Origin of the sequence: Shewanella rhizosphaerae, assembly GCF_019457655.1 — a bacterium.
Lineage (GTDB): Bacteria > Pseudomonadota > Gammaproteobacteria > Enterobacterales > Shewanellaceae > Shewanella > Shewanella loihica.
Map to the genome: position 1 here is coordinate 2183880 of NZ_CP080420.1, position 57671 is coordinate 2241550.

Here is a 57671-nt window from a genome sequence, read left to right on the forward strand (position 1 = left end):
AATCACCGTCCAGACCACGAATGTTAAGACCACTTGCCTGGCCACCGGTACGTACGGCGGTAACACCTGGCAGGCGGGTTAGGGCATCGGCAATTGATTGATCAGGCAGGGCGCCTAAGTCATCTGCAGAAATGGTTTCTGATACGGTATCGGCAAAACGCTTGTTGTTGAGCGACTTGATCACACTGGTACGGAAGCCACGTACCTCGATCACTTCAATCGACTCGTCTTGAGTCGTTGCTGCCGCCTCAGCCTTCGCCGCCTCGTTATCAGCTGCATAGACATTAATACAAACGCCGGCCGAGAGCAGGGCTAGCGTGAGTAGGTTAGGTTTAAATTGAAACATCCATCTTCCCCTTTTTTCACTCTATTCATTCTGTATTACTTCTTATGTGTGAAATAAGGGGGGACCCTTGTTCACAGCTATATAGGTGAATGAGAGTGCTTGTTATTGTACTTGTTTCTAAGTTGTTATGTAGCAGCACCGATACTACTCTCGCACTCGTCGCGGTCACAATATTATGCATACGTATTCAAAAGTGACCTCGGCCTCAAAAAGGGCGTCTAGCGGGGTGCGCCAGCTCACAAAATGGCCTGCAAAACTCAGTCTAACCCCATGTTTATATTTGCTTTTGTTCTAGGTGGTCAGAAGGTGCTTTACGCCTGTCTGTTTTGCATACGTATGCAGTGGTGTTGAACCCGATTTCCCGGATGACGTATGCTCGTTTCATTCTAATAACAATTGTTCGTCGACAACGATTGGGTAACAGGTATGCAACCCAGGGGCAGGCACCTGCCTTTAATATAGTCGTTGGTGACCTAGGGGCGATAATGAACCAACTCTCCTGGTGGCGCGGCGCCGTCATCTATCAGATCTATCCTCGCAGCTTAATGGATTCCAATGGCGACGGTGTAGGTGATCTACAAGGCATCATAAGTAAACTCGACTACATTGCGAGTCTGAACGTGGATGCCATCTGGATCTCGCCTTTCTTCAAGTCGCCGATGAAAGACTTTGGTTACGACATCAGCGACTACCGCGCTATCGATCCTTTGTTTGGTACCATGGCGGATTTCGACGAGCTGATCGACAAGGCGCACGGACTCGGCATCAAGGTGATTATCGATCAGGTGCTCAGCCACACCTCAGATCAACACGCCTGGTTTAGCGAGAGTCGCCAGAGCCGGGACAACGCCAAGCAGGACTGGTATGTGTGGGCCGATCCTAAGCCGGATGGCACCGCGCCTAACAACTGGCTGGCTATCTTTGGTGGCTGCGCCTGGGAGTGGGAGCCACGTCGTCAGCAATATTATCTGCATAACTTCCTGACCAGCCAGCCGGATTTGAACTTCCATAACCCTGATGTGCGCCAAGCTGTGCTGGATAATGTTAAGTTCTGGCTCGATAAGGGAGTCGATGGTTTCCGCCTCGATGCGATCACCTTCTGTTATCACGATGAGCAGCTAAGAGACAATCCGCCCAAGCCTGAAGACAAGCGTCAGGGCAGGGGCTTTAGCGAAGATAACCCATACGCCTATCAGTATCACTACTATAACAACACCCGCCCGCAGACTGTTGGTTTCATCGAAGAGCTGCGCGCGCTGATCAACCAATATCCTGGCGTGGTCACCCTAGGGGAAGTCTCTTCGGAAGACTCGCTGGCGACCATGGCCGAATACACCCAGGGCGAGGACCGCCTACATATGGCCTACAGCTTCGAGTTGCTGACCGACGATTTCAGCCCGGCGTATATCCGGCACACGGTAGAGGCGCTGGAGCAGAGCATTGGTGATGGCTGGCCCTGCTGGGCGATAGGCAACCACGACGTGCAGCGGGTCGCGACACGTTGGGGCAGAGACACCTTCAATAGCGATATGGCCAAGATGCTTAACGCCATGCTTTGTTCGCTACGGGGCAGTGTCTGTAGCTACCAAGGAGAGGAGCTGGGCCTTGGTGAGGTAGAGATCGCCTATGAGCAGCTGCAAGATCCGTTCGGCATCACCTTCTGGCCTATGTTCAAGGGCCGGGACGGTTGTCGCACGCCTATGCCTTGGCGCCATGACGCTAACCATGGCGGCTTCAGTGACAACACGCCTTGGCTGCCGCTACCGGCCGATCATAAGGCTGTGGCGGTCGATGTGCAGGAGGCCAACCCTGAGTCGATTCTGAACCATTACCGTCACATGTTGGCCTGGCGTAAACAGCACCCCATACTCGTCACGGGTGATATCAAATTTATTGAGTCAAACGATTCACTTTTGGTGTTTGAGCGTCGCCTGGGTGAGCAGACTCTCCTGGTTGCCTTTAACCTGAGTGGTCAGTCGCAGAGCTATAGCCTGGCAGGTCTGGGCGAGAAAGCACTGGCACCACTGGAAGGTCATGGTCTGCCTAAGGCAGAACTGAATGGCGATTTGATTCAGTTTGACGGTTTCGGTTGCTTCTATTCTTGGAAGTAAACGACTTGGAAATTGCTAATCGGAAGTAGCTGGCTCTCGTTAGCCAGCTATTTGCGTGAAAAGATTTAACACCACCAATAAAATATACAATAACAAAAGAGAACTACACCATGGCAATGATGCAACAAAGTAGCACGGCTACCGGGGTTGGCGGTGAGCAGGAGAACTATCGTTTCGCGCTAGTCTCCCTGACCTCGCTATTTTTCATGTGGGGCTTTATCACCTGTCTGAACGACATCTTGATCCCCCATCTCAAGGCAGCGTTTTCGCTCAACTACGCCGAGGCGATGCTGATCCAGTTCTGCTTCTTCGGCGCCTACTTCCTGGTCTCTATGCCGGCCGGTAAGCTGGTTAAGGCCCTCGGCTATCAGAAAGGGATAGTGACAGGTCTGCTGATCGCGGCACTGGGCTGTGCACTCTTTTATCCTGCGGCGGCGCTGGCCACCTACGGACTCTTCCTCGGCGCCTTGTTCGTGTTGGCCTCAGGGATCACTATTTTGCAGGTGGCGGCGAACCCCTATGTGAATGCATTGGGTAGCGTAGAGACCGCCTCTAGCCGTCTTAACCTGACTCAGGCTTTCAACGCCCTGGGTACTACGGTTGCGCCATATTTTGGCGCCGTGTTGATCCTCTCAGTCGCCGTTGAAGCTAGCGAGACCCTGACTCAGGCACAGGCCGAGGCGGAAGTGGTTAAACTGCCTTATCTTATTTTGGCCACTGCATTAGGCGTCCTGGCGCTGGTATTTGCCAAACTGGATCTGCCGCAGATCAAAGAGCATTGTCAGAGCGGCGAGCAGGGCGAGGTGGTGCATAATGGCAAGACCAGCGCGCTGCAATCACTGCACCTGGTGCTCGGCGCCGTGGGGATCTTCGTCTACGTGGGAGCTGAAGTGTCTATCGGCAGCTTCCTGGTTAACTTCCTGGCCCAGGATGACATTGCCGGACTAAGTGAGGCCAGCGCCGCGAGTTACATCACCTATTACTGGGGCGGCGCCATGGTAGGTCGTTTCATCGGTAGTGCCGTAATGCAGAAGGTGCCTGCCGGTACTGTGCTCGGTTTCAACGCCTTGATGGCGGCGCTACTGGTTGCATTGGCGATGACCAGCACGGGCACCGTGGCTATGTGGGCGATTCTGGCGGTTGGCCTATTCAACTCCATCATGTTCCCGACCATCTTCAGCCTGGCGCTGCGGGATCTCGGCCCGCACACCTCACAAGGGTCGGGCGTACTCTGCTTGGCCATCGTCGGTGGCGCGATTCTACCTCTGCTGCAGGGTGTACTGGCGGATAACATAGGTATTCAGCATGCCTTCTTCCTGCCGATCATCTGTTACCTGTTCATTATGTTCTATGGTGTGAAGGGGTCTAAGCTCTAAGGGCTATGCTCTAAGGCTTGGGTCTTTAAACCTATAATTCAGAGGCAAGCAGCAATGCTTGCCTTTTTTATTGCCATAATGGCCGCTATCGCTTGCCTATTAGGGGCTTAACTCCTATGATCGCCAGCGATTTTTATTATCTAGGCTCTGCTACTTTAGGCTCTACTATGTTAAATGCGTCGCTATCTCCAAGTTCAACCGAATTAGTTATCAATGTGCTGGCCATGGTGCTCGAAGAGGGCAAACCGCTGGACAGAGCCTATTCACATCACTTCTCTGGACTCAAGTTAGCGCCGTCAGAGCAGGCACGCATCACCTATGTCACAGGTGATCTGCTGCGCCGCCTCAACTTCTACTGCTATCTGGCAGATATCTCAACCGATGAGATTGCCCGTATGGGTTCACGCCTGCTCAATGCCTGGCACATGGCGAACGAGCTGCCGATCCCTAAGTTGCAGTACACCTTGGCGATCGAAGAAGATGATTTTAATCAGCGCCTGGCAGCGGCCAAGCAGCAAGCGGCGCTGTTCGATGGTTGCCCCGAATGGCTCGATACCTTGGGTCAGGAGCAGTTAGGCGATGATTGGGCCAAGGAGCGCGCCGCGCTGGCACAGGCGCCAAAGCGTTACCTGCGCGTTAACCCGCTGAAGACAAATAGCGAAGATCTCGCCAAGCGTCTTGCCAAGGAAGGGGTCGAGACCCGCGAGGTGCCAGGCGTGGCAAGCGCGCTCGAGGTGATCTCAGATGCGGCGCTGTTTCGTACCGAGTGCTTCAAGCAGGGGCTATTTGAGCAGCAAGACGCCGGTTCTCAGCACGTGGCCGCCGCCGTCGGCGCAGAGCCAGGCATGCGGGTGATCGATGCCTGCGCCGGTGCAGGTGGTAAGACGTTGGCCATTGCCGCCCAGATGCAGGGCAAGGGTCGTTTGCTGGCCATGGATGTGGAGCAGTGGAAACTGGATAACCTTAAGCAGCGTGCACGCCGCGCCGGTGCCCACAATGTCGAGACCCGTATCATCGCCAGTAGCAAGACCATTAAGCGTCTTAAGCTGAGTGCCGATCGGGTACTTCTGGACGTGCCTTGTTCTGGCCTTGGGGTTCTCAAGCGTAATCCCGATGCAAAGTGGCGCGATACGCCGGATCGTCTGCCTGTGCTGGTCGAGCTGCAAAAGGAGATCCTGCAGAGCTACAGCCGTATGGTGAAGGTCGATGGCATCTTGATCTACGCCACTTGCTCTATCATGCCTCAGGAAAATCGCCAGCAGGTCGATGCCTTCCTGGCCACCAACCCACACTTTAGTTTTATCGACGATGAAACCGTGAGCGTGGCCGATACCGGCTTCGATGGCTTCTATCTGGCGCGTATGAAGCGTACCGCCGAGTCTGCCTAATCCTTTCTCGAGATCGTAATTTTTTGATCTCAGTCACAGGTGTCGGTTTAGGGCGTGGGTAACTGCGCAGTAAGCCGACACTTGACCTTAGTAGGCTACAACAAGCCTGACAAATAGTGATATCATCTCTCCTTTCATTTGCTGATCTTGGTCTATCTGCCTTTTTCTCGGACGATGTTATTACAAACGGCTGTACAAGAGTTTTCACATCAAGAAAGGTTTTCCGCGCTGCAAGCGTTGTTGGGCGGTCGGCTGCTGGAGTGTCAGCGCCAGGCCCATATTATCCGCGGCGTCTTTGCCGGTGAGCCCCAAATAACCTGCCAGGTCTCCCTCAACGATCAGGGTAAGATAAGCGGTCGCTGCGACTGTGGTCAGCCTCGTTGTGCCCATCAGGCGGCGTTAGTGATCGAGCAGGCGGCGCTTCGTGCCCTCGATGAGCAGGGGCGCTCCAGACGTTCAGATACGGCCATTCGCCTGTTTAGAAGCGATCTCAAGGAGCGTTTCGATCCTTTCCCCACCATGGCGCGCCATCGCATCCTCTATCTGTTAGTGCCGAGCGAGACAGGCTTGCAGCTCAAGGTATTAAAAGGCTATCTGAATAAGAATGGCCGCTACCAGCTCAAGGGCCCGTTAGGATTCGAGCTGCTGCAGAGCCAGCCTGTGCCTAAGTATGTCAGTCAGACAGATCTCAAGTTGCTGCACACACTGAGGGCGTTGGCCGCTGATTTTAGCAGTCACAATATCGGTGAACTCAGCAATGCTCTTGGCAGTAGCACGGAAGGCAGTAGTAGCGTTAGCGAAAGCAGCAGTAACTTTATCGCCGAAAGCGGCAGTGAAAAGACAGGCCAAGCCCATCTACCCGATTATTTAACCTCTGTGGCTTCTAGCTTGGAGGCTCAAACGGCGCAGCAAGATCTGTCAATGGCCGAAACATCAAGCGAGCAGGCGATCATTATCGAACTCGATTGCGCCTTTGCGGAAACCAATAGCGATACAGATAAAACCAATGACAGTTCGGTGCGGCTTGGCAGCGATTTCTATCGCCTGCTGTTTGCCAGCGGTCGCTGTTTCTTTGGCAAGGTGGCGGGGGAGCCGGTGCGTTTGGCGACTCACTATGATGAAGACTACCTGGATGAAAGCTTCATGCTGCCCCTTTGCCCCGGTGTCTGGCTAGATACCTGCTCGGGCACTGGGATCATAGATAAACGCCGTGACGTGCGGGTGAATCAAACCCTGTTAGAAGGCGTGGATCTGGACGGCGACTGGCTGCCAAGGCTAGAGATCGCCCGTGAGAGCCTAGATCAAAACTGGCTTGAACCTCTGCTGGCGCCTATCGATGTGGCCAAATTTTCCATGGTTCACCGCGGCCAGCGTTATGACTTCGAATCACTCAGTTATCTTGGTGCTGGCCACAAAGCCTTCATGGCGCAATTTGCCAAGTGTCAGCTGCTGCTCAATCCCTTGCCTCTACTCACCAGTCAGTTCGAGCCGGCCGTGACAGAATCACTCGGTGAGGGCATGCGTCTGGTACCGGGGGAGGCGAGTGAGCATGTGGTCTTGCTGCGCACGCTTTCCCTTAAGGGCTGGCAGATTGAACTGGTGGCCAAGCAACGTTTCGTTCAGGTGGCGGCCAATGCCTGGTATGGCGAGGTGAACAGCGCCGACAAGGATTGGTTCGAACTCAGCCTTGGAGTTGAGGTGGAAGGAAAGCGGGTTAACCTCCTGCCATTGCTGGTCAACCTCATTCGTCAGGGCAAGCTCAGCCGAGATTTCAATCAGGTAACGAGCGGCGATCAATCTGACGCAAACGGTAGTGCGGCTCAACCGCAGGAGGTGGCACTTGAGCTGGAATCTGGTGCCATACTAACCCTGCCGGCTGCGCGTATTCAGCGCATACTCGCGGTGCTCGACGAGCTCTTTGCGCAGCAGCCGCTAAACGATCAGGAAAAGCTGGTGCTGGCCCGCCATCACCTCGGGCGCATTCCGCTGCTCGATGATGCCTTGAGTCAATCTGAGCAGGCGCTGACCTGGTCGGGTGAGGCCAAGCTGAGGCAACATGCCAAGGCGCTCGGGCGTTATCTCAATGAGCAGCAGAGCAGGCGCGCAGACAGGCTAGGTACCGCGGACTTTGTAGCGCCCGATGGGCTTAACGCCGAGTTGCGTCCCTATCAGGTAGAGGGGGTCGCCTGGCTACAATTTATCAAGCGACACGGCTTTGGTGCCATATTGGCCGATGACATGGGGCTGGGTAAGACGCTGCAGACCCTGTGCAGCATCTTGCTGGATAAACAGGCCGGGGTGACTAAGGCGCCTGTGTTGGTTATCGCGCCAACCAGTTTGCTCAGCAACTGGCAGCGGGAGATTGCCCAGTTTACCCCAAGCCTGAGTAGTTTCATCTGGAGCGGCCGCGCCCGTCATGATAACGAGCAGGCGCTAACGGATGTTGATATTCTGATCACCAGCTATGGGATCCTGGCCCAAGACGCAGAGCGGCTGACCAAGCTCAATTGGCACCAGGTGATTTTAGATGAGGCCCAGACCATCAAGAACAGTCGTAGCCGTATCACTAAGCTGGTGAACCGGCTGCAGACCCAGCATCGTCTCTGTCTCACCGGCACGCCGATGGAAAACCATCTTGGAGAGCTCTGGTCGCTGTTTCATTTCCTGATGCCGGGCTTTCTCGGCACGGCCACTCAGTTTCAACGCCAGTTTAAACAGCCGATAGAGAAAGATCATTGCGATGCCAGTCGTCAGCGGCTGGCTCAGCGCCTGGCCCCTTTCATGTTAAGGCGTACCAAGAGTCAGGTGGCAACCGAATTGCCCACCAAGACGGTGATCAATACCCTGATCGAGCTCAGCCAGAGTCAGTCGGATCTCTACGAGACCATACGTCTCACCGTGGCCGAGCAGGTGCAACTGGCCCTGAGGCAAACCGGCGCCAAGGCCAACCGCCTGATGATCAGCAATGCGCTGCTTAAGCTGCGTCAGGTATGTTGTCATCCGGCAATGCTTAACCTGGGTCAGTTGGGGCAGGTTGGCGAGACAGAGAGTTCAAAAGTGGCGATGTCTCCCGAAGTTGACTCTCGCCAAGGCGTGACGGGCTTAGATGGCGCACAGGATGAGCTTAACGCCGAGTCTTCCAAGCTTGCCTGGCTGGAGAACAAGTTGCCGAGCATGATAGAAGATGGCCGCAACATACTGATCTTCTCATCATTTACCAGCATGCTGGATTTGATCGCCGAGCAGCTGGATCGCCAGCAGATAGGCTATGAGATGCTCACCGGGCGCAGTCGTCATCGCGATCGCATCATAGAGCGTTTTCGTCGCGGTGAGGTTAATGTGTTCCTCATCAGCCTCAAGGCTGGCGGCTCTGGACTCAATCTGACCGAGGCTGATGTGGTGATCCATGTGGATCCCTGGTGGAATCCGGCCGCCGAAGAGCAGGCCAGTGACAGGGCCTATCGTATCGGCCAGGATAAGCCGGTATTTGTCTATAAGCTTATCTGTCAGAACACGGTTGAGGAGCGGATTCAGCAGCTGCAGCAGAGTAAGCAGGCGCTGGCCCAAAGCATGTATCAGACCGAGAGTCTCACGGCCGCCGAGATGGACAGAGATGATTGGCTGGCCCTTCTACAGCCCATTACTGAGCAGCCTGTCTAAGCGCAACCAAGGACTGAGCAGCCAATCATCGAATCGCCAGTTACAGATGGGTGGGGGCTATTCGCCCTGAATGGTGAGTATTAAGGTGCGGCCACTGGCGCGGTTGCGAGCCTCACACAGGTAGACCCCTTGCCAGGTGCCCAGATTAAAGTCGCCGTTGGTGATCGGCAGGGTAAGCTCGCAGCCCAGCAGGGATGATTTGAGATGCGCCGGCATGTCATCATCACCCTCATAGGTATGGGTGTAGTAGGGCTCATTCTCCGGCACCAGGCGGTTAAAGAAGCGCTCGAAGTCTTCCCGCACGCTGGGGTCGGCATTTTCGTTGATCGTGAGTCCCGCCGAGGTGTGCTGTAACAGGAGATGGGCAAGACCTATCTTTATCTCGCTAAGCTGGGGAGCGGCGCGATAGATCTCTTCGGTGATCAGATGATAACCGCGCTGTCTCGGGGGCAGATTAATCTCGACTTGAATCCACATGATCAATTTTCCTACGCTATTTTTATCGCCAAATTGCGGCACTTTTTGTTATTTTGCTAAGAGTGCTTCAACTTCTCATGCTTGTAAATAGGCTTTTAAGTAAGCGAGTAAATAGGCTTGTAGAGGCTGTTATAAAAGGAATCACCACTAAGAGTATAATCGCTGCTTAGTGGAAGAGAATTGAGCAAGGCAGAGCGACCAAGACAGAGCGACCAAGACCGCGCGAACACGATATAGAGAGCTGATCTCAATGACGCAGCGAGAGAACGAAAAGCCAGTAGCGGTTAAAAAACCGGTAAGGATAAGTGGAGCAGCATCAAGCACGGCTAAGGTGCTGCCGATCTATTACTACCTCAGCAATTTTCAGTTAATGCTTGAGGGAGTCGCTAGCCGCTATGGCGATCTCCTCGATGAGGTCGAACTTGGCTTCATCGATACCTTCTCTGCCTTGAGCTGTGATGCCCAGTGTCTGCTTGTCAGACTTATTTCCCGCAAGGGCCCCTGGTTCTGTGAGGCTCAGCTTAGTTACAGTGAGATAGAAACGATCCCAGGGGCTATCTCTGAGCTTGGTGAGCAAAGTCTTATCTGCTATGAGCAGCCCGAGATGACCTGGTTGCTGCACAAGAGTACTAAAGCGGAGCTGATCCAGGCCTTGGTTGAAATAAGCCAAGCCTTGGTTGAAACAAGGGGGGCGACGGCAAGGGAAGGCGCATTGCCTAACGAAACGGGGTTTCACGCCGATCAAAGACAGGTGGATATCAAGCGGTTAAAGAAGAGTGAGCTTATCCAGTATGCTCAAGAGACAGGCTTGTTAGCACATCTGCTGAGGCGTTTGGCACCAGCACAGCATTGGTTCTGCCTTAGCCCTCAGGCCGTCTATCGCCGCTTCGAATTACTCTATTTCGAGCGCATGAGTCAGTCTTTGAGTCAGTTTATCTTGGCCGATCTTGGCATTCATAATTTTGAAGCCTACTCGACCAGTATCGCCAGTCGCAGCTTTAATACGCGAGCCGAGATAGAGGGCTTGTATAGCTTATCTACACTATACAGAGAGTTTGAAGAGGGTGGTCTGAGCGGTAAGCCCAGTGATATTAGTATCGAAAAATTTGATTTATTTTGTCAAAGACTCACCGAGCTGCCCGATTTCACCAAAGAGGCTGGGAATGAAAAGCTTAACCGCATGACCCAGGGGCTCTGGTTAATGGCGGCGCGCCAATTGGAGCGCTTAGGCCATTTTGAGTGCGCCTTAGCCCTGTATGGAAACACAAAGAGACCGCCTAGCCGGGAGCGCCAGGCTCGCTGCCTGAATAAGCTTGGCCGTGATGATGAGGCGTTAGAATTTGTAGAGCTGATGTTAGCGTCTCCTATGGAGGAGAGTGAGCGTCTGGTCGCCAGGCGTTTGCAGAAAAGCCTTCATCGCAGCCTGGGACGGGCGGCGCCTAAGCCGTGGCAAGGGGAGTTTGATACCTTCAAACTTGAGTGTCAGCGCACAGTAAATGATGAAAGCATCGAAGGCGAAGAGTTGAACGCCGAGCGCGTCGAGCAATGCGCCGCCAGACACCTGAGCACTGCGCAGGGTAATAAGCTGCGGCTTTGTGTCGAGGTAGAAAATCGCCTCTTCTGTAGCATGTTTGGCCTGGCCTTCTGGGACATCATCTTCTCCGATGTCGGCGGCGCCTTCGCTAATCCCTATCAGAGCAGGCCGAGCGACATGTACCAGAGTGAATTCTACCCAAGGCGTAAACAAGCGATAGATAAGAGACTCGCGGCATTGGCCTCGGGTGACACCCAGATGATCATGGAGCATTTTCATCAAAAACGCGGCATCACCAACGACTGGGTGCACTGGCCATTGTTTGAGGAGTTAAGCTTTGATGACCTAGGGTTGGAATCAGCCCAAAGCCGAGACAAGGATCAGACCCCCCTGTTACTGCAGCTGGCGCTGACAGCATTCAGCGGCGCCTTTCTTGCGAAACTATTTCGACAGATGCTGTTCGATCTCCGCTACTATCGTGCTGGCTTTCCCGATCTTATCTGTTTTCATCTAACTGCCGAGCATCTTGCAATCGAACGTCCAGCAACTGAGCTTCTAGCAACAGAGAATCAAGCAACCGATGACGGGGCGCCGAGCTTAGCTCATAACAGAGTCACAGCCGAGCTTATCGAGGTGAAGGGCCCGGGAGATGCCCTAAGAGATAATCAGACAATCTGGCTGGACTGGTTTAACCGCAACGGCGTTAAGGCCAGCGTCTGCTATCTCTCTTGGCTCGACTAACATTGAGCAGCCTTGACTAAAAAAGGGTGTTCGTTCAGGCGTTTTCATAACGCATACTCTTTCTTGCGAAGTGGTATAACTATATCTTTCGCTGTCCTAATACCATGATTTTTTGCTAACCTCGTTAATAAGATAGGAGACTTTTGTTAGTAAAGTCCGCCCCGTGCAAGCTATAAAGAAAGTGTTTAACCAGCAGTGAAGGATCAATGATGTCACGAGAACAGAAGATGCAAGGCGTTCTGCCGTCGGTAGAGGGGAGAATGAGATCCCCCACGATGGCCAGGCTTCTTTGGCTGTCGATGGCAATGCTCGTTAGCTTATCTATGGTGCTGCCGAGTCACGCTGCGCCGGGTCTGGACTTGAGCGCCAAGACACAAAGCGGCGAGCTGGTGTCTCTAGCGTCTTATAAGGGCAAGGTGGTCTATGTGGATTTTTGGGCTTCCTGGTGCGCACCCTGTCGTGACTCCTTTCCCTGGATGGAGCTGATGCATCAACGCTATGGCGACAAGGGGCTAGCGATCGTGGCGATCAATCTCGATGAAAAGAGTGAGATGGCCGGGCCATTTCTGGCCGATTTCAAAACTAGCTTCGATATCCTCTACGATCCCAAGGGGGAGGTGGCCGGCCACTTCAATCTGCAGGGGATGCCCAGCAGTTATCTGTTTGACGCCGAAGGAAATCTGGTTAGCGAGCACCTGGGCTTCTTCAAGTCCAAGCAAGTTGGCGTCGAGCAGGAGATACAATCTTTGTTGAAGAAGAGGTCAGCCGATGCGAACTGATTTAAAGCTGCTGCTCATATTGGTAGGGCTGCTGTCTGGCTGCGCCAATCTCGGCGTAAAGCCCTGGGAGCGAGGGCAGTTTGCCCGGGAGGATATGCAGCTAGAGGCCGATGAGATGGATATGGCGATAGAAGATCATATCTATTTCAGTAAGGAGGGCGCCAGCGGCGGCCGCACTCTTGCCGGCGGTGGTTGTGGTTGTAACTAGGTTGTTTTAAGAGCTAACAGGGAAAAGGAAGATCGCTTGAGCGACACGAAGGACAGGCCGACACCAAATCAACTCGGGACAGTAGAAAGCGCTTCGGTAACAAGCGCATCTGCAAAAAGTGCCTCGCTAGAAAGCGAGTCTGTGATGGCATCTCTGCTGATGGCCAGCAGTCTGTTTCTCGGTGTCGGCGCGGCACTGTCCTGTGACAATGCGCTTGCGGGCGAACGAGCCGCCGAGTCGCGTGATAATGCCGCAGAAGAGGAACAAGCGAGCGATCCGCTCGCCGGCGCCACCATAGATGCGGCCCTGGTCTACTATCAGGAGCAGGACAGGGTCACGGCGGCAGAAGGGATCATCAACTATCGTCAGGCGCTGGATGACGCCAATATTATTCGCGGCAAGATAGCACTGGACGCCCTAACTGGCGCCTCGGCCAATGGCGCCGTGATCCAGGCAAGCCCCCAAAGCTTTACCCGGCCTTCGGGCACCGGAGTCTATCAGGCGAGAGCCGGAGAACTGCCGCTGGATGACACCTTCAAAGATACCCGCTTGCAGCTGAGCGCCAATTGGCAGCATCTCTTCTCTGCCAAGTGGCAGGCCAGTCTCGGCGGATATCTCTCTCGCGAATATGATTACACCTCACTCGGTGTTAATGCTGGGCTCGAACACTCCTTCAATCAGAGCAATACCCAGGTGTTTGCTGGCGCGGCCTACTATTTCGATATCGTCAATCCAGTGGGCGGGCGGCCTGTTGGGATGAGCGAGATGGTGTTTCGTAATGACTTTGCCAGCGAGGCCGAGTTCAGGCAGGCATTCGATGCCACCCGTTTCTATGACAGTGCCCTCAAGCGCACCTTAGATCTCAATGTGGGCATCACCCAAACCCTGAATCGTCGCTGGCAGGCGCAGTTGAGTTATGGCCTCTCGGCCGTCAATGGCTATCTTAATGATGCCTACAAGGTGGTTAGCCGGGTCGACAATGCAGGCCAGGCGCTTGGCTATCACTATGAGCAGCGCCCCGACGAGCGGCTCAAACACAACCTCTATCTCATGACCAAGGGCGCCTTAGAGAGCGGCACGCTGACCTTTTCCTATCGCTACAGTAATGATGACTGGTCGCTGCAGGCCCATACCTTTGATGCCCGTTATCGCTACAACCTCAGCGGCGCCGCCTATTGGCAATGGCAGTTTAGAGTTTATTTGCAGGATGCGGCAGAGTTTTATCACCTCTATCTCACCGAGGGGGAGCCCTTGCCCGAGTTCGCCTCGGCGGATCATCGTCTGGGTAAGATGCAGACCTATACGATAGGCTTCAAATATGGCCAGAAGTTAGAGCAGGGGATGCTGGCCAGTGTGCGCCTGGCCTACTATCAGCAGCGCCCACAAAACCCGGGGGTCGAGTTGCCCGGTGAGCTCGCCAGTTTCGATCAGTTCCCGCGCCTCGACGCGATCGTGCTGCAGTTTGGAATGCGATTTTGATCTCAACAGGTGAAGGTCTCAAACTGTCGCCGCTTGTTGACCTAGACGATCAACAGGCGGTCGCCTCAGTTGAAAGCGACCATGCGTTCGCTGGTAGCCAATATGGACACAAAAACCTTAAGGGGCTCAGGGGCGAGTTTATGGCCATGGCCAGTCGCTGTGAGTTCTTGGCGCGTCCTAAGCAAGCAGAAAGCAAGGCTCAAGGTGACAAGACTCAAGGTAACAGGACTGGCCAAGAGCGAATAACTCAGGCCTTTGAGCGCGCCATGGCCGAGGTTAGGCGCATCGAGGCTAAGTACAACCGTTTTAGCAAGAACAGCGTATTAGCTAAAATCAATCGCGGCGCCGGAGACTGGCAAGCGATCGGCGATGAAACCCTTGGGCTACTCAGGTTTGCGGAGCATTGTTACCGGTTAAGTCATGGAAAGTTCGATGTGACCGCTGAGCCCGTATTGGCCCTCTGGCCATTCGGCGTTGGAGAGAGCGCAGTCCCGCCGAGTGACAGCCAGATAGAGGCGGCGCTTGAATGCGTCGGCTTTGAGCGGCTGATTATTGAGGAGCAGCGCCTCTTTCTACCCGATGGCATGGGGATCGATCTCGGCGGGATCGCTAAGGAGTACGCCGCCGATAGGGCCATAGAGGTGCTGCGACGTGAACTGCCCGAATATGATCTCTTAGTGAATCTTGGCGGCGATATGATTGCCTCTCCAGGCTGCGAGCGGCCCTGGCAGATAGGGATTGAAGATCCCCACAAGCTAGATACTCCCGCACGTGTGGTGACGCTGAAATCTGGCGCGCTGGCCACCAGCGGACACTCTCGGCGTTATCTGCTGCACCAAGGCAAACGCTATGGCCACATCATCGACCCCAGCACTGGGTATCCCATCATCGGCGCGCCGCTATCGGTCAGTGTGTTTGCTCCTCAGTGTGTCGTCGCTGGTATGCTGGCGACCCTGGCCATGCTTCAGGGGACGAAGGCAGAAGCCTTTCTAAGCTGTCAGGGGGCCGTGCACCATATCATCCGTGGCTAGCTTTCATGACCAGCTTTTCATGGCTAGATTTTCATAACTAGATTTTCATAACTAGATTTTTATGACAGGTTTTTCACGATTAGCCTTCAGGTATTTAAGTTGGAGAACGAGTCAATATTCATGCTCGCTTTGCCCTTTCTGATGCTCGTTTATCCGGTATGATTTTGGTAGAGTGTTTATAAATCAATGACTTTAGTTTAGTAAGTCATCAATAATAGTTTTGTTAAATGTGTATGCGCGTTTTGCCAAATAGATGTGGATGCGCACTAATAATGTTAGGCGCGATTGAATATGAAGAAGTTACGTCCAACTATTTCAGTTCATGAATGGAAGCTTGCTATCCATTTAGAGGCTACACGAGACATCCAGAATCAACCTGGAAATCCAGCTTATTGCTGTGAATGCAATTCGTGTAAAGATTGGAGAAATTCATACAAAGAGATTTTGCCTGAAGACTTAATGTCTGAACTAATAAGGGTTGGAGTTGATCTTGAACATCCTACTGATCTATATCAGTATGAAGTATCAAAAAATGGAGCTAGTCTCAGAGTGGTTTACCACGCTGTCGGTAAAATCTTAGAAGGCTCAAATCAATGGACTAAAAATGATATGGGTGATGTTCTTATGTACAAGGAAGTTAGAGATACACCATATGCATCAATTGTTGTCTTTCCTCAAAGCCAGTCACACGACCATGCTCCAAGTTATAAAGATTCTAGTGCAGGCGATCTAATTCGTTTAGATTTAAGGCTTTTAATGCCATCACAATATTGTAGGTTCAGTAATGTATCAGGCAGCGCCTAACAAGCAGCAACCGACCGTCAAAAGTGTCACTTAAATTGCTGTCGCAATTACGCGCCACTTTTGCCGGCTGGTGTGTTGGGCGTTATATGCAGGAGGTGATATGAAATCAAAATCGTTGGTTAAAGTTACTGAGCATCACGATGGTGGTTTTCATTTAACTTTCTTTCGACCTACTTTTTCACTTTTTTATGCTGGGATGAACTACGAACATACCATATCCGTTGCGAAAAGGTTTCTTAATGACCAAATTCGATATGAAGCTATTCCTCACATAGAGTCTTGCTCTTCAAAAGGTGAACACATAAATTGTCCAGAAGGCTGTATTAGCTTACCTGCAGATATTTGGAACTGTAAGTTAACGGATAGCATGTGTTCATTGCAGTCGTCGATAAACTTAAATGACAAAGAAGAATTTAAAGAGCTTTGTCATGCTCCAAAGTTAAAAAAAGAGCAAATTTGGAACACAGTTGAACTGGGTAAATATAAGGGTTTTCACCATGTTCCTGGTAGACTTTTATGTATTTGTTGCGAGTTCAAGGACAAGAAAAAAGAGTCTTTTAGGTATCATTACCCTTGGGAATTCGCTGAGCTAGATGTAGCTATTCTCTCTACGTATGAAGATACATATCGAACGCTTGGGGAAAAAGGTATTCCAGTTAACTACGTAATGTCACCTATTTGTTCCGAATGCTGTTATGAACTAGCTATAACACTTCGCCCAGAGCTAAGACCTTGCTTACAGGTAATTGAAGTTAATTTTGATCCTCGCAAGAAAAGCGTATAACAAACAATTTAAGCAGATTCGCAACGCGTGGCAATTTTGGTTTGCAGTGATTTTTGGTGTTTAAGGTGCACTACGACAGCTTTTGTATTGCGTTGCTCACTACTTAATTCGGCGTTAGTCCATTGAAATTGCTATCTGAAACCTGCGCCCATAAAAAAACGCCCCGTAGGGCGTTTTTTTGTAAAAGTCAGCTAGCTTTAGAAGTTTGCTGACTTAGGCGCGCGTGGGAATGGGATCACGTCGCGGATGTTCGATACGCCGGTCACGTAAGAGACCAGACGCTCGAAGCCCAGACCGAAGCCTGAGTGCGGCACTGTGCCGTAACGGCGCAGGTCACGATACCACCAGTAATCTTCCTTGCTCAGACCCATCTCGTCCAGACGGGTATCTAGCACGTCCAGACGCTCTTCACGCTGGGCACCACCGATGATCTCACCGATGCCAGGTGCCAGTACGTCCATGGCCGCTACTGTCTTGCCATCTTCGTTGAGACGCATGTAGAAGGCCTTGATATCTTTTGGATAGTTCTTCACGACCACAGGTGCCTTGAAGTGCTCTTCCGCCAGGTAGCGCTCGTGCTCAGACTGCAGATCGATACCCCATTCGACATCGAACTCGAACTTCTTGCCACAGGCCTTGAGGATCTCGATGGCGTCTGTGTAGTCTACCTGAGCAAAATCGCTGTTAACGAAGCTTTCTAGACGCTCGATAACTGTCTTGTCGACGCGTTGGGCGAAGAACTCGAGATCGTCGCGGCGCTCTTTAAGTACGGCGCGGAAACAGTACTTCAGCATACGCTCGGCCAGACCGGCAACATCGTTCAGATCGGCGAAGGCCACTTCTGGCTCAACCATCCAGAACTCCGCCAGGTGACGGCTGGTGTTTGAGTTTTCGGCGCGGAAGGTCGGGCCAAAGGTGTAGATCTTAGATAGTGCACAGGCGTAGGTTTCGCCGTTGAGCTGACCCGATACCGTCAGGAAAGATTCCTTACCGAAGAAGTCTTCGCTGAAATCGACCTTACCCTCGTCGGTGCGTGGCAGGTTTTCCAGATCCAGTGTCGAGACGCGGAACATCTCACCGGCACCTTCACAGTCAGAGGCGGTGATCAGCGGGGTAGATACCCAGATGAAGCCTTCTTCGTTGTAGAAGTTGTGGATGGCGTGAGACAGACAGTTACGAACACGGGCCACGGCGCCAATGATGTTGGTGCGTGGACGCAGGTGAGCCAGTTCGCGCAGATGCTCGATTGAGTGACGCTTGGCCGCCATAGGGTAGGTATCAGGATCTTCAACCCAACCCGTAACCTCAACCTTAGTCACTTGCATCTCAAATGCTTGACCCTTACCTGGGCTCTCTACCAGTTCACCCGTCATCACGACTGAGCAACCGGCCGTGAGGCGTAAGATTTCGTCGTTATAATTGTCTAAGCTATTTGGCACAACGCCCTGAATGGGATCAAAACAGGAACCATCATATACGGCAAGAAAAGAGATGCCGGCCTTGGAATCTCGGCGAGTTCTTACCCAACCGCGAACGGTAACTTGCGAACCAACCGCAAAATCACCCTTAAATACAGAAGCGACAGATGCAATGCTCATTGTTGCTTAGTTCTCCAACGAAACGTTTTATTAAAAATTTTGGAGGTTTATATTACCTTGCTGGTGGCTTTTCTCAAGGGAAAAACAGCAGATAGATTGGCCTAAAGGCAAATAAAATGGGCATTTCAGCTAAGGCAGGCGTAAGCGCCATGAAAAAGCGGCCTTATTCTGCTGCTTATCCGCTAATGGTGTTAGGCTGGAAAGCTTGTTATGCTTAAAATATGGCCAGCTAATTCAGTGGGCTAGATGGTATACCAATCGTAGTAAATAATTGATCATGCTAATTTGTTAAAACGTCCGATAACGGCGTTACAATTTTTGATTGTAGAATAACTACTAATCGAAAAATTCTGCCTTGTTCTCGACCGTTTTTCCTGCGTTATTTCTGATCACTTACTTACCGTGATTGGTATCAGGGGGCTAAATGAAAAAAGTCAAAATTTTCCAGATTTTTTTAGGCACCTTGTCGATCTTAGGTTGGTCCTTGGCCGTGTACGCATTACTGCTATTTGGTGAGGCCAGACCGGATCGCGCCGTGGGTTACTTTCTCAGTAAAGGGGCCAGCGTGCGCCTCACCTGGGATCCCACCATCACCCTGAGGCTGGAGTATGTGATTTGGAGCTGCGCCGCCATCAGTTTGATCAACCTGGCCTTTAATTTCTATGTGGCCCACCACAGCCGCATGGGCTACTGGTTTAATATTCCACTGCTCTTGTTAACCTCTACTGCGGCAGGTCTTTATCTTAAGTTTTTTGTCTAGTTCTTCGTCTAGGGCTTCAGCACATTTATTTTCGCTGTATTCACTATTTGCTGGCGCATGTACGCCAAGAGGCTTTCGTAGCGTGGGCTAGCTGGGGCTTAGCTCTTATTTGGAGTGGGCTTAGCCATTTTTGTAACGATCGGGTTTAGAGCGGTTGTTCATTGCCTATCTGGCGGCAGAGCCTGTCTATCATGGCGGCGGTGGCGCCCCAGATAAAATAGTCGCCGTAAGGGATGAAGTAGACGGGGTAGTTCACGCCGCGGCGGGAAAACTGCTTCTGAATGCGATTGGCAGGATTTAACAGGAAACTCAGCGGCACGCTGAACAGCTCATCCACCTCGCCGGGATCGAGCACTGGCTCAAAAGCTTCTCTTACCACCCCTATGATGGGTGCGATGGCAAAGCCGGTGAATGTGTTGAACATGGGGTATTGGCCCAGCACCTCGACATTGTCTCGCGGTAGGGCGATCTCCTCATACGCCTCACGCAGGGCGGTGTCAGCGTAACTGGCGTCACTCTCTTCAACCTTGCCGCCGGGGAAGCTTATCTGCCCCGGATGGGCCCTTAGGTGAGTGGGCCGGCGAGTGAGCAACAGTTCCAGCTGACCACTGGCTTCCATCAGGGGAACGAGCACGGCGGCCTGTCGCAATGTGCGATGGATCTGCGGCCCTGTGTCTGTGGGCAGTTGGTGCAGAGCGTAGCGCCGTTTAAACTCGTCCAGTGTCATATTTGCCTAATTACTTGTCAGTTACTCAGCACGGGGAGGATCTTACTCACCTTATCATAACTCTCCTGATATTCGGCATCGACCTGTGAGTCGGCCACAATGCCGCCACCCGCCCAGCAGTAGAGACGTGGTGGCTCGGCCACCAGGGTGCGTATGGTGATGCTGGTGTCCATCTGTCTGTCTTGGCTGATATAGCCGATGGAACCACAGTAGAGGCTGCGGCGCGATGGCTCCAGCTCTTCGATGATCTCCATGGCGCGGATCTTAGGTGCGCCCGTAATGGAGCCACCGGGAAAAGCGGCCCTTAATAGATCGCAGGGACTGTTGGGGGCAGCGAGGTTGGCGGTGACTGTGCTTACCAGGTGGTGCACCGCCGGGAAGCTTTCGATGGCAAACAGATGGGGCACCCGCACGCTGCCAGGGCTTGCTACCTTGCCGATATCGTTTCGCAGCAGATCCACGATCATCAGGTTTTCGGCGCGATCTTTCTCCGATGCCGCCAGGGCTTGGGCGGCGGCCTTATCGGCATCGGCGTCAATGGATCGCGCCATGGTGCCTTTGATCGGCTTGGTCTCTATGGCATCGCCCTTAAGCTTGATGAAGCGCTCCGGCGAGATGGAGAGGATGGCGTGCTTATCCAGGCGTATAAAGGCAGAGAAGGGCGCCTTGTTACTGGCCCTGAGTTTCAGGTAGGCCTGCCACTCATCACCGCGATACTCGGCCTCGAAACGCTGTGTCAGGTTGATCTGATAGCAATCACCGCTGTGTAGGTAGTCCTGCACCCGATCAAACTTGTCTCTGTATTCGTCCTTAGTGATCTGCGGCTGCCAGTCACGGCTCAGGGCAAACTTCTCACCATTGGCTGCTTTGCTTGACCGCGAATCTAGTCTCGCCTCTAAGTCTGCTAGACGTTCTTTAAGCGCCTTTTCACCTTGGTAGTGCACCAGAGACCAGGTCTGACTCTGGTAGCAAAACAGCAACGCCCAGTCATAGAGGCCGACATTCATCTCGGGAAGCGCGATATCTTTGGCCGCGGTGGCGGGGAGATTTTCGATGCGTCTGCCCAGATCATAACTAAAGGTGCCAAGGGCGCCGCCGCTGAAGGGCAGCTCACAGGCATGCTGAATTGGGAAGTAGTCGGCTACTGCCGCCTGAAGTATCGAAAAGGGATCGTCCTGGCTAGTTTCATCACTGTTTTTAGGGTTGTTTTTCCCAGTAGCGGTCGCCGCAGTTGGACGCAGATGCTTGGTTTGGGTCACGCCATCCTGGCTGGTGATGGTGGCCAGAGGATCGAAGCTGATGATGTCGTACCGAGCGTCAATGTGGTCGGCGCCGGCGGAGTCCAGCAGTATGGCCCAGGGCAGGTGAGCGAAGCAGTCAAATACCTCAATGGTGGAGAGTTGCCAGTCTAACTTTTGCAGTGCAACGCCTTGAGTCGACGAAAAATCCATCGATAACCCTTATCTAAAATGTGATGTTCCCCTAAAAGTCGCGAAAGAGTATCATATTGTGAACGGATTCAAAAAAAATACGCGACCCTGCAAAAGGGCGGTGAATAACCAAAACGTGAGTAAGGAAATGTCTGTGACTATAGAACAGCCCATCATCAAGCAAGCGGACCTCATCGAGAGTGTCGCCGACGCACTACAATATATCTCCTATTACCACCCTAAAGATTTCGTTGATGCCATGGCCGAGGCCTATGAGCGTGAAGAGAGTGCGGCGGCAAAAGATGCTATCGCGCAGATCTTGATCAACTCTCGTATGTCCGCCGAAGGCAAGCGCCCTCTGTGCCAAGACACAGGTATCGTGACCTGTTTCGTTAAGATCGGTATGGGTGTCAAGTGGGATAAGACAGACATGACAGTGCAGCAGATGGTGGATGAAGGGGTAAGACGCGCCTACACCAACCCAGATAACCCGCTGCGCGCCTCTATCGTTGCCGATCCTGCCGGTGGCCGTAAGAACACCAAAGACAACACGCCATCTGTGGTACACGTTGAGATGGTGCCGGGTAACCATGTTGAAGTCGCCATCGCTGCTAAGGGCGGTGGATCGGAAAACAAATCTAAGATGGTGATGCTTAACCCATCGGACGATATCGCCGAGTGGGTCGAGAAGACACTACCGACTATGGGCGCCGGCTGGTGTCCACCAGGCATGCTGGGCATAGGCATCGGCGGCACCGCAGAGAAAGCAGCCGTGATGGCCAAAGAGGCCTTGATGGATCCTGTCGACATCCATGAGTTACAAGCCAAAGGTGCCGAAACCGCCGAAGAAAAGCTGCGTCTGGATATCTTCGAACGTGCTAACAAGCTAGGCATAGGTGCCCAGGGCCTTGGCGGTCTGACTACAGTCCTAGATATCAAGATCAAATCGGCGCCAACCCACGCAGCCTCTAAGCCTGTGGTGATGATCCCTAACTGCGCGGCGACCCGCCACGTACACTTCCACCTCGACGGCTCAGGCCCAGCCGAGCTGGAGACGCCTAAGCTGGAGGATTGGCCAGAGATCACCCGTGAAGCGGGTGAGGGCGTACGCCGCGTGGATCTTAATACCGTCACCCAAGCTGACATCGAACAGTGGAAGAGCGGTGACGTGCTGCTGCTAAACGGCAAGATGTTGACCGGTCGTGACGCGGCGCACAAGCGCATTCAAACCCTTATCGAGAGTGGTGAAGGCCTGCCAGAGGGTGTCGATTTCACCGGTAAGTTTATCTACTATGTTGGCCCAGTCGATCCTGTGGGAGACGAAGTGGTTGGCCCTGCGGGTCCAACGACGGCGACTCGCATGGATAAGTTCACCGACCTGATGTTGGATAAGACAGGTCTGATGGGCATGATCGGTAAGGCTGAGCGTGGCCCGGCCACTGTCGAGTCTATCAAGAAGCACAAGGCGGTTTACCTGATGGCTGTGGGCGGCGCCGCTTACTTGGTGTCTAAGGCGATCAAGAAGTCACGGGTAGTGGCCTTCGAAGACTTAGGTATGGAAGCCATCTACGAGTTCGACGTGACTGATATGCCGGTTACCGTTGCCGTAGACAGCGAAGGGGTCAATGCTCACGAAACCGGCCCTGCCACCTGGCGTGTCAAACTTGCCTAACCCAGAGTAAAGCATGAAGAAGTGGGTGGGTTTTAGGTGAGTCAGGCGACTTGCTTAACCCCCCATTTTTGTTTAGTGTCTGTTGCGTATTTTGGCGACACTTTTTGGCTTTAGGCGCCTTTTCTTAGCATTAAGCATTGTCGCCTTGCCGTTCAACCATAAAGATGACTATAACAATGAAAAAAACTGCAATCGTACTTGCCTTGGCGACAGCCGGTCTGGTGTCTGGCGCTCACGCCGCAGCACCAGAGCCTTTCAAGGTACAACATCTCGTTAAAATGAATAAGCTGCATTCCAGTGCACTGTCTAATGACGGCACTAAAATCGTGTATGCAGTTAAAAAATTTGATGATAAGGGTGAGGCACAGTCTGACCTTTATCTTCAGTCGCTGACCGATGGCAAGGTAAAACGCCTGACCTCGGCCAAAGGCACTGAGCATAGCGTTGCTTTTAGCGCAGACGATAAGAAGATCTACTTCCTGGCAGCGCGCGATGGCAGCTCACAGCTGTATGAGCTGGCACTCGATGGCGGCGAAGCGGTTAAGATCTCTAATCTGCCGCTGGACGTTGAAGGCTTTAAGCTGTCTCAAGATGGCGCTCAGGTCGTGATGAACATGCGTGTCTACCCTGAGTGTGACACCTTGAAGTGCACCGCCGACAAGCGAGAGCAGGAAGCCGAGCGTAAATCTACTGGCCGCGAATACAAGCAGCTGATGGTACGTCACTGGGATACCTGGGGCGACCACAGCCGCAGCCACCTGTTTGTGGCAAAACTAGACGGCAAGATGATCGACACTGCCATGGATGTGACGAAAGGCCTGGACACCGAAACTCCGCCGCTGCCATTTTCAGGCATGGAAGAGGTGACCTTTACCCCAGACGGTAAGTATGTGGTGTATAGCGCCAAGGCGCCGAGCAAGTCACAGGCTTGGGAAACCAACTATGACCTGTGGCAAGTCTCAGTGCTGGGCGGTGAGGCGAAAAACCTGACCGAGAGCAACAAGGCGTGGGATGCCCAGCCAACCTTCTCGGCCGACGGCCGTTACCTAGCGTATCTGGCCATGAGCAAGCCTGGCTTCGAGGCGGATCGTTACCGCGTCATGCTGCGTGACACTGTGACTGGCCAAGAGAAAGAAGTGGCGCCGCTGTGGGATCGCAGCCCAAGCTCGCTGACTTTCGGCGCAGATAACCGCACACTTTACGTGACGGCGCAGGATCTGGGCCAGGTGAGCATCTTCGAGGTCAACACTCAATTTGGTGACGTGAAGACGCTACACAACGACGGCAGCAACAGCATCCTGGGTGTGACCGGCGACAAGATCGTCTTCAACCACAAGAGTCTGGTTGAGCCGGGCGATCTCTATACCATGTCTCTCGACGGTCAGAATGTAAATCGCCTGACCGAGGTGAATAAAGACAACCTGGCCAAGATCAAGTTTGGCGAGTTTGAACAGTTCAGCTTCAAGGGCTGGAACAACGAAGAGGTCTATGGTTACTGGATCAAGCCTGCTAACTACAAGCAAGGCAAGAAGTATCCTGTTGCCTTCTTGGTACACGGCGGCCCACAAGGCTCATTCGGCAACTCATTCAGCAGCCGCTGGAACGCTCAGCTATGGGCGGGTGCCGGTTACGGTGTGGTGATGATCGATTTCCACGGGTCTACCGGTTATGGTCAGGCCTTCACCGACTCTATCTCTAAGGATTGGGGCGGCAAGCCGCTGGAAGATCTGCAGAAGGGTCTGGCTGCGGTGACCGCTCAGCAGAAGTGGCTAGATGGCGATCGCGCCTGCGCCCTGGGTGGCTCATACGGCGGCTACATGATGAACTGGATCCAAGGTAACTGGAACGACGGCTTCAAGTGTCTGGTTAACCACGCGGGTCTGTTCGACATGCGCTCTATGTACTATGTGACTGAAGAGCTGTGGTTCCCTGAATATGAGTTCGGTGGCACCTACCAGGACAACAAGGAACTGTTCGAGAAGTTTAACCCGGTTAACTATGTCGATAACTGGCAGACGCCTATGCTGGTGATCCACGGAGAGAAGGACTTCCGTGTGCCTTATGGTCAGGGCCTGGCGGCGTTTAGCTTCATGCAGCGCAAAGGGATCCCATCTGAGCTGCTTGTCTACCCAGATGAAAACCACTGGATCCTTAACCCAGACAACCTGGAGCAATGGTACGCCAACGTACTGGGCTGGATGGATCGCTGGACCAAGAAGTAAGCCGAGATTATGACTCGCAAGTTTCCGGTGATAATTTAGTCACCCGATCATAGAAAATAAAAAGCCAGAACTCAGTTCTGGCTTTTTTTGTGTGTTTTTGTATGCGGTTAGCGCTTGCCCTAGTCTAGTTCACATGCGATTCCAATGATAAACGGGCAGGGTGAGCTATCGTTTGCCTATATCGCGCCCTCATTCGACAAATTTGCACATGCCTAGTCCAAGAGGTTCCCCGGTTCTGGGGCTGTAGCCAAATCGAGAATAAAATGCTTCCTTACCGCACGCGGCCAACAGCCCAATGGTGGCGCCGGGCAGGGCGTTGTCTGCAAGAAAGCTCTCTATCTCCTGCATAATAGATCTGCCTACACCTTGGTTTTGATACTCGGGTGAGATCACCATGTCTTGCAGATAAAAATACATAGCGCCATCACCCACAATACGGCCGTAACCCACAAGCTTGGAATCGATATGGGCGCAAACGTGAAAAAGCGAGTTATTCAGGCTTTGTTGAACCAGTCCAGGCTTGGGGTTCGTCCAGCCAACTGCAGTTCGCAAAGTCATGAACTCTTCGAGATCAGGTGCCCGGTTGCTTATTCTCACTTCCATCTTTCTCCTTGTGGTGTTTCCTCATCTTGCTAAAGATTTATCTCGTTGATTCATTTTATGATATTTTTTCTAACGTATCTGTAATGGGTATTTAATAGACTTAGCCTCATGGCAACTAATAGCCAGTGAACCTCCTATTTTCAAAGGCTGTCGCGTATGATGCAGATATATACATCATCTGGGAGGCGAATAGCTTTTGCGCGTTCCATTCGAACAATCAAAACTGTGCATGTGCAAACTTCGTTAAATAGCACACCTAGTGTCAGGAGAGTTAGTCAAGATGAAAGGTAAATGTCTGTGTGGAGATGTCGAATTTTACATAAACGGACCTCTGCCTCACTTTTATCAGTGCCATTGTTCTTTATGCCGAAAGTTGTCTGCGTCCTCGTCAGATACCGCCACATTTCTTAATAAAGCGCAATTTACATGGATTAAGGGGGAGTCCCTTGTTAATTCATACATCACTGAAACCGGTTATCGTTCTGATTTCTGTAGCAAGTGCGGCAGTACAGTCCCTCATCTGATGAGTAATAAAAAGCAGTATTGGATCCCAGCCGGATTACTCGATGATGCGAAAGATAGCCGTGTCGTGGCGCATCTGTTTGTTGAGTCTAAAGCCAATTGGGACATTATTGGTGACAGCGGAGCACAATTTGAAGAGATGCCCGACATGGAAACCCTTAATAACGCATTGCAAAGATCAAATTGACGATCACTTTAGGCTCATCATCTGTCAGGAAGACTCTATCAATTTAAGCGTGTTATCACCCTTAGTGGCAACCTGTGATGAGGCCTGAAAAACCTATGTCGCTTTCCAAAGCGGTCGGTCGAGATATGCGGCCAACTGTTTAGCGCTGGCTTCAATTTCTAACTCGCTGCCGTGATCCATCACATTGGCTCGCTCACCATTGCGAAAGACCAGATTAAGCTCATAGCTGCGATAGGTGCGATTGTTAGAGCGTATAGACTCACTGATGATTTGTAATGCGTAGATATCGCTGAGTCGTCCCTGGCGACTGAGATCATCTCTTTTCGCGCCATCGTAGCTTTTGCCGCAAAAATAGGTGCCTAAGGCTTTATCGAAGGTCATGTGCTTCTTGCTGGAGAGCATCAAGAGACTAACCCCGATGAATAGGGCGCCAAGTAACGCCATGGCGCTGCCACCACCAGATTCACCATCGAGAAACAGGGTGGGACTGACGATGAAAAATATCCCTAAACCAGGTAGCAAAAACATCGAATATAAAATAATAGCCGTGACAGAGTGCTTAATAACAATCCGGCCTTGGGTCTCGACCATATCTTGTGTTTTAAAGTTTGAGCCGCCAGATTTCAGCGCATCCCAGCTGGTCTTTTCGGCAACGGGGTCATCCGTGTCAGCTAATTTTAGTTTGAACTTGTTAATTCTTATGTCCTTAATCGCGCTCATGGGCGTTTCCTTCTATGGCATTACTCCTTAAGGGAAAGAGTGTAATGCTATGGGAGTATTGAGTTTGAATCTCAGTGTCGGCGTCAGTTATGACTTGTTGTCTTTTACACGATTAGCGGCTTCTCAAGCGACAGTCTTTCAAGCGACAGTCATCACAAGCGACGATCACCACAAGCAACAGGCATTACATTGAGAATGAGTAAACAAAGAATCCTTTTCATGTGGAATTCCCTATCATCTACCACCTCTTAAGAACTGCGCACCTAGCCAGTTTTGTTTGCAAACTCTAGAAGTGATAACGCATTTTTACAATAACTTAGCACCGTCTTTGGCTGGTTGCCAATGGGTTGAATTGGGGAGAGCGTGGGAGATTTGTTAAGCGAGACTGCCGGTGGGTCGCTAGCTGTGTGATTCACCGCGAGCTCAGATATTGCTGAGCTCGCCAATGCTTAAGGGAATTCTGGGGACTTGCTTTCGATGCTGCGACGCTTAGTGTCCCGGCATGCCGTCGTTGATGCGATACCAAGAGGTGAGGCTGTATCTGTCGTGGTGCGACAGGGATACCTCGTGGGGGAAGAGTTCGCTTAAGAAGATCACCATGGTACCGAACCTTGGCTCGACAGTTTGGAATGGGGTGGTTTCGTCGCCTTCGTACATCAGTAGCTCACCGCCGTGGCTGGCTTGCCAGTCGGGGTTGAGATAGAGGATGCTGGTGAGCTTGCGGTTGGTCTGGCCCCTAAAGGCGTCAAGGTGGCGTTTGTAGAAGGCGCCTGGCGCGTAATAGGCCAGCATGGCTTCCTGGTCGAACAGGCCCAGATAGAGATAGCGGTTGACGGCGAGGCGCAGCTCTTCAGACCAATCGAAGTAGGCTTTGGCGAACTCCACCGACTCGTTTAACCAGCAGATCTTATCCCGGCGTATCGACTCGACGACCTGTTGGTCTTGCTGACGACCAATAGCGGCAGCCTTAAAGTCTTCCTCGGCAATCCCTGTGATGCCATCCAGCAGTTGTTGCAACATAGGCTGAGCCAAGACGTTGTGCAGCACAACATTGCCATGGGTCGCAAGCCGATCGCAGATGTCGGCAAACAGGATATCTTTAAGTTCTGAATCTGATGTTGTATCTGACGTTAAGTCTAAATGTGCTGTCAATGGCTTAGGATCCTAACATGGGGTGGAGCCTTATAGCTCTAAGCTGACAGTCTTGCTAACTAATAATTTTTGTGGTCAAGGTAAAAAGCTTTTTCTTTATTTATTAATCTTTTAAAACAATTGGATAGGGCTTTTTTCTGGCTATGGTTAACTCTGAATGAGAGGCATAAAAAAAGGTGCTCTATGAGCACCTTTTGTATTTTGGACAAGAGAGTAATTCGCGAAACTAGCGCTCGCGTGAGTCCCTCAAGCGATTAGACGGCGTCTTGATACTTCTTGCCGTAGAAGCTGGCGGTGAGTATCGCTTTGAGCTCGGCAATCAATGGGTATCTTGGGTTTGCCCCGGTACATTGATCGTCGAAGGCGTCTTCGGCAAGCTCGTCGAGTTTAGCGAAGAAGTCGGCTTCGTTGACACCGGCTTCTTGGATCGAAGCCGGAATGCCAATCGTCTTCTTGAGTTCATCGATTTTTTCGAGCAACGCTTCCACTTTTTCTTCATCGCTAATGCCTTCGCCTGTCGCGCCTTTTAATTTTAGATGTTCGGCTATCTTTGCGTAACGACAAAGGGCCTTGGGTCGGTCGTACTGGCTGAATGCGGCCTGCTTAGTCGGTAGATCGGTCGCGTTAAAGCGGATCACGTTGCTGATCAGCAGGGCGTTTGCCAAACCGTGTGCCAGGTGGAACTCGGCGCCCAGCTTGTGTGCCATAGAGTGACAGATCCCCAGGAAGGCGTTGGCGAAGGCGATGCCGGCAATGGTGGCGCCGTTATGTACCTTCTCACGGGCAACTGGAGCCTGAGCGCCCAGTGCGTATGAGTCTGGTAGATACTTAACTAACAGATCCAGCGCCTGCAGTGCCTGACCGTCGCTGTACTCGTTAGCCATCACGCTGACATAGGCTTCCAGCGCATGGGTAATGGCATCGATGCCTCCGAAGGCGGTAAGCGACTTTGGCATATCCATCACCAGGTTAGGGTCGACAATCGCCATGTTAGGGGTCAGCTCATAGTCGGCAATCGGATACTTCATGCCAGTCTGCTCGTCGGTGACTACGGCAAACGGTGTCACCTCTGAACCTGTGCCCGAGGTGGTAGGAATCGCCACCATCTTGGCCTTCTTGCCCAATTTCGGGAACTTGTAGATGCGCTTACGAATATCCATGAAGCGCAGCGCCAGATCGGCAAAGTCGACTTCAGGGTGTTCATACATGACCCAGATGATCTTGGCCGCATCCATAGGTGAGCCACCGCCGAGGGCGATGATCACGTCGGGCTGGAAGCTCTTGGCCACGCTGGCACCCTGGTTAACGATCGCCAGGGTTGGGTCGGCCTCTACTTCATAGAAGACTTCGGTTTCTAGGCCCTGAGACTTCAAGATCTTGATGGTCTCGTCACAGTAGCCGTTATTAAACAGATACTTGTCTGTCACGATCAGCGCGCGTCTCTTATCGCTTAGCTCTTCGAGGGCGATAGGCAAGCTGCCGCGGCGGAAATAGATAGAGGAGGGGAGTTTATGCCACAACATATTTTCGGCTCGCTTAGCGACAGTTTTCTTATTGATCAGGTGGCTAGGACCTACGTTTTCTGAGATGGAGTTACCGCCCCATGAACCACAGCCCAGGGTGAGCGATGGCGCCAACTTGAAGTTGTAAAGATCGCCGATGCCGCCCTGAGAGGCCGGGGTGTTGATCAGAATACGCGCGGTTTTCATTCTAAAACCGAAAGTTCTTACCCGCTCTGTCTGAGTATCCTGGTCGGTATACAGGCCCGATGTGTGGCCTATGCCGCCCAGTGTCACTAAGGCTTCGGCCTTGTTTAGCGCGTCGTCGAAATCGCTGGCGCGGTACATGGCCAGTAGCGGAGAGAGCTTCTCGTGGGCGAAGGCCTCGCTCTCGCTGATCTCGGTTGCCTGACCAATCAGCACCTTAGTGCTGGCGGGCACCTTGATGTTGGCCATGGCCGCTATGGTCGCCGCGCTCTGGCCTACGATGTCGGCGTTGAGCGCACCATTTTTAAGGATCACCTTCTGCATCGCCTTGGCTTCTTTGCTTGAAAGCATATAGCCGCCATGGCTGGCAAAACGCTCTTTGACAGCGTCATAGACAGCATCGACCACCACCACGGCCTGCTCTGACGCACACACCACGCCGTTATCGAAGGTCTTGGACATCAAGATAGAGCTGACCGCGCGCTTGATGTCGGCAGTCTCGTCGATAACGATAGGCGTGTTACCTGCGCCGACACCGATTGCTGGCTTGCCTGAAGAGTAGGCGGCCTTCACCATACCAGGGCCACCAGTGGCCAGGATCAGGTTGATCTTGTCATGGGTCATCAGTTGGTTAGACAGGGCCACGCTGGGCTCATCGATCCAGCCGATGATATCTTTCGGCGCGCCGGCTTCAACTGCGGCCTCAAGCACCAGGCGAGCGGCGGTAGTGGTTGAAACCTTGGCTCTTGGGTGCGGTGAGAAGATGATGCCGTTACGAGTCTTGAGGCTGATCAGCGCCTTGAAGATGGCGGTAGACGTTGGGTTGGTTGTCGGCACTATGCCGCAGATGAGGCCAACGGGCTCGGCGATGGTGATGGTGCCGAAGGTTGGGTCTTCCTCAAGGATGCCACAGGTCTTGTCATCCTTATACTTGTTGTAGATGTATTCGGAGGCGAAGTGGTTCTTGATCACCTTATCTTCCAGTACACCCATACCGGTTTCGTTGGCTGCCATCTTGGCCAGGGAGATACGGGCATCGGCCGCGGCCAGGGCGGCGGCGCGGAAGATTTTATCGACCTGCTCCTGACTAAAGTTGGCAAATTGTGCCTGGGCCTTGGCGACCCGTTCGACCAGTTGGTCGAGTTCCTGTTGGTTGCTAACAGTCATAATAAGATCCTTGGAAAAAAATTTAGCGAAAATTGTTTTTGGCTAAATTCTCTTTATGAAGGAAAATTACACCTTTGGTGGGGTGTTAACCGTGATCGGCACCGCAAAACCGCCTGTTAATGTAATAAAATGACATTGTGAGCACAATGTGACGGCTTTCACTGGGTTAATTTTAGTCGGGTAAAAATAGAATATTTAAGTCAAAGTTGTGAATTGTGATAGAAAATCTCGTTTTTCCACGGAGGAGCAATACTGTACAGTAGGCGTTTTTCAACCATACTGCTTTTTAACCGACTATAGCGTCACTTGAGGAGATGACATTGGATTTAACACTTTATGTTAAATTTTTTCTTGGCTTGGTAGCAATAATCAACCCCATAGGTTTGCTGCCCGTGTTTGTGAGTCTGACCAGTCACCAGACGGAAGCGGAGCGTAACCATACGGGTAAGGTCGCCAACTTTGCCGTGGTGGTGATCTTGCTTGTAACCATCATCGCCGGCCAGCATATCCTCAACATGTTTAGTATCTCGCTGTCGGCGTTCAGAATTGCCGGCGGCACCCTGATCGCCATCATCGCCATGTCCATGCTGCAAGGTAAGCTGGGCGAGGTGAAGCGTAACCAGGAAGAAGACAGGGAGGCGTCGGGCATGGAGTCAGTTGCTGTGGTGCCTCTGGCCTTGCCGCTGATGGCCGGTCCTGGTGCGATCAGTTCGGTGATTGTCTCGGCCGCGCAGCACAACACCTTTAGCGACCTTATTGGCATGTCGATCACTGTGGTGATCTTCGGCCTCACCAGTTTTACCCTGTTCCGTATGGCACCGGTGATCTTCAAGCTGCTGGGTAAGACGGGTATTAACGTGATCACCCGTCTCATGGGTCTGCTGATGCTCTCTATCGGTATTGAGGTGATGGCGGCCGGTTTCAAGGGCTTGTTTCCCAGCCTGATCGGCAGCTAGCCAGTTTTTGAAAAGGCTCTGGATAAGAAAAACGCGCTTGGTGCGCGTTTTTTTATGCCTATTTCCTTCGTGTCTCTTGGTGCTTTGCGTTGGGCTTACTGCAGATCAATCAGCGATCCCGCCTTGGCACTAAACAGATGTTGGTGCAGGCGGGCGGCAAACTCATCTGTCATTCCCGAGATATAGTCGGCGATCACCCGGTTGCAGTTACCTTCTTGCTGGGCCATCTGTTGCCAGCGCTCCTGGGTATTGAGGGGTAATAGACGCTCGGGATCCGAGGCGAAGGCCTCGAACAGCTCCATCACTATCTGCTGGCCCTTATATTCCAGCATCTGGATCTCGGGTTTGCGGATCACCCGCTTATAGACAAACTGCTTGAGCACATGGAGCGCCCCGGCGAAGGGAGGCTCCAGGCGGGCGTTATATCTGAGTAGCGGCTCGCAAAAATTGGGGTTTTCATCGATCAAGATGGCGGTGACGAAACCGTTAACCAGGGTACCTATGGCGTCTTTGCGCAGGTGATTTTCCAGCGCAAACAGCTTATCGCCTATGGTGGAAAACTCCTTGGCAATCCATTCATCGTCGCTGCCCGCTAGCAGGCTGGCCACATCTTGCTGCCACATGGCCTGGGTGACGATGCCCATGACGATGGCATCTTCGAGATCGTGAATGGCATAGGCGGTATCGTCGGCGAGCTCCATGATGGAGCAATCGAGTGACTTATACCGGGTGCGTCTGTGTTGATCTCTTTCTCCTGGCTCTGCCGAGACGAATCGCTCTCTGTCCTGGAGCGATAGCGGCTCGAGTACCCAGTCGAGCACAGGCTTGTCCTCAAAGAAGATCCCTTTCACCGGACGCCACTGGCTTGGCTTAAGCTGACGATAGCTGTCGACCTCTGGCCTTGGCTGGGACTGATACAGTTCGTTGTGGCTGGCGGGATATTTGAGGATCCCCAGCAAGGTGCGCCGGGTGAGGTTCATGCCATAGTGTTGGGTATAGGGCTCGAGCGCGGTGAGGATCCTGAAGGTTTGTCCGTTGCCCTCGAAGCCGCCGTCGCTACGCATCATATAATTGAGCGCGACCTCACCGCCGTGACCAAAGGGAGGATGGCCTATGTCGTGGGCCAGACAGAGGGATTCTATCAGGCTCATGGAGTCGAGCAGATGATGCAAGTCCGGGTATTTCTGTTTGAGCTGGGCGCAGATCCCTGTGCCTATCTGCGAAACCTCCAGCGAGTGGGTGAGGCGGGTGCGATAGAAGTCATTCATGCCGACACCCAGCACCTGGGTCTTGGCCTGTAGACGTCTGAAGGCGGCCGAGTGTAGAATGCGGGCGCGATCGCGCTGATAGGGGCTGCGGTGGTCGTTGCGCCTGAGTTTCTCTTCGCCCAAGCGTCTTTCATGCCAGATGGCCGATGTCATATGCTTTCCTCGTTGCCAGCTTTTAGCACTATAGCAGGCGATTGATCTCGTCGAGATTTAACTCGAAGCTGGGAATAAAGGTATCGATAAAATATTTTACCGCCGGATCCGGATTCTTGCCGAGGGATTCGGTGAGGCGGCGCTTGGCGGTATTGAACTCGTGGTTGCCAGCCGTCTGCTCCTCAAGGCATTTGAGGTAGGCGCACAGGGTGTCGGCGGATTTCACCAGCTGCTTGTACTCCTCGTCGGCCTGATCGCTTAGTAAAAGGTCCCGATAATCTTCTTGAAACTCTTCGGGCACCATCTCCAGCAGCCTGCGCTCGGCAATCGCCTCTATCTTCTTGTACTCGGCCTCGATCTCCTTGTTGAAATATTTGACTGGAGTGGGCAGATCGCCGGTGAGGATCTCGCTGGCGTCGTGAAATATCGCCAGGGTGGCGGCGCGCTCCGGACTGAGCTGCTTGTTGAATTTCTTGTTGGCTATGATGGCTAAAGCGTGGGCCACCATGGCGACCTGAAGCGAATGTTCCTGTACGTTTTCCGGGCGGACGTTGTACATGAGCGGCCAGCGTTGGATCAACTTCATCCTGGCCAGGTGGGCGAACAAATGACTCATACTGCTTTCCCTGTTGCTAAGTTGCTTTAACAGTAACACAGGGCAAGTAAATAGAAACAGAGCCTTAAAAATAAAAAAAAGCGATCCTGAGATCGCCTTTTCTTTGTTTAGTTACAGCCAGAAAACTTATTGGCTATAGCTGGTGAGGAAGTCACCGAACTCCACCAGTGCCTTATGCAGATCTTCCTTGTGGGGCAGGAAGACCACCCTGAGATGATCCGGCTCTGGCCAGTTAAAGGCGGTGCCTTGTACCAGTAGGATCTTCTTCTCTTTGAGTAGATCCAGCACCAATCGCTCGTCATCCCTCAGGTTAAACTTCTTGGCGTCGAGCTTAGGGAAGGCGTACAGCGCACCCTTAGGTTTCTTACAGCTTACCCCTGGGATCTGATTGAGCAGTTCATAGCAGGTGTTGCGCTGCAGCGTGAGTCTTCCTTCAGGGGCCACAAGCTCGTTGATGCTCTGATAGCCGCCCAGCGCGGTCTGAATCGCGTGTTGATTGGGGACGTTGGAGCACAGACGCATGGAGGCGAGCATGTCCAAGCCTTCGATATAGCTCTTAGCGGCCTTGAGGTTACCCGAGAGCATCATCCAGCCTACGCGAAAGCCCGCGGCGCGGTATGACTTGGAGAGACCATTGAAGGTGACGGTCAGAATATCGTCCGACAGTGTCGCTGCTGGAATGTGCACCGCGTCATCGTAGAGGATCTTGTCGTATATCTCATCGGCAAACAAAATGATGTCGTGCTGACGGCACAGCTCGATGATCTCCAGCAGTAACTCGCGGGAATAAACGGCGCCGGTGGGGTTGTTAGGATTGATCAGTACTATGCCGCGAGTGCGGCTGCTAATCTTGGATTTAATATCGTCGAGATCGGGAAACCAGTCTGATTCTTCATCGCAGCGATAGTGCTGCGCCTTGCCGCCTGAGAGGTGTACCGCCGCCGTCCACAGAGGATAGTCGGGTGAGGGCACCAGCACCTCATCGTCGCTGTTTAGCAGCCCCTGCATCGCCATCACGATGAGTTCCGATACGCCGTTGCCTATGTAGATATCCTCGATATCGACGCCAAATAGCCCCAGGCTCTGGTAGTGCTGTACGATCGCCTTGCGGGCCGAGAACAGCCCCTTGGACTCGCTGTAGCCCTGGGCGCTGGGTAGGTTAAGGATCACGTCGCGCACTATCTCTTCCGGGGCCTCGAAACCGAAAGGGGCCGGGTTACCTATGTTGAGCTTTAGGATGCGATGGCCTTCATCTTCCAAGCGTCTGGCTTCCTTATGGACAGGCCCGCGGATGTCGTAACAGACGGTGTCGAGTTTATTGGATTTAATGATAGGGCGCATCGAAACCTCGTGATAGCCGGTAAAGAAAAAAGCTGATTGTGTCAAAGCTCGTAAGTTATCGAACAATAACGAAAAAAAGTATTGTTTAAAAGGGGCTTTGCCGCAATTTAGGAAATATTTTTAGAGGAAAATGCTGAATAGCTTATTTGTTAAAAATATAATCGGAGTTTTGTTCTGGCCTGCTTGCCATTGGCAGTTGTTATCACTGCTTTTGTCAGCTTTAGGTACAAAAAAGCCAGCGAATTACGCTGGCTTTTATTATCGAGTTAACGGCTTGTTTAAGCGCGCTTCTTGAACTCGTGTGTACGAGTGTCGATCTCGATCAGGTCGCCAGTTTTAACGAAGTCTGCAACGCTCAGGGTTGCACCACCAGCGATAGTAGCAGGCTTCATAACTTTACCTGAGGTGTCGCCACGAGCTGAAGGCTCGGTGTAGGTCACTTCACGTACAACTGTGGTTGGTAGTTCAACAGAGATAGCCTTACCTTCATAGAAGGTTACCTGGCACTGTTCTTCCATACCGTCAACGATGTAAGCCGCTGCATCGCCTAGGTTGTCGGCTTCAACGTCGTACTGGTTGTATTCGGCATCCATGAAGACATACATAGGATCGGCGAAGTAAGAATAAGTACAATCAAGACGGTCTAGAATGATATCTTCCATCTTGTCTTCACCCTTAAAGGTGGTTTCGGTAGATGATTCTTGAAGTAGGTTCTTCAGTTTCATCTTAACGATAGCCGCGTTACGGCCTGAACGAGTTGTTTCAGTCTTTTGAACAACCCATGGGCTGCCATCTAACATGATCACGTTACCTGGACGGATTTCATGAGCAGTTTTCATTTCTCTATTTCCTATATTTTAGGGTGTTTCTATTTCAACGCAGTATCTTAGCTATTTTTAACGAATTGAACTAGTCGTGTTGCAAGATCTGCATCATTTAATGCTTCATTCGGCCAATCTTGTGCATGTTGCGTGAGGGCCAAATGCGCGTGATCCACTTGTTGCCACAGGGAAAGCAGAGTTTCCCGCTCGCCTTGGTTAAAGCAGATATTGAGCTTTTTCCAGGCGTCGGCGATTTCTGGGGCCAGATTATGACAATAAAGTGCCATAAAGGCTTCTAATTTTATCAGGTGATAGTCTTCTTCCTGGGGATAGATATGCCAGATAAAGGGTTTCGCCGCCCATTGGGCACGCAGGAAGGAGTCTTCACCGCGCACTATATTGAAGTCACAGCTCCATAGCAGGCGATCGTAACCCTGCTGATCTGTCATCGGCAGCAGATGTATGGTCAGCTTGCCATGGTGAAAACGGCTCCCCGGTGTCAATGCCTGCTGCTGGTCGATGAAGGCCCCCAGGCTATTGAGACTGCGACCGATAGGCACTAACAAATGCACTTGCTTGTCTCCATCTTGCCAATGGCGGCATAGGGCCTCGAGACTTTCGGTTTCATAGCTGAACAGGCTGATGACGGTATCATGCTCATCGATGCCACTTAGGCCCAGTGCCTCAAAATAGGCCTGTCGCTCTTTGTTATCCTGCCACGCTTGACGACGCTCCAGCAGATCCGCTTCGCAGATGAGGCCGCCAGTCTTCTCTGTAAAGCCAGGAAAATAAAACTGTTTTTTTAGGCCACTGCGCTGCAATGAGGGGAGGCCATGGCAGCCTTCAACCCAATCTTCTGCGCTCAGATACTCAAGGTTTAGCCAGACGGGCACCTTGTCACCGGCTTGATGTAGCGCAGCTATCCTGCCGAGCACCTCGGGGGGCAGTTCACAGGCAAACGCCTCGATAAGCACCTCTCCCGGCAAATACTCCTGGCTTAGCGGCGCGTCCCATTGTTTGATGCAGACGCCCTCGAAGTTTTGGTTAGTACATAAAGGGTCCAGCTTTGGCAAGATATGGCCAAAGCTGGCTAAGTCGTCCACCCATAGGGTGACGGCCAATCCATATTCCTTCGCCAGCTGTTTGGCCAGACGCCAGGTGACGCCAATATCGCCATAGTTATCGACGACGGCGCAGAAGATATCCCAGTGGTTGGCGTGTGTTTGACTCTGCATGGGGTTAGCTAATTTGGGTTCTCTATTACTCGGGGGAGTGTTTAACGCGACTTATTTCTTCGCCACTATCCCTTTGCCATTATCCCTTCGCCATTCTTGCTTCGCAAAGGCGAGCGTTAAGTATTGCATTCGGGCTTATATATCAGGGCTAAAAAAAGCGGCTATTCGCCGCTTTTTATACTGATGTGGCCGAAAGATTAGTCTTCCAGCTCTGCCAGGCACATCTCTTCGTAGATCTGCTTAACCCAGGCATCGACACGTTCTTCGGTCAGCTCAGGTTGACGATCTTCGTCGATACCCAGACCCACGAAGTGCTTATCGTCGGCCATGCCTTTAGAAGCTTCGAAGTCGTAGCCGTCGGTTGGCCAGTGGCCGATAACCACGGCGCCGCGCGCCTCAACGATCTCGTTAACCATGCCCATGGCATCGAGGAAATACTCGGCGTAGTCTTCCTGATCGCCACATCCGAAGATAGCGACTAGCTTACCGTCGAAATCGATCTGTTCTAATTCAGGGAAGAAATCGTCCCAATCGCATTGGGCTTCACCGTAATACCAGGTCGGGATACCGAATAGCAGCAGATCATATTCTGCAATCTGTTCTTTGGTACTCTTAGCGATATCCTTAACGTCGACCATCTTCTTACCCAGTTTCTTCTGGATCATCTTGGCGACGGCTTCGGTATTACCTGTATCACTGCCGAAAAAAAGACCTACAGTTGCCATTGTCTTTCCTTTATCTAGTTCACTGACGTTTGTTTCAATACCACTTAAGATCAGCTTCTGACCTGCTTAAGCAGTATCGATTCGATTAATTGGCTGCGGCTGATGTTACTGGCCAAAGCCTTTTCATTCAAGGCGTCGTATAAATCTTGTGACACCTTTAACTCTATTCGTTTTAATCCTGCGGCTCTGTCGCGCTGGATCTGATTTCGCTTATTGACCTTTAGTTGTTGCTCCCGGGGAAGGGGATTGCTGCGAGGGCGTCCTCGGCGTTTCTCCGTTGCAAACAGGTCTATCGTTGTTCTGTCTGAAGATTCTTTTGCCATCGAATGTTCATTTAACCTATGCCAGAGCTCTCCCAAGAGAGTTGGATCAAGCCCTTAGCTATAAACCCGGCACAGCCGAGAAATAATACTAACCAAACAATATAGCGGCCAAATTTAGGGACATTTCCCTGTTTGAGCACGTCATGTATTGCCATACCAATAAAGAAAAATATCGCCGCAAAGAACAGGTTTAAGCCAACTGCCTCTATCTGTTCCATATACTGAGATAACATGCTGCGTTCCCTCAGGCTAAAAAAAGAGGCGCGAATATACCATAGTTAAGCGATATCTGCTACACGCTTTACAGACAAGATTCAGTCATTTTCTGCGATAAACTCGGCGACGATGCGATTGAAAATAGCCGGTTTTTGTGCGTGTAACCAATGACCTGTGCCAGCCAGTGACTTGGCCTGGATCTTAGGGAACTGAGACAAGAACGCCTGGCGGTGCGCCGCGGTGACATAATCTGAATCGGCGCCGCGAATGCACAGGCTAGGTCCAGTGTAGGTTCTATCTGCCAGCGGCCAACCAATGAGGTGCTCATAGCTGGATTTCAGTCCGGCCAGGTTCATCTTCCAGGCAAAGCCTTGCTCATCCTTGGTGAGGTTTTTCAGCAGAAACAGCGCCGTACCTTCGTCGATACCGGCACCGAGCAGCTGCTTTTGCGCATCGGCGCGGTTAGCCAGCGCGCTAAGCTCTAGGTTGCTTAGGCCGGAAAACACGGTTTGATGCCTGGGCTGATAGGCGACGGGCGCAATGTCTGCCGCCACCAGACTCTTGACGCGATCGCCATAGAGCAGGGCCGTCGCCATGGCGATCTTGCCGCCCATGGAGTGGCCGACCAGGTGCGCTGACTCCAGCTCGAGTTCATCCATCAAACCAATTACGGCTTCGGCCAGCATGGGATAGTCCATGTTGGGCCAGTGTGGGCTGAGGCCATGGTTTGGCACGTCGATGCGGATCACCTGATGATCTTCGAGTGCATTGCCTAAGGTTTTTAGGTTATCCAGGTTGCCAAACAGGCCGTGGATAAGGATAACCGGGCTACCTTGTCCCGATTGGGTGTAATTCAAGCTGGTCATGGAAAGGCTGGTCTTGGAAAGTTAAGCGTGAAAATAATTGCCCAAATTGTGCCTGTTAATCGCTGCAAAAGACAGCATTAAGCGCGATCGCGCCATTCTCTGACGGGTTTTTGCGCACTTGAGGCGTAATTTATTGATCTTGTAACCAAGTTGTGGATTTTTAATGCGATCGCTCTTTATTCCTGTGGGAAAGATAGCATACACTTGAACGGATCTGGCATCAGTTGCTGCGGATCGCGTTCGCGATAACAATAACCTAATTACCTTTACCGTCTAAGGAAGATTCTAGTCATGAAATATATTGAGATTGATGAAGAGCTATATCGCCATATTGCCAGCAAGACAGAGCGCATAGGAGAGAGTGCTTCAGAGATCCTGCGACGATTACTCGGCCTAGACGTAGAGACGGTTGCCATGGAGCAGCCTAAGCAGATCAGCCAGCCAGGCCTTGATAAAGAGGTGGCGCAAACTCATCAGGCGGCGAGTATCGACCCCGAGACCTTGATCGACAAGGGGGCACTGGCCCAGCAAAAAGGCGCCGTTGGCCGTTTCCTGTTTACCTTAGAGGCTATCTATAAAGCGACGCCTAATCAGTTTGACCAGGTGCTGCAGATCCAGGGGCGCGATCGTCTCTATTTTGCGACCTCGAAAGAGTCGCTACTCAAGGCCAGTAAGTCGGCCAACCCGAAAGAGATTGGCAACAGTGGCTTCTGGGTCACCACCAATAACAACACGGCGAAGAAGCGCACCATCCTAAGCGAAGTATTAGGTCAGTTCGGCGTGCAAGAAAAACAGATTGAATCCATTATCGGTCATATTTAAGTGAGATACTGAGGCTCAATCTACCCGACACTTAGGAGTACATTTTGGCGCTACACGAGCGAGCCGGTAAACCGGCACAACAAAGGGACTTGGTTAATATTCCTAAACTGATGAGCCACTACTATCGGCTCTCACCGGATGTGACCAATGATGCGCAGAAGGTCACGTTCGGCACCTCGGGCCACAGAGGCTGTGCCTTTAATAAGAGTTTCAACGAGAAGCACATCTTGGCGATTGTTCAGGCTGTGGTGGATCACCGCATCGAGGCGGGCATCAAGGGCCCTATGATCGTCGGTATCGACACCCATGCACTGTCTCAGGCGGCTTATGTCACCGCTCTTGAGGTACTGACCGCCAATGGCGTGCAGGTGATTGTCGCCAAGAACGATGAGTATACGCCCACCCCTGTGGTGTCCCATGCCATCATAGCGGCCAACAGAGCGCAGGGGGCAGGGCTTACCTATGGGCTTAACTATGGGCTTACCGATGGCCTTATCATCACGCCATCTCACAATCCGCCTCAAGATGGTGGCATCAAATATAATCCCCCCCATGGTGGTCCGGCCGAAGGCGGCATCACGGCATGGGTCGAGCAGCGCGCCAACGAGTATCTGGCCAAGCAGCTAGAAGGGGTTAAGCGCCTCACCTATTCAGTAGCGGTCACGACCAGTCTTATTCAAGAGCGCGATCTGATGGCGGCTTATGTTGAAGATCTCGAGCAGGTGATCGACATGCAGGCCATTAAGCAGGCCGGTATTCGTATCGGCGTCGATCCCCTCGGCGGCTCAGGAATTCACTATTGGGACAAGATTGCCGAGCGCTATGGGCTGGATATTACCCTGGTGAACGATCGCATCGATCCCGCCTTTGGTTTTATGCCCCTGGATAAGGATGGCAAGATCCGTATGGACTGCTCATCGCCCTATGCCATGGCGGGACTGTTGGCCCATCAGGATGCCTTCGATATCTGTGTCGGTAACGATCCCGATTACGACAGGCACGGTATCGTCTGCCCAGGCAGCGGCCTGATGAACCCTAACTATTATCTGGCGGTGGCTATCGAGTACCTCTTGTCCCATCGCCCGCAGTGGTCTGCCGATCTCAAGATAGGTAAGACCCTGGTTTCCAGCGCCATGATAGACAAGGTGTGTAGTGAGCAGTCGCGTAGCCTCTGTGAAGTGCCGGTTGGCTTTAAATGGTTTGTCGATGGCCTAGCTGATGCCAGTTTCGCCTTCGGCGGCGAAGAGAGTGCCGGCGCCGCCTTCCTACGTCGTGACGGCGGCAGTTGGTGTACCGATAAAGATGGTTTCATCCTGGCGCTGCTGGCGGCAGAGATACTGGCGGTAACGGGTAAGACGCCTGCTAAGCTTTATGCCGAGATGGTCGAGCGTCACGGCGAGAGCTTCTACAAACGTATCGACTCGCCGGTTAACCCTAAGCGTAAGGTTAAGTTTAATCAGTTGGTGAGCGAGCCCTTGAATGTCAGCGATCTTGGCTGTGAAGCCATGGCTGGAGATGCGATCCTCGAGGTACTCACCCATGCTCCGGGTAATGGCGCGGCTATTGGCGGCATCAAGGTAGTGACCGAAAAAGCCTGGTTCGCCGCGCGCCCATCGGGCACAGAGGCGTTGTTTAAGCTCTATGGCGAAAGTTTTGTCAGCGAGGCACATCTCGAGCAGGTGCTGGAGCAGGCCCAGCAGATGATAGAGCGGCTGTTGGTCTAATCGAAGTTGGCCTAGTTCGTCGGTCTAGTTCGTTAGACTAACAGGCTCTTGGATAAACCTTAGTCGGTTACTCCTTGGAATCTTAATTCTTAGTACAGATCAAAAAAGCCAGTGATTCACTGGCTTTTTTTGGGGGCGTAACTTGCATCGAGCTGCTTGGAATAACCAAGCGCTAGTAGGTAAGGTGACAGCTAGGCAAGTTGTTCTTTTCCAGATAGTTCTGATGGTACTCCTCCGCCTTATGGAAGGTGAGCACTGGGACTATCTCAGTCACTATGGGTCTAAGCCCCCATTTACCGCTTCGGGCGAGGGCCAACTTTGAGGTTTCGGCCTGTTCCTTCTGCGTCTTGTCGTGGAAGAAGATGGCGCTGCGATACTGGCTGCCGATATCGCCGCCCTGCATATTGAGCATGGTGGGATTATGGTTACTCCAGAACACAGACAGCAGATCGTCGAAGCTCACCTTGGTCTCGTCAAACTCGACCTGTACCACCTCGGCGTGCCCGGTTGTGCCAGTCTTAACCTCTTTATAGGTGGTGGCCTTGTCATCACCGCCCATATAGCCACAGGTGGCAGAGGTAACGCCGTCTATCTGCTTGAAAAAATACTCTACGCCCCAGAAACAGCCTGCGCCAAATGTTGCTAATGCCATGGTTGACCTCTTCTCGATTAACGCTTATCTATCTTTTGTTCATCTAGATAGCCAATTATCTAGTGTCTAAATTATCTAACGAATCGTCTAGCGCAGTTAATTTTATACGTTTAGATGGCTAGACGGCTTTATTCTGTATTATCTGATTAACGAATGCAACAGGGAAAATATGCGGCGATCGACTGGCCCGCGTGGTCGTCGACTCGCTTAAGTGTTACTATGCTGGCCAACTGATAATAATGCTAATAAATCCAAGGAGTCGCTATCTTTCAGGCCTACAAGGTGGGCGCTGTGGTAGTGATGCAGTAAGGAGTTTGCAGTGCAAGACACCCTGATGTTGTCGAAAGACTTTTTGCAATTGACACTAGACAATCCTGTCGGCCTCGAGGCGTTTGAATTTACCCTGGGGCAACACACCCAGGTGTCGGTATGGGATACCGGCGTCATCCAATTTGAGCCGCTCGTTACGCATGAAGCTAATCAAGAGAGCGAGCAAGATGGAAAGGAAGATGCGCTTAAGAGCATAGTGCTCTCGTCGGCGGTTCATGGTAACGAGACGGCGCCAATCGAGCTGTGTGATCAGCTTATTACCGCGCTGCTGTCTGAGACGCTGATCGCCCGTCATCGCTTGCTGTTTCTAATCGGTAACCCACCAGCTATCCTAAACGGTACCCGTTTCGTCGAAGAGAACCTCAATCGTCTCTTCAGCGGCGCCCATGCCAAGGGTGAGAGCAATGCCGAGCGGTTCCGTGCTAAGAAGCTGGAGCAGTATGTGGATCGCTTCTTTAATGCGGCGCCCGAAGGCGGCAGTCGTTATCACTACGACCTGCACACGGCAATACGCGCCTCCAAGCATGAGAAGTTTGCCATCTATCCTTATCCACACGGCGCACCTTACAGCGGCGAGCAGATCATGTTCTTGGCCGCCTGCGGCATCAACACAGTGCTGTTTCACCACGAACCTACCACCACCTTTAGTTATTTCTCCGCCCATGGCTATCAGGCCCATGCCTTTACCATAGAGCTTGGCAAGGTGATGCCCATGGGGCAGAACGATATGACGCGTTTTATTGTGGTGAAAGAGATGTTGACCCGTCTGGTAAGCGGCCGCGATCTCGAGCTTGGTGAGTTTGATCCTAGCCAGGTGAATCTGTATCAGGTTAATCGCTCAATCAACAAGCAGTTTGATGACTTTAGCTTTACCTTTGCCGACGACGTAGAGAATTTTACGGCGTTTCCAAGAGGTTATATATTGGCTAAGGATGGCGGGACTGAGATTAAGGTCGAGGCCGAATCTGAGTCTATCGTGTTTCCCAACGCCAATGTGCCGGTTGGCCAGCGCACTGTGCTGTGTTTAGTGCCTGCCAAAGATTATCGCGTGGTTTAGGCTCTGGCTTGTAAAGCTAGCGATACATGGGGGAGGGTAGCTAGTTGTTAGCCACACCCTGTGATAGCTTGCTAGGTAGTTTACGTTAACGTAACTTTAAGGCCGCGTCATAATAGAGAATAGTGAACAACTTAGGCTGTTCGCAGTCAGATAACAAGAATACTCAGCTGATAAGAGAATAGTATGAGCAACGCAACGAGCAATACAGAGACTGTCCATCGCGTCAGTTTTCTCGATAAGGATTCATTATCGATCCCGATCCTGAAGATCCTTCAAGCCGACGGTACCACCTTTGAAAATGCTGTGTTACCCGTGATCGATCAGGATTTGGCTGCCAAAATTTATGATACTTGTGTGTTCACACGAGTACTCGATGAGCGCATGTTAGCCGCTCAGCGTCAGGGACGGATCAGCTTCTACATGACCTGTACCGGTGAAGAAGCCGCCGTGGTCGGCAGTGTCGCCGCCTTGGATCAGGACGATGTCATTTTAGCCCAGTACCGTGAACACGCGGCGATCCGCTATCGTGGCTTCACCACTGAGCAGTTTATGAACCAGATGTTTAGCAACGAGAAAGATCTGGGTAAGGGCCGTCAGATGCCGATCCACTACGGCTGTGAGGCGCTCAATTACCAGACCATCTCATCGCCGTTGGCCACTCAGATCCCACAGGCGACGGGTGTCGGCTATAGCCTCAAGATGCAGGGCAAACGTAACGTTGCCATCTGCTACTTCGGTGAAGGCGCAGCCTCAGAGGGCGATTTCCATGCCGGTCTCAACATGGCCGCCGTGCTGAACTCTCCAGTTATCTTCTTCTGTCGTAACAATGGTTACGCCATCTCGACCCCAACCAACGAACAGTTTGCCGGTAACGGTATCGCCAGTCGTGGTGTGGGCTATGGCATGCATACCATTCGCGTGGACGGTAACGACATGCTGGCAGTGATGGCAGCGACCCAGCAGGCGAGAGCCTATGCGCTGGAGCACAACAAGCCTGTGCTGATTGAAGCCATGACCTATCGTCTTGGCGCTCACTCCTCTTCGGACGATCCATCTGGCTACCGTTCTAAGGATGAAGAGGCCAAGTGGCAGCAGCATGATCCGGTTAAGCGTTTTAAGCTGTGGTTGATCAACAAGGGCTGGCTTGCCGAGAGCGACGATGCGGCCCTGTATGAGAAGTACCGTGAAGAGGTACTGGCCGCGGTGAAGGTTGCCGAGAAGCTACCTGCACCTAAGATTGACGAGATCATCGAAGATGTCCTCGATGAGCCGACGCCTAGGCTCAAGCAGCAGCTGACCGAGCTTAAGCAGCACATCAAGAAATATCCTGATTCCTATCCACGCAGTGCAGGGAGAGATTAAATCGTGGCAAAGATTAATATGTTACAAGCCATCAACGATGCCTTGACCATTGCGATGGAAACCGACGACAAGGCGGTGATCTTCGGCGAAGACGTTGGCCATTTTGGCGGCGTATTCCGCGCCACCTCTGGCCTGCAGGATAAGTTTGGTCGCGATCGTTGTTTCAACACCCCGCTGACAGAGCAGGGTATCGCTGGTTTTGCCAACGGTCTGGCATCTAATGGCATGACGGCCATTGCCGAGATCCAGTTTGCCGACTATATCTTCCCGGCGTTCGATCAGATAGTAAACGAGTCAGCCAAGTTCAGATACCGCAGCGGTAACGAGTTTAATGTGGGTGGTATCACCTACCGTACCCCTTATGGTGGCGGCATCGCCGGTGGTCATTACCACTCGCAATCGCCAGAAGCGTATTTCACTCAGACACCGGGTCTAAAGGTGGTCGTGCCCCGTAACGCCTATCAGGCTAAGGGCCTGCTGCTTGCCTCGATTCGTGACAAGAACCCTGTGGTCTTCTTCGAGCCTAAGCGTCTCTACCGCGCCAGCGTGGGCGAGGTGCCGGATGAAGCCTATGAGATTGAACTAGGCAAGGCCGAAGTGGTTCAGGAAGGTACAGACATTACCGTGTTGGCCTGGGGCGCTCAGATGGAGATCGTTGAAGAGGCGGCTAAGATGGCGGCCAAGAAGGGGATCTCTTGTGAGGTTATCGACCTGCGCACACTCGCGCCTTGGGATGTCGATACCGTTGCGGCCTCGGTGAAGAAGACCGGACGCTTGGTGATCAACCATGAAGCGCCGCTGACCGGTGGCTTTGCCGGCGAGATCGCCGCGACTATCCAGCAGGAGTGTTTCCTCTATCTGGAATCGCCAATTAGCCGCGTATGTGGTCTGGATACCCCATATCCGCTGATCCATGAGAAAGAATATATGCCTGATGCGCTCAAGACCTTTGAAGCGATCAAAGCATCGATGAAATACTAGGAGCCCCAGGCATGATTAAAGATTTTATTTTGCCCGATATTGGCGAGGGCGTGGTGGAGTGTGAGCTGGTCGAGTGGTTGGTTGCCGAAGGCGATACCGTCACCGAAGATCAGCCCATTGCCGACGTGATGACAGATAAGGCGCTGGTGCAGATCCCGGCGGTTCACGGTGGTGTCATCAAAAAACTTCACTATAAGAAAGGTGACATAGCTATCGTTCACGAGCCGCTCTATTCAGTGGAAATCGATGGTGAGCTAGACGGCGATGCGACCACAGAATCAGCAGCTGAAGAAGCTGTCGTTCAATCTGATTCACAGCCAGTTGTTGGCGGCAAACGTGTCGAAGAGTTCCTGTTACCGGATATCGGTGAAGGGATTGTCGAGTGCGAGTTGGTGGAGTGGTTGGTGGCCGAAGGTGACATGGTGGTGGAAGACCAACCTATCGCCGATGTGATGACCGACAAGGCACTGGTGCAGATCCCGGCCATCAAGAGCGGTAAGGTGGTTAAACTCCATTACCGTAAGGGTCAGCTGGCACAGGTGCACACCCCGCTTTTCTCTATCGAGGTAGAGAGCGAAGAGGGCGCCGTTGCTGCCCCGGTAGCAGATAGCGCTCCAGCTGGGGTTGACCACGAAGAGGTTGAACTTCACGCCCCTGCTGGTAATGGCAAGGCGCTGGCAAGCCCGGCCGTGCGTCGTCTGGCGCGCAGCTATGATATCGATCTCAGCCTGGTGCCGGGTTCTGGTAAACATGGCCGAGTCTATAAGGAAGATGTCGAGCGCTTCCGTAGCGGCGAAGCCGTGAAGGCCAAGGCGGCGAAAGCACAGGCCCAAAGCGAGCCAACAGCTGCGCCTATAGCGGTTTCAGCAGGCGATCGCGTCGAGCCTATTCGCGGCGTCAAGGCCGTCATGGCCAAGATGATGACAGAGTCTGTCTCTACCATCCCGCACTTCACCTATTGTGAAGAGCTGGATCTGACCGAGCTGGTTGCGCTTCGCGAATCGATGAAGGCGCGCTACTCGAGTGACGATCTCAAGCTGACCATGATGCCTTTCTTCATGAAGGCGATGTCGCTGGCGCTGACTCAGTTCCCTGGCATCAACAGCCGTGTGAACGACGATTGCACCGAGCAGACCTTCCTTGCGTCACACAACATAGGCATGGCAGTAGACTCTAAGGTGGGTCTATTGGTGCCAAACGTGAAGGATGTGCAGCAAAAATCTATTCTTGAGGTCGCGGCCGAAATTACCCGCCTGACCAAGGATGCCCGCAGCGGGCGTGTCAGCCCGGCTGACCTTAAGGGCGGCAGCATCTCCATCTCAAATATTGGCGCCCTGGGGGGCACTGTGGCAACGCCTATTATCAACAAGCCTGAGGTGGCCATCGTTGCCCTGGGTAAGTTGCAGACCCTGCCACGCTTCAACGATAAGGGTGAGGTCGAGGCCCGTAAGATCATGCAGATCAGCTGGTCTGGCGATCACCGTGTAATAGACGGCGGCACCATTGCGCGCTTCTGTAACCTGTGGAAGCAGTATCTTGAGTCACCACAGGAGATGTTACTGGCGATGCACTAATCGCACGTAGCAGTTCACTAATAAGAGCGCCATTTGGCGCTCTTTTTTTTATCCAGAGTTAATCTTTGGCGTCAGATTAAGTATAATGCCGCTAATTAGTCCCACTCTTTGGTTTGAGCATGAGTCAAGTAGCACCAAGCATCGAAAATATTCAGTATCCGTTTCCAGCAAAGCCCATTCCCCTAAGCGATAGCGAGAAGCAGGCCTACAAGGCGCGCATCAAGCAGCTGTTGAAGGAGAAAGAGGCTGTCTTGGTGGCCCACTACTATACAGATCCTGAGATCCAGGCTCTGGCGGAAGAGACGGGCGGTTGTGTATCAGACTCTCTAGAGATGGCCCGCTTCGGCCGTGACCATCCTGCAAAGACTCTGATCGTGGCCGGGGTTAAGTTTATGGGCGAGACCTCTAAGATCTTAAGCCCGGAAAAGACTGTGCTTATGCCAACCTTGGATGCCACCTGCTCACTGGATGTAGGCTGTCCTATCGACACCTTTAGCGCCTTCTGTGACGCCCATCCAGATCATACCGTCGTGGTATATGCCAACACCTCGGCCGCCGTTAAGGCACGCGCCGATTGGGTGGTAACCTCGAGCATCGCCCTTGAGATCGTCGAGCATCTCGATAGCCAAGGTAAGAAGATCATCTGGGGACCTGACCGTCACCTGGGAAGCTATATCGCCAAGCAGACTGGCGCCGACATGCTGATGTGGCAGGGCGAGTGTATCGTGCACGATGAGTTCAAGGCCAAGGCGCTGCGTCAGTTAAAAGAGCAGTATCCTAATGCGGCTGTGTTGGTGCATCCCGAATCACCGGCGAGCGTGGTTGAGATGGCCGATGCCGTTGGCTCCACTAGTCAGCTGATCAAGGCGGCGCAGAGCCTGGAGAACGACACCTTTATCGTGGCTACCGATAAGGGGATCTTCTACAAGATGCAACAGGCGGCGCCGAACAAGACCCTGATCGAGGCGCCCACCGGCGGTAACGGCGCGACCTGTCGTAGCTGTGCCCACTGTCCTTGGATGGCGATGAACGGCCTTAAGGCAATCGAGGCGGCATTGCTTAACGACGGTTCGGAGCAACACGAGATCTTCGTCGATGAATCGCTCAGAGAGCGTGCACTGTTGCCGCTCGATCGTATGCTAGATTTTGCCAAGACGCTGAACATGCAGGTTAAAGGTAACACCTAGGCGTTAAACAGCTTCTGCCAGCACACTTTGCTAACGTTAAAAGCGCCTCTAGGGCGCTTTTTTGTTGCCTGTCGACCGACGGTGCCGCGGCTATACTAGACTTTATGGGCATTGTGAGGCTGCTTAAGGCATGTTAAAAAGTGAATAGTGTCATTTTATTGATGCCTTTAGTGCATGTTTTTAGGCGAGTTTTACTTTAACGTCAGATTTTTATGCTAGTGTTAATACGGTAATGGATAAGGCTTTAACTGGGCTTGTCTATGAAGTGACGCAACGCCACTCTATCAACCCGCGATGGTTAGGGATAACGCAAGATGAATATGCAATGGATCAGTGATCTCAATATAAAAAATAAGCTTTTGCTGGTGATAGTGCCGCCCATTCTGGGGGCCACTTTCTTCGGTCTGTTCGTGGTCTATGGCCAATATCAGCTGCATCAGGGACTGAGTCAGGTAGAGACGCTTTCCGAGCTGGCTGTGGTGAACAGTGATTTTGTGCATGAGCTGCAAAAAGAGCGAGGCATGAGCGCCGGCTTTCTCGGCTCAAAAGGCAAGAGTTTTGGCGATAAGCTGCCAACGCAGCGTCAGTTGAGTGACGAGCAGCTTAATAACTTCAAGGCCTTTACCGCCAGCCATGAGCTGCCTAAGGCGTTTGCCCAGCAGATGAGCCAGGTCAATCAGATGATTAACCAGCTGGGCGATATCCGCAGCAGGGTCGACAGCTTAAGCATCTCTGTGCCGGAGGAGGTGGCCTATTACACCAAGCTTAACGGCCTGTTGTTGGCGATTGTGGATCAGACCAGTCAACAGGGGGCTAGCCGTCAGATCGCGGTGGAGTCGGCCAGTTTTGCCGCCTATCTGCAGATGAAGGAGCGCGCCGGTATCGAGCGCGCCGTGCTGAGCTCCACCTTTGGTAACAGTTCCTTTAAACCCGGCATGTTCCTTAAGTTTGTCAATCTGGTCTCAGAGCAGAACACCTATCAGGAGCGCTTCTTAGCCTTGGCGACCGATAAGGTAAACGCCGATTATCAGCAGGTCGCCTCTTCGCCCACCTTTATGGCGGTCAATGCACTGCGTGACAAGGCGATGAGCCAGGACGCTGGCGCCCTGAGCGGTCAGAGCTCTACCGACTGGTTTGCCAAATCTACCGCCCGTATCGACGCCCTGCGTCAATTCGAGCGTCAACTGTCTCATCATCTGTTAACCGATACTCGCAGCGCGCTCGCCAATGCCAAGTCGTTGATGGTGAGTGTCATCGTCTTGATGTTGGTGTCAGGCCTCGTGGTGATCTTGCTATCTCTGTTTATCGGACGTTACCTGCATGCCTCTCTCAGACACCTGTATCACAAGGTGACAGAGTCACAGAAACATTACGATCTCAGCGTGCGGGTCGACCTTAAGGGTAAGGATGAGATAGGGCAGCTGGGCTCAGCCTTCAACCACATGATGGCTGATTTCGAGAAGGTGATCGGTATGGTGAGGACCAATACCCAGGGACTGCTTACCGCGTCTCAAGAGATGGAAGGCTGCGCCCGCATCATGCGTGAAGATGTGGCCTTGGGTCACAGCGAGGTGGATCAGGTTGCCTCGGCGATGACAGAGATGAGCGCTACGGTACAAGAGATCGCCCAAAATGCGGTGCAGGCCTCTGAAGCCTCGGCCCAGGCCAACAAGGAGGCGAAGGAGGGCAGCCTGGAGGTTGAACGTACCGCAGATTCTATCAATGAGCTGGCTCAGGAGATCGCCGATGCGGCGCAGGCCATCAATAACTTGGATGAAGACATTAAGGGTATCGTCGATGTGCTTGGGGTGATCAGCGGTATCGCGGAGCAAACCAACCTGCTGGCGCTTAACGCAGCGATCGAGGCTGCGCGGGCCGGTGAGATGGGCCGTGGCTTCGCCGTGGTCGCCGATGAGGTGCGCAGTCTGGCGCAGCGGGCACAGACTTCCACCGAAGATATTCGTAGCATGACAGAACGACTGGAGCGTGGCGCCAAGATCGCCGTGAAGGCGATGGAAAGCGGTCGTAACAAGGCGGAGATCAGCGTGGTTGAATCCAAGCGCGCCGGTGAGGAGCTTATTCGTATCGTTAGCGAGGTGAGCGTCATCGACAGCATGAACGAGCAGATCGCGGCGGCGACCCATGAGCAATCGGCGGTGTCCGAAGAGGTGAACCAAAATGCGATGAAGATCAGCGACATCTATCGTAATACCCATGAGGTGTCCGATCGTCTCAGCCAGCTCAACGAGTCACTGCTTAACGATGTGAGCGCCATGTCTGAACTGGTGAGCAAGTTCAAATAGGGCGGATATGCAGCGAATTGGCGATCTATTACGCAAATGCCTGAGTGGACAGTTTTTTAGCTTGACCCTGTTTAGCGATTTGCGTAAAGTACCGCTCCGTTGATGCGATTCCTATTGGACATTGCACAACGCTTCGGTGAGTTGTCCGAGTGGCTGAAGGAGCACGCCTGGAAAGTGTGTATACGGCAACGTATCGAGAGTTCGAATCTCTCACTCACCGCCACTTTCAATAAGAAAGACGCCTAAGGGCGTCTTTTTTTATGCCTGTCATTCGGCGCCAGTCCTATTTATGACTAGCTTAGGGCGCAAGTTGTCACTCTCCAGAACATATTTCTGATAAAAACTGTCTATCCTCCAAACCGCTATAGCCAACATGCAAATTCGCGTGACATCCGACGAGACCCTTAGCCCACTAGCTAACATGGTACACAAGGCTAACTTCATAGCTTGGTTATTCTTTCTCAACGCTTAGGGGAGGCTATAGGCAGGCGGCGTCTTAATGATTATAATCAAATGATAATGTTTTTAGTGCGAGGAGTTGGCAATGGAAAATAAGACGGCACGCTTTACCGTGTTACTCGACCCCAGTAAGAAACAGGCATTCGAACAGTTGTGCGCCTCTCAGGATTTGACGCCCTCACAGGTCGTCAGACAGCTGATCCGCGGCTACTTAGAGCAACATGGGGTGAGCTATGGTCAGGCTGAGCCGACCAAGAATCCTAAGGTCAAATCTTAAGGTCAACTTTAACGGTGAGTGTAGCCAAGTGCGGCGCCTAGAATCTTAGCTGGCCTGAGTATGATAATTTTATTATAATACTATTATCATTGTGAGCGGTTTTAGTAGAAAGCAAGAAAGTCATTCTAAATGACAGGCCGGATACTTAGACCGATCCTTACCTTTTTAATGAAAGAGAAAGAGTTATGAGCGATACAATTCCACCATGCCCAAAATGTGAGTCACCTTATGCCTATGAAGATGGCTCATTGTTGATCTGTCCAGAATGTGCTCATGAATGGAACCCTAACGAAGTGGCTGTCGATCCCGATGCCATCATCCTGAAAGATGCGGTAGGCAACCTGTTAGAAGAGGGTGACAAGGTTACCCTGATTAAAGATCTTAAGGTGAAGGGCACTTCACTGACGCTGAAAGTGGGCACCAAGGCAGTGATCAACCGTTTCGTCGACGCCGACCACGATATCGACTGTAAGGTTGATGGTCACGGCCAGATGATGCTGAAATCTAAGTTCGTGAAGAAGCAGAGCTAAGATCTCTGATTAGGCTTAGGCTAAGTTCTAGTTTTGGACTAAGCTCAAAGAATCAATAAAAAGACCTGCCAGTTGGCGGGTCTTTTTGTATCTAAGCTAAGTTTGAGCTTTGTAAACGTTAGCTATGAATGCCAATCAAGGTTTTCATGCTGTAGCCTTGAGCCAATTAAAGCAAAGGACTGAAGAGATAAAAGAGGTGTTCTATCACCCGCTGATATAGTGGTCTGCTCTGCCAACGCTTGTACTCGAGCTGCTCGGCATTGTCGATATAGCCCTGCTGCAGCACTCTTAACTCCTCGGCAAATGTCTTATCATCGACCGCCAGAGTCAGTTCGAAGTTAAGCCAAAGGCTGCGCATATCCATGTTAACCGTGCCTATGAGGCAATGCTCATCATCGATCAACACAGACTTGGTATGCAGCAGGCCGCCCCTGAATCTGTGGATCTTCACCCCAGCCTTGAGCAGCTCGGCAAAGAAGGAGCGACTGGCCCATTTGACCATCGTCGAGTCATTCTTCTGGGGAATGATGATGTTGACATCGACGCCCCGCGCCGCCGCTGTTACCAAAGCATCCAGTAGGTTCTCGCTGGGCACAAAGTAAGGGGTGGTGATCACTATTTTACGGCACGCCTGGTAGAGGCTCTGTAGTAGGACCTGGTGGATCACCTCTTCAGGCATCCCGGGCCCTGAGGGGATCACCTGTACCAGGGAATCCGCCTCACCGCTCACTTTACATGATGGCTCATATGATATCGCGTGTGATATCTCGTGTGATGATGCATATGGTTTTTCTGGAATACCTGGTGGCTCGGGCAAATAACGCTCGCTGGTTTCCACCTCCCAATCCCAGGCGGCGACAGTGTTGACCAGCGGTACGGCCGGCCCCACCATGCGCACCATGACGTCGATCCACTGGCCTACGCCTTCTCCCTGCTTAAAGTACTTAGGATCCACCAGGTTCATCGAGCCTGTGTAGGCGATATGATTATCGATAACCACTATCTTACGGTGCAGGCGCAGATCTAAGCGCCTAAAGAACATCCTTAAGGGGCTAACGCTTAGGGCCTGAGATATCTCGATGCCGGCCTTGCGCAGCTGTGTCGGCCAGGGGGAGTTAAAGAAGGTGCGGCTCCCGGCAGCGTCCAGCAGGAGTTTTACTGTGACACCACGTTTTGAAGCTTTTATCACGGCCCTGGCGACATCATCGGCCAGCCCGCCAGGATGCCAGATGTAGAACTCCATCACTAGGTTCTCTGTGGCCGCGTCGATATCCTGGATGATGGAATTGAGTATGCTCGATGGCGTATGCTGCAAGCAGAGCTGGTTGCCGCTGAGCGAGGGGATGCCGAGCTGAGTATCGCACAGCTGACTGATGGCTCTGGCATGCTTGCTCTGGCGCTCTGGTGTGTGCAGCGGATGCTGATACAGGGCCGCAAACCACTGGCCGTAAGGTTTAAACATTGCCTTGGAGCGACTGGCTCGGGTCTGCCCCAGGTGCAGCTCGCCAAACAGGATGTAGGCGATGATACCGACGAGGGGGAGAAAATAGATCACCAGTATCCAGGAGAAGGAGACCCCTATGGTGCGGCGTTTAATCACCAAGCGCAGCGCGATGGCGCCTAGAAACAACCAATAGATGAATACGCCGGCAATGGCGAGGATTTGATGTACATTTTCCATAATGTCTGTTTGAGCCTGAATTGCACTCGCTCGAGTATGATTCGATAATGGCGTGAATCTAAATATAGCCTGATCGCTATCATATAGGCTAAGCTGCTGGTGCTAAAGCACTATTTTTATCGTCTAGATGTAATACCAGCCACTTCGACTGTAGAGTAACTCTGTGAGCCAAAACCGATCCAATTCGCCGCGTTTACTGCGCTGGGGGATAAAATCATTACTATTATTACTCCTAAGTGCGGCTGCTTATGTGGCCGTGGTGACCTATCTTAACGGCGAGCCAGAGGTGATGATGAGTGAGGTTGAACCGGTTTTTGTCTCCCAATGTGTCGCCGCGCACACTAGCCAGGCGCTGGATAATGATGGTCAACTCAGGGTCGGTGTGTGGAACATCTATAAGCAGCAAAAGCGTGGCTGGCAGCAGGATCTCAGTAAGATCGCCGAACGTAGCGAGCTCATGTTGTTGCAAGAAGCTAAGTTAAACGCAGGCTTTAATCAGTACCTTAACGGCTCTAGCCTGCATCTGGTGATGGCTAAGGCGTTCTCGTTGCTGAAATCTCCCGTAGGGGTAATGAACCTCGCCACTGAACAGGCACGCGATGCTTGCGCCTATCATGCCGTCGAGCCCTGGATCCGTTTTGCCAAATCCACCCTCATCTCTCGTTACCCCCTGTCTAATGGACAGACCCTACTAGTGGTCAATCTCCACGGCATCAACTTCGACTGGCAGCTTAAGAGCTATCGCGCCCAGTGGCAGCAGATAGTACAGAAAATCAATCTGCATCAGGGACCTGTGATCTTAGGCGGCGATTTTAATACCTGGCGGGGGCAGCGTATGGCCTATATCGAGCAGCTCGCCCACCAGCTCAGGCTGAAGGAGGCGGTATACGAAGAAGACAAGCGTCAGCGGGTGTTCGGCTTGCCGCTGGATCATCTCTATTATCGTGGCCTGAATCTGGTTGCGGCCGAGTCTTTTACCAGCCAGGCATCGGATCACAATCCCATCTGGGCCGAGTTCAGGTTAAAGCCAGTGACACATTAGCCCCTCGATACCTCACCACCAATTGAAGCTCATTGATAGTCGAAACGACACTCCTCCGTATGACGGTTGAACCTGGCGAGAAAGCCAGGATGCTTGGCCAGGAAGGTTTTACCAAAGTAGACCCCAAGATCGATGCGCATGTTCGGGCGTTTGACGAAGGCGTCCATTGAGAGGTGCGACTGACGTACCTGCTCCTCAAACAGCAGTGCATTCTCCATCACACCATCAATGCGCCTGGCGTCCAGTAACTTGACCAGCTCGTTGATGGTGGGAAAGATCTTCACCTTTTTGAACTTATTCTTGGCTAACCAATGGGCGCTATTGGAATGGATCCGCGCGCCAAACAGGGTACCGGATTTCAGGCTATTCATGCTGGTTGGGATCCGGTACTCGTTGTGGTAATAGAAGTTCCACTCCTGCTGAATGAAGGTATTACTCTGCACGGCAAATTGATCGCGCCATTCGTTGCGAGAGGCGGAGAAGAAGCCATCATATTTTCCCTGTTTGACGCTGTTTTGTGCTCGGCCCCAGGGAAGGAAAATCACCCTGTAGGGTTGATCGATTTTTGTCATGACACAATCTAGCGCGGTTAGTCCAAAACCGGCTTGATGCGCGACGCCCTGTGCGTCTCTCTGCTGGCTATGATAGGGCGCCCATTCCTGCGTTGCTATTGTGACTAGCTTAGGAGTTACAAGTTTAGGCTCTTCTTTTTGTGATGAACTATTTTGATTCTCGGTTGCTTTAACATTAACGGCCGTGAAGAGTAGGGCGCCTAAAACCAATAGACTAGCGTAAAATATTTTCATGGTTAAGTAATGCAAAGAAAGTTGCCTAGAAGGGTCACTTTTCCTGCTTTTTAATTGGGTGCTCATCTGAGCGTTTGTGCGCGCGCTAAATTGGGCTTTGGACTTGGTGTTATTAAGCATGACTACCTCTTGAGGCTCTAAATTCAGTGTAGTGCCCGTCAACTCTGTGTCAAAAGCCGCCTACTTTATACCTTGTGTGGATGAGCTAAGCGCTTAACTCTGGTGCAAGGTTAGTTTTTAATGCTTGGCAGATAGTGGGTTAAGCCTGGCGAAGACCTTTGTAACAAAGCTTGTCTAAGATGGTGTGATAGCTGCAATTTTCGTGGCAACGTGATTTACTATGGGCCAACTGGGCTAAGCTCATGTATTGGCTCATCTATCGGTTCAAGTTTCACTGCTGCTAAAAACGTCGAGTAAGGCCGTTAAAGGCAAGTTTTAAGCTGCAAGCTAAGAAGTCGTTATTAGAAAGCCGTTAAAAGAAAGCCGTTAATAATAAGAATGAAGGGAAGAAGAATCATGAAGAAAAGCGTCATCGCTGCCGCCATCGTCCTGGGGCTAGGTAGTCTTACCGCCTGTCAGACACACACTAGCGAAACTGCAAGTACTCAGAAGGCGAGCGTTGCCGAGGTACAGGCACTGAGTTTTGCCGAGTTTTCCAATCAATTTATCGATGCCTTGTGGCAGCAGTCGCCGACCTGGGCGCTCTATAGTGGTTATCACAAATATGACGGTGTGCTTAAGGTGCCTAATGCCCAAAGCCGTATCGAGAGCTTAGCCTTCGTCGACGCCCAGCTTAAGCTGTTAAATGGCTTTGATGTGAATAAGCTAACCCCGAGTGAGCTTATTGACTACAAGCTTATCGAGAACCTGTTGAAGCAAGACCGCTGGGAGATAGACACCTTCAAGTCCTGGCAATGGAACCCTGCGAACTACAATGTAGCCGGTGGATTTGCTCAGCTGGTTAACGAAGACTTTGCGCCGCTGGACGAGCGTCTGCGCTCATTCCTGGCTCGCATGGAGAATGTTCCTGCCTACTACGCCGCGGCAAAAGAGAATATCGACAAGCCGACCCTAGAGCATACCCAATTAGCCATAATGCAAAACCGCGGCGCCTTCAGTGTCTTCTCAGATGATTTATTGAAGCAGGTTGCCGCCTCGGGTCTCAGCGATGATGAGAAAA

General features: G+C 52.2%; 49 protein-coding genes and 1 tRNA gene (2 of these 50 cut by a window edge). 29 read left to right on the top strand and 21 right to left on the bottom strand.

Going from position 1 to position 57671, the window contains the following annotated elements; genetic code table 11:
* On the bottom strand, positions 1–346 hold the 5' portion of the coding sequence (locus K0I63_RS09755; RefSeq protein WP_220083285.1) for a TonB-dependent receptor. The gene continues 2483 nt to the left of window position 1, outside the view; 346 of the gene's 2829 nt are visible here — the first part of the coding sequence; the start codon lies at positions 344–346; its stop codon lies off the left edge, out of view.
* Positions 347–831: 485 nt separating this feature from the next.
* Between K0I63_RS09755 and K0I63_RS09760 the strand changes: the two genes are divergently transcribed.
* From K0I63_RS09760 to K0I63_RS09775, 4 genes are all read left to right on the top strand, one after another.
* On the top strand, positions 832–2457 hold the full coding sequence (locus K0I63_RS09760) for an alpha-glucosidase family protein (RefSeq protein ID WP_220083286.1): 1626 nt from the start codon (positions 832–834) through the stop codon (positions 2455–2457).
* 110 nt (positions 2458–2567) lie between these two features.
* On the top strand, positions 2568–3833 hold the full coding sequence (locus K0I63_RS09765) for a sugar MFS transporter (protein WP_011865688.1): 1266 nt from the start codon (positions 2568–2570) through the stop codon (positions 3831–3833).
* 167 nt (positions 3834–4000) lie between these two features.
* Positions 4001–5221, top strand: coding sequence for an RsmB/NOP family class I SAM-dependent RNA methyltransferase (locus K0I63_RS09770; RefSeq protein WP_220083287.1), 1221 nt, complete (start codon positions 4001–4003; stop codon positions 5219–5221).
* Positions 5222–5461: 240 nt separating this feature from the next.
* Positions 5462–8881 carry a DEAD/DEAH box helicase gene (locus K0I63_RS09775; protein WP_220083288.1) on the top strand — a complete coding sequence of 1140 codons (3420 nt, stop codon included), beginning with the start codon at positions 5462–5464 and terminating at the stop codon, positions 8879–8881.
* A 57-nt stretch (positions 8882–8938) separates the two neighbouring features.
* Here K0I63_RS09775 and K0I63_RS09780 read toward each other — a convergent pair whose 3' ends face one another.
* Positions 8939–9358, bottom strand: a complete 420-nt coding sequence (locus K0I63_RS09780) for a secondary thiamine-phosphate synthase enzyme YjbQ (protein WP_220083289.1) — start codon at positions 9356–9358, stop codon at positions 8939–8941.
* 250 nt (positions 9359–9608) lie between these two features.
* Here K0I63_RS09780 and K0I63_RS09785 point away from each other — a divergent pair, with 250 nt between their 5' ends.
* The 7 genes from K0I63_RS09785 to K0I63_RS09815 all read left to right on the top strand — a co-directional run bounded on the left by K0I63_RS09785 (position 9609) and on the right by K0I63_RS09815 (position 16718).
* A complete protein-coding gene (locus K0I63_RS09785; protein ID WP_220083290.1) occupies positions 9609–11633 on the top strand; it encodes a VRR-NUC domain-containing protein in 2025 nt (674 codons plus the stop codon).
* 299 nt (positions 11634–11932) lie between these two features.
* Positions 11933–12412, top strand: coding sequence for a TlpA disulfide reductase family protein (locus K0I63_RS09790; RefSeq protein WP_258406983.1), 480 nt, complete (start codon positions 11933–11935; stop codon positions 12410–12412).
* The gene (locus K0I63_RS09795; protein ID WP_220083291.1) at positions 12402–12620 is read left to right on the top strand and encodes a DUF4266 domain-containing protein; all 219 of its coding nucleotides are present in this window, start codon (positions 12402–12404) and stop codon (positions 12618–12620) included. The genes K0I63_RS09790 and K0I63_RS09795 overlap by 11 nt, the downstream gene beginning before the upstream one ends.
* Positions 12621–12656: 36 nt before the next feature.
* Complete coding sequence (locus K0I63_RS09800; RefSeq protein WP_258406984.1) at positions 12657–14099, top strand: DUF3570 domain-containing protein; 1443 nt, start codon at positions 12657–12659, stop codon at positions 14097–14099.
* Complete coding sequence (locus tag K0I63_RS09805; RefSeq protein ID WP_220083292.1) at positions 14096–15130, top strand: FAD:protein FMN transferase; 1035 nt, start codon at positions 14096–14098, stop codon at positions 15128–15130. Before K0I63_RS09800 ends, K0I63_RS09805 begins: the two co-directional genes overlap by 4 nt.
* A gap of 291 nt (positions 15131–15421) precedes the next feature.
* Positions 15422–15934 carry a hypothetical protein gene (locus K0I63_RS19990; RefSeq protein ID WP_258406985.1) on the top strand — a complete coding sequence of 171 codons (513 nt, stop codon included), beginning with the start codon at positions 15422–15424 and terminating at the stop codon, positions 15932–15934.
* Positions 15935–16034: 100 nt separating this feature from the next.
* Positions 16035–16718 (top strand): hypothetical protein, encoded by a 684-nt coding sequence (locus K0I63_RS09815; RefSeq protein WP_220083293.1) that lies wholly within the window; start codon positions 16035–16037, stop codon positions 16716–16718.
* A 197-nt stretch (positions 16719–16915) separates the two neighbouring features.
* Here K0I63_RS09815 and asnS read toward each other — a convergent pair whose 3' ends face one another.
* Complete coding sequence (gene asnS, locus K0I63_RS09820) at positions 16916–18316, bottom strand: asparagine--tRNA ligase (RefSeq protein ID WP_220083294.1); 1401 nt, start codon at positions 18314–18316, stop codon at positions 16916–16918.
* Between the two features lie 424 nt (positions 18317–18740).
* On the opposite strand from asnS, the gene K0I63_RS09825 reads away from it, so the two are divergent.
* The gene (locus K0I63_RS09825; protein WP_011865699.1) at positions 18741–19076 is read left to right on the top strand and encodes a hypothetical protein; all 336 of its coding nucleotides are present in this window, start codon (positions 18741–18743) and stop codon (positions 19074–19076) included.
* 145 nt (positions 19077–19221) lie between these two features.
* Here the strand turns inward: K0I63_RS09825 and K0I63_RS09830 are convergent, their stop codons facing one another.
* Together K0I63_RS09830 and pabB are read right to left on the bottom strand one after the other, a co-directional pair.
* Positions 19222–19803, bottom strand: a complete 582-nt coding sequence (locus K0I63_RS09830) for a CoA pyrophosphatase (protein WP_220083295.1) — start codon at positions 19801–19803, stop codon at positions 19222–19224.
* 17 nt (positions 19804–19820) lie between these two features.
* Positions 19821–21254 (bottom strand): aminodeoxychorismate synthase component I, encoded by a 1434-nt coding sequence (pabB, locus tag K0I63_RS09835; RefSeq protein ID WP_220083296.1) that lies wholly within the window; start codon positions 21252–21254, stop codon positions 19821–19823.
* 127 nt (positions 21255–21381) lie between these two features.
* Between pabB and K0I63_RS09840 the strand changes: the two genes are divergently transcribed.
* Positions 21382–22905: a fumarate hydratase gene (locus tag K0I63_RS09840; protein ID WP_011865702.1), complete on the top strand. Its 1524-nt coding sequence runs from the start codon at positions 21382–21384 to the stop codon at positions 22903–22905.
* Positions 22906–23081: 176 nt separating this feature from the next.
* Complete coding sequence (locus tag K0I63_RS09845) at positions 23082–25127, top strand: dipeptidyl-peptidase 5 (protein WP_220083297.1); 2046 nt, start codon at positions 23082–23084, stop codon at positions 25125–25127.
* Between the two features lie 189 nt (positions 25128–25316).
* Here the strand turns inward: K0I63_RS09845 and K0I63_RS09850 are convergent, their stop codons facing one another.
* On the bottom strand, positions 25317–25730 hold the full coding sequence (locus K0I63_RS09850; protein ID WP_220083298.1) for a GNAT family N-acetyltransferase: 414 nt from the start codon (positions 25728–25730) through the stop codon (positions 25317–25319).
* Between the two features lie 280 nt (positions 25731–26010).
* On the opposite strand from K0I63_RS09850, the gene K0I63_RS09855 reads away from it, so the two are divergent.
* Positions 26011–26439: a GFA family protein gene (locus K0I63_RS09855; protein WP_220083299.1), complete on the top strand. Its 429-nt coding sequence runs from the start codon at positions 26011–26013 to the stop codon at positions 26437–26439.
* Positions 26440–26532: 93 nt separating this feature from the next.
* Here K0I63_RS09855 and K0I63_RS09860 read toward each other — a convergent pair whose 3' ends face one another.
* From K0I63_RS09860 to adhE, 3 genes are all read right to left on the bottom strand, one after another.
* Positions 26533–27159, bottom strand: a complete 627-nt coding sequence (locus tag K0I63_RS09860; RefSeq protein ID WP_220083300.1) for a hypothetical protein — start codon at positions 27157–27159, stop codon at positions 26533–26535.
* A 489-nt stretch (positions 27160–27648) separates the two neighbouring features.
* Positions 27649–28311, bottom strand: coding sequence for a 2OG-Fe(II) oxygenase (locus tag K0I63_RS09865; protein ID WP_220083301.1), 663 nt, complete (start codon positions 28309–28311; stop codon positions 27649–27651).
* Between the two features lie 254 nt (positions 28312–28565).
* Positions 28566–31184 carry a bifunctional acetaldehyde-CoA/alcohol dehydrogenase gene (gene adhE / locus K0I63_RS09870; protein WP_220083302.1) on the bottom strand — a complete coding sequence of 873 codons (2619 nt, stop codon included), beginning with the start codon at positions 31182–31184 and terminating at the stop codon, positions 28566–28568.
* A gap of 320 nt (positions 31185–31504) precedes the next feature.
* Between adhE and K0I63_RS09875 the strand changes: the two genes are divergently transcribed.
* Positions 31505–32140 (top strand): YchE family NAAT transporter, encoded by a 636-nt coding sequence (locus K0I63_RS09875; RefSeq protein WP_041406624.1) that lies wholly within the window; start codon positions 31505–31507, stop codon positions 32138–32140.
* A gap of 95 nt (positions 32141–32235) precedes the next feature.
* On the opposite strand, the gene K0I63_RS09880 is transcribed toward K0I63_RS09875, so the two are convergent.
* The 9 genes from K0I63_RS09880 to K0I63_RS09920 all read right to left on the bottom strand — a co-directional run bounded on the left by K0I63_RS09880 (position 32236) and on the right by K0I63_RS09920 (position 39695).
* Positions 32236–33561 (bottom strand): anti-phage deoxyguanosine triphosphatase, encoded by a 1326-nt coding sequence (locus K0I63_RS09880; protein WP_220083303.1) that lies wholly within the window; start codon positions 33559–33561, stop codon positions 32236–32238.
* Positions 33562–33589: 28 nt separating this feature from the next.
* Complete coding sequence (gene yfbR, locus K0I63_RS09885) at positions 33590–34177, bottom strand: 5'-deoxynucleotidase (RefSeq protein WP_220073828.1); 588 nt, start codon at positions 34175–34177, stop codon at positions 33590–33592.
* Between the two features lie 126 nt (positions 34178–34303).
* A complete protein-coding gene (locus tag K0I63_RS09890) occupies positions 34304–35518 on the bottom strand; it encodes a pyridoxal phosphate-dependent aminotransferase (protein WP_220083304.1) in 1215 nt (404 codons plus the stop codon).
* A 278-nt stretch (positions 35519–35796) separates the two neighbouring features.
* The gene (gene efp, locus K0I63_RS09895) at positions 35797–36357 is read right to left on the bottom strand and encodes an elongation factor P (protein WP_011865713.1); all 561 of its coding nucleotides are present in this window, start codon (positions 36355–36357) and stop codon (positions 35797–35799) included.
* A 47-nt stretch (positions 36358–36404) separates the two neighbouring features.
* On the bottom strand, positions 36405–37574 hold the full coding sequence (gene earP / locus K0I63_RS09900) for an elongation factor P maturation arginine rhamnosyltransferase EarP (RefSeq protein ID WP_220083305.1): 1170 nt from the start codon (positions 37572–37574) through the stop codon (positions 36405–36407).
* 197 nt (positions 37575–37771) lie between these two features.
* Positions 37772–38299, bottom strand: coding sequence for a flavodoxin FldA (gene fldA / locus K0I63_RS09905; RefSeq protein ID WP_011865715.1), 528 nt, complete (start codon positions 38297–38299; stop codon positions 37772–37774).
* A gap of 50 nt (positions 38300–38349) precedes the next feature.
* A complete protein-coding gene (ybfE, locus tag K0I63_RS09910; RefSeq protein ID WP_011865716.1) occupies positions 38350–38622 on the bottom strand; it encodes a LexA regulated protein in 273 nt (90 codons plus the stop codon).
* 11 nt (positions 38623–38633) lie between these two features.
* The gene (locus K0I63_RS09915) at positions 38634–38855 is read right to left on the bottom strand and encodes a DUF2788 domain-containing protein (RefSeq protein WP_011865717.1); all 222 of its coding nucleotides are present in this window, start codon (positions 38853–38855) and stop codon (positions 38634–38636) included.
* A gap of 81 nt (positions 38856–38936) precedes the next feature.
* Positions 38937–39695, bottom strand: a complete 759-nt coding sequence (locus K0I63_RS09920) for an alpha/beta fold hydrolase (RefSeq protein WP_491573759.1) — start codon at positions 39693–39695, stop codon at positions 38937–38939.
* 300 nt (positions 39696–39995) lie between these two features.
* Here K0I63_RS09920 and seqA point away from each other — a divergent pair, with 300 nt between their 5' ends.
* A complete protein-coding gene (gene seqA, locus K0I63_RS09925) occupies positions 39996–40526 on the top strand; it encodes a replication initiation negative regulator SeqA (RefSeq protein ID WP_011865719.1) in 531 nt (176 codons plus the stop codon).
* 44 nt (positions 40527–40570) lie between these two features.
* Complete coding sequence (gene pgm, locus K0I63_RS09930; RefSeq protein ID WP_220083307.1) at positions 40571–42250, top strand: phosphoglucomutase (alpha-D-glucose-1,6-bisphosphate-dependent); 1680 nt, start codon at positions 40571–40573, stop codon at positions 42248–42250.
* Positions 42251–42422: 172 nt separating this feature from the next.
* Here the strand turns inward: pgm and msrA are convergent, their stop codons facing one another.
* Positions 42423–42902, bottom strand: a complete 480-nt coding sequence (msrA, locus tag K0I63_RS09935) for a peptide-methionine (S)-S-oxide reductase MsrA (protein WP_220083308.1) — start codon at positions 42900–42902, stop codon at positions 42423–42425.
* 334 nt (positions 42903–43236) lie between these two features.
* On the opposite strand from msrA, the gene astE reads away from it, so the two are divergent.
* The 9 genes from astE to K0I63_RS09980 all read left to right on the top strand — a co-directional run bounded on the left by astE (position 43237) and on the right by K0I63_RS09980 (position 52962).
* Positions 43237–44289: a succinylglutamate desuccinylase gene (gene astE / locus K0I63_RS09940; protein WP_434086799.1), complete on the top strand. Its 1053-nt coding sequence runs from the start codon at positions 43237–43239 to the stop codon at positions 44287–44289.
* A gap of 183 nt (positions 44290–44472) precedes the next feature.
* The gene (locus K0I63_RS09945) at positions 44473–45651 is read left to right on the top strand and encodes a thiamine pyrophosphate-dependent dehydrogenase E1 component subunit alpha (RefSeq protein ID WP_011865723.1); all 1179 of its coding nucleotides are present in this window, start codon (positions 44473–44475) and stop codon (positions 45649–45651) included.
* 3 nt (positions 45652–45654) lie between these two features.
* Positions 45655–46632 carry an alpha-ketoacid dehydrogenase subunit beta gene (locus tag K0I63_RS09950; protein WP_011865724.1) on the top strand — a complete coding sequence of 326 codons (978 nt, stop codon included), beginning with the start codon at positions 45655–45657 and terminating at the stop codon, positions 46630–46632.
* An 11-nt stretch (positions 46633–46643) separates the two neighbouring features.
* Positions 46644–48206 (top strand): dihydrolipoyllysine-residue acetyltransferase, encoded by a 1563-nt coding sequence (locus tag K0I63_RS09955; protein ID WP_220083310.1) that lies wholly within the window; start codon positions 46644–46646, stop codon positions 48204–48206.
* 119 nt (positions 48207–48325) lie between these two features.
* Complete coding sequence (gene nadA / locus K0I63_RS09960) at positions 48326–49393, top strand: quinolinate synthase NadA (protein ID WP_220083311.1); 1068 nt, start codon at positions 48326–48328, stop codon at positions 49391–49393.
* A 314-nt stretch (positions 49394–49707) separates the two neighbouring features.
* Entirely contained in the window at positions 49708–51696 is a 1989-nt protein-coding gene (locus K0I63_RS09965) for a methyl-accepting chemotaxis protein (RefSeq protein WP_220083312.1), read from the top strand.
* A 135-nt stretch (positions 51697–51831) separates the two neighbouring features.
* Positions 51832–51919 (top strand) — tRNA-Ser (locus K0I63_RS09970).
* A gap of 321 nt (positions 51920–52240) precedes the next feature.
* Positions 52241–52432 (top strand): ribbon-helix-helix domain-containing protein, encoded by a 192-nt coding sequence (locus tag K0I63_RS09975; RefSeq protein WP_144199243.1) that lies wholly within the window; start codon positions 52241–52243, stop codon positions 52430–52432.
* A gap of 185 nt (positions 52433–52617) precedes the next feature.
* Positions 52618–52962, top strand: coding sequence for a zinc ribbon domain-containing protein YjdM (locus K0I63_RS09980; RefSeq protein ID WP_011865729.1), 345 nt, complete (start codon positions 52618–52620; stop codon positions 52960–52962).
* Positions 52963–53128: 166 nt separating this feature from the next.
* Here K0I63_RS09980 and cls read toward each other — a convergent pair whose 3' ends face one another.
* Entirely contained in the window at positions 53129–54643 is a 1515-nt protein-coding gene (gene cls / locus K0I63_RS09985) for a cardiolipin synthase (protein WP_220083313.1), read from the bottom strand.
* A gap of 163 nt (positions 54644–54806) precedes the next feature.
* Here cls and K0I63_RS09990 point away from each other — a divergent pair, with 163 nt between their 5' ends.
* On the top strand, positions 54807–55685 hold the full coding sequence (locus K0I63_RS09990; protein WP_220083314.1) for an endonuclease/exonuclease/phosphatase family protein: 879 nt from the start codon (positions 54807–54809) through the stop codon (positions 55683–55685).
* 29 nt (positions 55686–55714) lie between these two features.
* On the opposite strand, the gene K0I63_RS20075 is transcribed toward K0I63_RS09990, so the two are convergent.
* Positions 55715–56257, bottom strand: a complete 543-nt coding sequence (locus tag K0I63_RS20075; protein WP_434086793.1) for a substrate-binding periplasmic protein — start codon at positions 56255–56257, stop codon at positions 55715–55717.
* Between the two features lie 750 nt (positions 56258–57007).
* On the opposite strand from K0I63_RS20075, the gene K0I63_RS10000 reads away from it, so the two are divergent.
* Positions 57008–57671, top strand: partial view of a DUF885 domain-containing protein gene (locus K0I63_RS10000; RefSeq protein ID WP_220083316.1) — the beginning only. It continues 1115 nt past the right edge of the window; 664 of the gene's 1779 nt are visible here — the first part of the coding sequence; it begins with the start codon at positions 57008–57010; its stop codon lies beyond the right edge, outside the window.

Bases quoted from the DNA above. Each gene is read 5' to 3' on its own strand.
- K0I63_RS09760 (WP_220083286.1), top strand. From the start codon at position 832: ATGAACCAACTCTCCTGGTGGCGCGGCGCCGTCATCTATCAGATCTAT.
- K0I63_RS09765 (WP_011865688.1), top strand. From the start codon at position 2,568: ATGGCAATGATGCAACAAAGTAGCACGGCTACCGGGGTTGGCGGTGAG.
- K0I63_RS09770 (WP_220083287.1), top strand. From the start codon at position 4,001: ATGTTAAATGCGTCGCTATCTCCAAGTTCAACCGAATTAGTTATCAAT.
- K0I63_RS09780 (WP_220083289.1), bottom strand. From the start codon at position 9,358: ATGTGGATTCAAGTCGAGATTAATCTGCCCCCGAGACAGCGCGGTTAT.
- K0I63_RS09785 (WP_220083290.1), top strand. From the start codon at position 9,609: ATGACGCAGCGAGAGAACGAAAAGCCAGTAGCGGTTAAAAAACCGGTA.
- K0I63_RS09790 (WP_258406983.1), top strand. From the start codon at position 11,933: ATGGCAATGCTCGTTAGCTTATCTATGGTGCTGCCGAGTCACGCTGCG.
- K0I63_RS09795 (WP_220083291.1), top strand. From the start codon at position 12,402: ATGCGAACTGATTTAAAGCTGCTGCTCATATTGGTAGGGCTGCTGTCT.
- K0I63_RS19990 (WP_258406985.1), top strand. From the start codon at position 15,422: ATGAAGAAGTTACGTCCAACTATTTCAGTTCATGAATGGAAGCTTGCT.
- K0I63_RS09815 (WP_220083293.1), top strand. From the start codon at position 16,035: ATGAAATCAAAATCGTTGGTTAAAGTTACTGAGCATCACGATGGTGGT.
- asnS (WP_220083294.1), bottom strand. From the start codon at position 18,316: ATGAGCATTGCATCTGTCGCTTCTGTATTTAAGGGTGATTTTGCGGTT.
- K0I63_RS09825 (WP_011865699.1), top strand. From the start codon at position 18,741: ATGAAAAAAGTCAAAATTTTCCAGATTTTTTTAGGCACCTTGTCGATC.
- K0I63_RS09830 (WP_220083295.1), bottom strand. From the start codon at position 19,803: ATGACACTGGACGAGTTTAAACGGCGCTACGCTCTGCACCAACTGCCC.
- pabB (WP_220083296.1), bottom strand. From the start codon at position 21,254: ATGGATTTTTCGTCGACTCAAGGCGTTGCACTGCAAAAGTTAGACTGG.
- K0I63_RS09840 (WP_011865702.1), top strand. From the start codon at position 21,382: ATGTCTGTGACTATAGAACAGCCCATCATCAAGCAAGCGGACCTCATC.
- K0I63_RS09845 (WP_220083297.1), top strand. From the start codon at position 23,082: ATGAAAAAAACTGCAATCGTACTTGCCTTGGCGACAGCCGGTCTGGTG.
- K0I63_RS09850 (WP_220083298.1), bottom strand. From the start codon at position 25,730: ATGGAAGTGAGAATAAGCAACCGGGCACCTGATCTCGAAGAGTTCATG.
- K0I63_RS09855 (WP_220083299.1), top strand. From the start codon at position 26,011: ATGAAAGGTAAATGTCTGTGTGGAGATGTCGAATTTTACATAAACGGA.
- K0I63_RS09860 (WP_220083300.1), bottom strand. From the start codon at position 27,159: ATGAGCGCGATTAAGGACATAAGAATTAACAAGTTCAAACTAAAATTA.
- adhE (WP_220083302.1), bottom strand. From the start codon at position 31,184: ATGACTGTTAGCAACCAACAGGAACTCGACCAACTGGTCGAACGGGTC.
- K0I63_RS09880 (WP_220083303.1), bottom strand. From the start codon at position 33,561: ATGACATCGGCCATCTGGCATGAAAGACGCTTGGGCGAAGAGAAACTC.
- yfbR (WP_220073828.1), bottom strand. From the start codon at position 34,177: ATGAGTCATTTGTTCGCCCACCTGGCCAGGATGAAGTTGATCCAACGC.
- K0I63_RS09890 (WP_220083304.1), bottom strand. From the start codon at position 35,518: ATGCGCCCTATCATTAAATCCAATAAACTCGACACCGTCTGTTACGAC.
- efp (WP_011865713.1), bottom strand. From the start codon at position 36,357: ATGAAAACTGCTCATGAAATCCGTCCAGGTAACGTGATCATGTTAGAT.
- earP (WP_220083305.1), bottom strand. From the start codon at position 37,574: ATGCAGAGTCAAACACACGCCAACCACTGGGATATCTTCTGCGCCGTC.
- fldA (WP_011865715.1), bottom strand. From the start codon at position 38,299: ATGGCAACTGTAGGTCTTTTTTTCGGCAGTGATACAGGTAATACCGAA.
- ybfE (WP_011865716.1), bottom strand. From the start codon at position 38,622: ATGGCAAAAGAATCTTCAGACAGAACAACGATAGACCTGTTTGCAACG.
- K0I63_RS09915 (WP_011865717.1), bottom strand. From the start codon at position 38,855: ATGTTATCTCAGTATATGGAACAGATAGAGGCAGTTGGCTTAAACCTG.
- seqA (WP_011865719.1), top strand. From the start codon at position 39,996: ATGAAATATATTGAGATTGATGAAGAGCTATATCGCCATATTGCCAGC.
- msrA (WP_220083308.1), bottom strand. From the start codon at position 42,902: ATGGCATTAGCAACATTTGGCGCAGGCTGTTTCTGGGGCGTAGAGTAT.
- astE (WP_434086799.1), top strand. From the start codon at position 43,237: ATGTTGTCGAAAGACTTTTTGCAATTGACACTAGACAATCCTGTCGGC.
- K0I63_RS09945 (WP_011865723.1), top strand. From the start codon at position 44,473: ATGAGCAACGCAACGAGCAATACAGAGACTGTCCATCGCGTCAGTTTT.
- K0I63_RS09955 (WP_220083310.1), top strand. From the start codon at position 46,644: ATGATTAAAGATTTTATTTTGCCCGATATTGGCGAGGGCGTGGTGGAG.
- nadA (WP_220083311.1), top strand. From the start codon at position 48,326: ATGAGTCAAGTAGCACCAAGCATCGAAAATATTCAGTATCCGTTTCCA.
- K0I63_RS09965 (WP_220083312.1), top strand. From the start codon at position 49,708: ATGAATATGCAATGGATCAGTGATCTCAATATAAAAAATAAGCTTTTG.
- K0I63_RS09975 (WP_144199243.1), top strand. From the start codon at position 52,241: ATGGAAAATAAGACGGCACGCTTTACCGTGTTACTCGACCCCAGTAAG.
- K0I63_RS09980 (WP_011865729.1), top strand. From the start codon at position 52,618: ATGAGCGATACAATTCCACCATGCCCAAAATGTGAGTCACCTTATGCC.
- cls (WP_220083313.1), bottom strand. From the start codon at position 54,643: ATGGAAAATGTACATCAAATCCTCGCCATTGCCGGCGTATTCATCTAT.
- K0I63_RS20075 (WP_434086793.1), bottom strand. From the start codon at position 56,257: ATGACAAAAATCGATCAACCCTACAGGGTGATTTTCCTTCCCTGGGGC.